General features: G+C 66.9%; 51 protein-coding genes and 1 tRNA gene (1 of these 52 only partly in view). 24 read left to right on the top strand and 28 right to left on the bottom strand.

Annotated elements, in window-relative coordinates; genetic code table 11:
- On the bottom strand, positions 1-117 hold the beginning of the coding sequence (gene trhO, locus ASF72_RS02835; RefSeq protein WP_056596423.1) for an oxygen-dependent tRNA uridine(34) hydroxylase TrhO. The gene continues 777 nt to the left of window position 1, outside the view; the window shows 117 of its 894 coding nt (coding positions 1-117); the start codon lies at positions 115-117; its stop codon lies beyond the left edge, outside the window.
- A gap of 142 nt (positions 118-259) precedes the next feature.
- Between trhO and ASF72_RS02830 the strand changes: the two genes are divergently transcribed.
- Positions 260-952, top strand: a complete 693-nt coding sequence (locus tag ASF72_RS02830; RefSeq protein WP_056596421.1) for a GNAT family N-acetyltransferase — start codon at positions 260-262, stop codon at positions 950-952.
- 77 nt (positions 953-1029) lie between these two features.
- A complete protein-coding gene (locus tag ASF72_RS02825) occupies positions 1030-3456 on the top strand; it encodes a DEAD/DEAH box helicase (RefSeq protein ID WP_157370879.1) in 2427 nt (808 codons plus the stop codon).
- A gap of 84 nt (positions 3457-3540) precedes the next feature.
- On the opposite strand, the gene ASF72_RS02820 is transcribed toward ASF72_RS02825, so the two are convergent.
- The 7 genes from ASF72_RS02820 to ssd form a co-directional block, all read right to left on the bottom strand.
- Complete coding sequence (locus tag ASF72_RS02820) at positions 3541-3918, bottom strand: Rv3654c family TadE-like protein (RefSeq protein ID WP_056596419.1); 378 nt, start codon at positions 3916-3918, stop codon at positions 3541-3543.
- Between the two features lie 161 nt (positions 3919-4079).
- Positions 4080-4484, bottom strand: coding sequence for a TadE family type IV pilus minor pilin (locus ASF72_RS02815; RefSeq protein WP_056596416.1), 405 nt, complete (start codon positions 4482-4484; stop codon positions 4080-4082).
- A complete protein-coding gene (locus ASF72_RS02810) occupies positions 4484-4873 on the bottom strand; it encodes a DUF4244 domain-containing protein (RefSeq protein WP_056596413.1) in 390 nt (129 codons plus the stop codon). Before ASF72_RS02810 ends, ASF72_RS02815 begins: the two co-directional genes overlap by 1 nt.
- 143 nt (positions 4874-5016) lie before the next feature.
- On the bottom strand, positions 5017-5622 hold the full coding sequence (locus tag ASF72_RS02805; RefSeq protein ID WP_056596410.1) for a type II secretion system F family protein: 606 nt from the start codon (positions 5620-5622) through the stop codon (positions 5017-5019).
- On the bottom strand, positions 5619-6401 hold the full coding sequence (locus tag ASF72_RS02800; RefSeq protein ID WP_056596407.1) for a type II secretion system F family protein: 783 nt from the start codon (positions 6399-6401) through the stop codon (positions 5619-5621). The genes ASF72_RS02805 and ASF72_RS02800 overlap by 4 nt, the downstream gene beginning before the upstream one ends.
- Positions 6401-7609 carry a TadA family conjugal transfer-associated ATPase gene (locus ASF72_RS02795; protein WP_056597391.1) on the bottom strand — a complete coding sequence of 403 codons (1209 nt, stop codon included), beginning with the start codon at positions 7607-7609 and terminating at the stop codon, positions 6401-6403. Before ASF72_RS02795 ends, ASF72_RS02800 begins: the two co-directional genes overlap by 1 nt.
- Before the next feature lie 80 nt (positions 7610-7689).
- Complete coding sequence (ssd, locus tag ASF72_RS02790; protein WP_327019588.1) at positions 7690-9006, bottom strand: septum site-determining protein Ssd; 1317 nt, start codon at positions 9004-9006, stop codon at positions 7690-7692.
- 142 nt (positions 9007-9148) lie between these two features.
- Between ssd and ASF72_RS02785 the strand changes: the two genes are divergently transcribed.
- Both ASF72_RS02785 and ASF72_RS02780 read left to right on the top strand, forming a co-directional pair.
- Complete coding sequence (locus tag ASF72_RS02785; protein WP_056596404.1) at positions 9149-10867, top strand: bifunctional 3'-5' exonuclease/DNA polymerase; 1719 nt, start codon at positions 9149-9151, stop codon at positions 10865-10867.
- A gap of 150 nt (positions 10868-11017) precedes the next feature.
- Entirely contained in the window at positions 11018-11209 is a 192-nt protein-coding gene (locus ASF72_RS02780) for a YegP family protein (RefSeq protein ID WP_050683994.1), read from the top strand.
- 35 nt (positions 11210-11244) lie between these two features.
- Here ASF72_RS02780 and ASF72_RS02775 read toward each other — a convergent pair whose 3' ends face one another.
- The 3 genes from ASF72_RS02775 to ASF72_RS02765 form a co-directional block, all read right to left on the bottom strand.
- Positions 11245-11922, bottom strand: coding sequence for an NUDIX hydrolase (locus ASF72_RS02775; RefSeq protein WP_056596400.1), 678 nt, complete (start codon positions 11920-11922; stop codon positions 11245-11247).
- Positions 11919-12713, bottom strand: coding sequence for an endonuclease III (gene nth / locus ASF72_RS02770; RefSeq protein ID WP_056596398.1), 795 nt, complete (start codon positions 12711-12713; stop codon positions 11919-11921). The genes ASF72_RS02775 and nth overlap by 4 nt, the downstream gene beginning before the upstream one ends.
- A gap of 71 nt (positions 12714-12784) precedes the next feature.
- Positions 12785-14221, bottom strand: coding sequence for a hypothetical protein (locus ASF72_RS02765; protein WP_056596394.1), 1437 nt, complete (start codon positions 14219-14221; stop codon positions 12785-12787).
- A gap of 407 nt (positions 14222-14628) precedes the next feature.
- Between ASF72_RS02765 and acs the strand changes: the two genes are divergently transcribed.
- From acs to ASF72_RS02740, 5 genes are all read left to right on the top strand, one after another.
- Positions 14629-16626, top strand: coding sequence for an acetate--CoA ligase (gene acs / locus ASF72_RS02760; protein ID WP_056596391.1), 1998 nt, complete (start codon positions 14629-14631; stop codon positions 16624-16626).
- Between the two features lie 206 nt (positions 16627-16832).
- On the top strand, positions 16833-18143 hold the full coding sequence (locus tag ASF72_RS02755) for an ABC transporter substrate-binding protein (protein WP_050683999.1): 1311 nt from the start codon (positions 16833-16835) through the stop codon (positions 18141-18143).
- Between the two features lie 63 nt (positions 18144-18206).
- Positions 18207-19178, top strand: coding sequence for a carbohydrate ABC transporter permease (locus ASF72_RS02750; RefSeq protein WP_056596388.1), 972 nt, complete (start codon positions 18207-18209; stop codon positions 19176-19178).
- Positions 19175-20086, top strand: coding sequence for a carbohydrate ABC transporter permease (locus ASF72_RS02745; RefSeq protein ID WP_050684001.1), 912 nt, complete (start codon positions 19175-19177; stop codon positions 20084-20086). Before ASF72_RS02750 ends, ASF72_RS02745 begins: the two co-directional genes overlap by 4 nt.
- 58 nt (positions 20087-20144) lie before the next feature.
- A complete protein-coding gene (locus tag ASF72_RS02740) occupies positions 20145-20954 on the top strand; it encodes a DeoR/GlpR family DNA-binding transcription regulator (RefSeq protein ID WP_050684002.1) in 810 nt (269 codons plus the stop codon).
- Here the strand turns inward: ASF72_RS02740 and ASF72_RS02735 are convergent.
- From ASF72_RS02735 to ASF72_RS02710, 6 genes are all read right to left on the bottom strand, one after another.
- Entirely contained in the window at positions 20928-22127 is a 1200-nt protein-coding gene (locus ASF72_RS02735) for a glycerate kinase family protein (protein WP_235504640.1), read from the bottom strand. The two genes, ASF72_RS02740 and ASF72_RS02735, sit on opposite strands and share 27 nt — an antisense overlap.
- Positions 22128-22147: 20 nt before the next feature.
- Entirely contained in the window at positions 22148-23692 is a 1545-nt protein-coding gene (locus tag ASF72_RS02730) for an SLC13 family permease (protein ID WP_235504639.1), read from the bottom strand.
- Positions 23689-24348, bottom strand: a complete 660-nt coding sequence (locus tag ASF72_RS02725) for a response regulator transcription factor (RefSeq protein ID WP_050684004.1) — start codon at positions 24346-24348, stop codon at positions 23689-23691. Before ASF72_RS02725 ends, ASF72_RS02730 begins: the two co-directional genes overlap by 4 nt.
- Entirely contained in the window at positions 24333-25910 is a 1578-nt protein-coding gene (locus tag ASF72_RS02720; RefSeq protein WP_082483982.1) for a sensor histidine kinase, read from the bottom strand. Before ASF72_RS02720 ends, ASF72_RS02725 begins: the two co-directional genes overlap by 16 nt.
- Entirely contained in the window at positions 25910-26245 is a 336-nt protein-coding gene (locus tag ASF72_RS02715) for a hypothetical protein (RefSeq protein ID WP_157370877.1), read from the bottom strand. Before ASF72_RS02715 ends, ASF72_RS02720 begins: the two co-directional genes overlap by 1 nt.
- A 160-nt stretch (positions 26246-26405) precedes the next feature.
- Positions 26406-27428, bottom strand: coding sequence for a LacI family DNA-binding transcriptional regulator (locus tag ASF72_RS02710; protein WP_050684006.1), 1023 nt, complete (start codon positions 27426-27428; stop codon positions 26406-26408).
- A 242-nt stretch (positions 27429-27670) separates the two neighbouring features.
- Here ASF72_RS02710 and ASF72_RS02705 point away from each other — a divergent pair, with 242 nt between their 5' ends.
- The 5 genes from ASF72_RS02705 (at position 27671) to aroQ (ending at position 33894) form a co-directional block, all read left to right on the top strand.
- Positions 27671-28603 (top strand): carbohydrate ABC transporter permease, encoded by a 933-nt coding sequence (locus ASF72_RS02705; RefSeq protein WP_056596382.1) that lies wholly within the window; start codon positions 27671-27673, stop codon positions 28601-28603.
- Positions 28604-28616: 13 nt separating this feature from the next.
- Complete coding sequence (locus ASF72_RS02700; RefSeq protein WP_050684008.1) at positions 28617-29546, top strand: carbohydrate ABC transporter permease; 930 nt, start codon at positions 28617-28619, stop codon at positions 29544-29546.
- A 60-nt stretch (positions 29547-29606) separates the two neighbouring features.
- Complete coding sequence (locus ASF72_RS02695) at positions 29607-30947, top strand: ABC transporter substrate-binding protein (protein ID WP_056596379.1); 1341 nt, start codon at positions 29607-29609, stop codon at positions 30945-30947.
- Between the two features lie 118 nt (positions 30948-31065).
- Entirely contained in the window at positions 31066-33258 is a 2193-nt protein-coding gene (locus ASF72_RS02690; RefSeq protein ID WP_056596376.1) for an alpha-galactosidase, read from the top strand.
- Between the two features lie 171 nt (positions 33259-33429).
- Positions 33430-33894, top strand: coding sequence for a type II 3-dehydroquinate dehydratase (aroQ, locus tag ASF72_RS02685; protein WP_056596373.1), 465 nt, complete (start codon positions 33430-33432; stop codon positions 33892-33894).
- A 21-nt stretch (positions 33895-33915) separates the two neighbouring features.
- On the opposite strand, the gene ASF72_RS02680 is transcribed toward aroQ, so the two are convergent.
- Positions 33916-35100, bottom strand: a complete 1185-nt coding sequence (locus ASF72_RS02680; protein WP_056596370.1) for a MarP family serine protease — start codon at positions 35098-35100, stop codon at positions 33916-33918.
- A 252-nt stretch (positions 35101-35352) separates the two neighbouring features.
- On the opposite strand from ASF72_RS02680, the gene ASF72_RS02675 reads away from it, so the two are divergent.
- Positions 35353-36030 (top strand): Crp/Fnr family transcriptional regulator, encoded by a 678-nt coding sequence (locus tag ASF72_RS02675; protein WP_050684013.1) that lies wholly within the window; start codon positions 35353-35355, stop codon positions 36028-36030.
- Positions 36031-36203: 173 nt separating this feature from the next.
- On the opposite strand, the gene ASF72_RS02670 is transcribed toward ASF72_RS02675, so the two are convergent.
- Genes ASF72_RS02670 through ASF72_RS20240 form a run of 3 tightly spaced genes read right to left on the bottom strand, consistent with a single transcriptional unit; the run spans position 36204 to position 37820 of the window.
- Positions 36204-37115 (bottom strand): NUDIX hydrolase, encoded by a 912-nt coding sequence (locus ASF72_RS02670; RefSeq protein WP_050684014.1) that lies wholly within the window; start codon positions 37113-37115, stop codon positions 36204-36206.
- 14 nt (positions 37116-37129) lie between these two features.
- A complete protein-coding gene (locus ASF72_RS02665) occupies positions 37130-37663 on the bottom strand; it encodes a RidA family protein (protein ID WP_050684015.1) in 534 nt (177 codons plus the stop codon).
- A gap of 1 nt (position 37664) precedes the next feature.
- Positions 37665-37820: a DUF4177 domain-containing protein gene (locus ASF72_RS20240; protein ID WP_009359196.1), complete on the bottom strand. Its 156-nt coding sequence runs from the start codon at positions 37818-37820 to the stop codon at positions 37665-37667.
- Positions 37821-37857: 37 nt separating this feature from the next.
- Between ASF72_RS20240 and ASF72_RS02660 the strand changes: the two genes are divergently transcribed.
- The 5 genes from ASF72_RS02660 to ASF72_RS02640 all read left to right on the top strand — a co-directional run bounded on the left by ASF72_RS02660 (position 37858) and on the right by ASF72_RS02640 (position 45259).
- On the top strand, positions 37858-40233 hold the full coding sequence (locus ASF72_RS02660; protein WP_056596367.1) for a transglycosylase domain-containing protein: 2376 nt from the start codon (positions 37858-37860) through the stop codon (positions 40231-40233).
- A gap of 6 nt (positions 40234-40239) precedes the next feature.
- Positions 40240-41187, top strand: coding sequence for a metallophosphoesterase (locus ASF72_RS02655; RefSeq protein WP_050684017.1), 948 nt, complete (start codon positions 40240-40242; stop codon positions 41185-41187).
- Positions 41188-41484: 297 nt separating this feature from the next.
- Positions 41485-43293, top strand: coding sequence for an ABC transporter ATP-binding protein (locus ASF72_RS02650; protein WP_056596365.1), 1809 nt, complete (start codon positions 41485-41487; stop codon positions 43291-43293).
- Positions 43290-45116, top strand: coding sequence for an ABC transporter ATP-binding protein (locus ASF72_RS02645; RefSeq protein ID WP_056596362.1), 1827 nt, complete (start codon positions 43290-43292; stop codon positions 45114-45116). Before ASF72_RS02650 ends, ASF72_RS02645 begins: the two co-directional genes overlap by 4 nt.
- Before the next feature lie 66 nt (positions 45117-45182).
- Positions 45183-45259, top strand: a tRNA-Pro gene (locus ASF72_RS02640).
- 187 nt (positions 45260-45446) lie between these two features.
- On the opposite strand, the gene ASF72_RS02635 is transcribed toward ASF72_RS02640, so the two are convergent.
- Positions 45447-45689: a hypothetical protein gene (locus ASF72_RS02635; protein WP_056596359.1), complete on the bottom strand. Its 243-nt coding sequence runs from the start codon at positions 45687-45689 to the stop codon at positions 45447-45449.
- 133 nt (positions 45690-45822) lie between these two features.
- Here ASF72_RS02635 and ASF72_RS02630 point away from each other — a divergent pair, with 133 nt between their 5' ends.
- Positions 45823-47088 (top strand): helix-turn-helix domain-containing protein, encoded by a 1266-nt coding sequence (locus ASF72_RS02630; RefSeq protein WP_050684021.1) that lies wholly within the window; start codon positions 45823-45825, stop codon positions 47086-47088.
- Between the two features lie 10 nt (positions 47089-47098).
- Here the strand turns inward: ASF72_RS02630 and ASF72_RS02625 are convergent, their stop codons facing one another.
- Together ASF72_RS02625 and purD are read right to left on the bottom strand one after the other, a co-directional pair.
- Positions 47099-48037, bottom strand: a complete 939-nt coding sequence (locus ASF72_RS02625) for a phosphoribosylaminoimidazolesuccinocarboxamide synthase (RefSeq protein ID WP_050684022.1) — start codon at positions 48035-48037, stop codon at positions 47099-47101.
- Positions 48034-49353 (bottom strand): phosphoribosylamine--glycine ligase, encoded by a 1320-nt coding sequence (gene purD, locus ASF72_RS02620; RefSeq protein ID WP_050684023.1) that lies wholly within the window; start codon positions 49351-49353, stop codon positions 48034-48036. The genes ASF72_RS02625 and purD overlap by 4 nt, the downstream gene beginning before the upstream one ends.
- A gap of 99 nt (positions 49354-49452) precedes the next feature.
- Between purD and ASF72_RS02615 the strand changes: the two genes are divergently transcribed.
- Genes ASF72_RS02615 through ASF72_RS02605 form a run of 3 tightly spaced genes read left to right on the top strand, consistent with a single transcriptional unit; the run spans position 49453 to position 52493 of the window.
- On the top strand, positions 49453-51027 hold the full coding sequence (locus ASF72_RS02615; RefSeq protein WP_056596356.1) for a molybdopterin-dependent oxidoreductase: 1575 nt from the start codon (positions 49453-49455) through the stop codon (positions 51025-51027).
- A gap of 37 nt (positions 51028-51064) precedes the next feature.
- The gene (locus ASF72_RS02610) at positions 51065-52087 is read left to right on the top strand and encodes an asparaginase (protein ID WP_056596353.1); all 1023 of its coding nucleotides are present in this window, start codon (positions 51065-51067) and stop codon (positions 52085-52087) included.
- A 28-nt stretch (positions 52088-52115) separates the two neighbouring features.
- Positions 52116-52493 (top strand): sterol carrier family protein, encoded by a 378-nt coding sequence (locus ASF72_RS02605; protein ID WP_050684026.1) that lies wholly within the window; start codon positions 52116-52118, stop codon positions 52491-52493.
- Between the two features lie 8 nt (positions 52494-52501).
- Here the strand turns inward: ASF72_RS02605 and ASF72_RS02600 are convergent, their stop codons facing one another.
- From ASF72_RS02600 to ASF72_RS02585, 4 genes are all read right to left on the bottom strand, one after another.
- Positions 52502-53227 carry a Pr6Pr family membrane protein gene (locus ASF72_RS02600; protein WP_200933609.1) on the bottom strand — a complete coding sequence of 242 codons (726 nt, stop codon included), beginning with the start codon at positions 53225-53227 and terminating at the stop codon, positions 52502-52504.
- A 67-nt stretch (positions 53228-53294) separates the two neighbouring features.
- On the bottom strand, positions 53295-54056 hold the full coding sequence (locus tag ASF72_RS02595; RefSeq protein ID WP_056596350.1) for an SDR family oxidoreductase: 762 nt from the start codon (positions 54054-54056) through the stop codon (positions 53295-53297).
- 15 nt (positions 54057-54071) lie between these two features.
- Positions 54072-54824, bottom strand: coding sequence for an aspartate/glutamate racemase family protein (locus ASF72_RS02590; protein WP_056596347.1), 753 nt, complete (start codon positions 54822-54824; stop codon positions 54072-54074).
- Positions 54825-54851: 27 nt separating this feature from the next.
- Complete coding sequence (locus ASF72_RS02585) at positions 54852-56417, bottom strand: NCS1 family nucleobase:cation symporter-1 (RefSeq protein ID WP_050684029.1); 1566 nt, start codon at positions 56415-56417, stop codon at positions 54852-54854.
- Between the last annotated feature and the right edge of the window lie 392 nt (positions 56418-56809).

The raw sequence follows: 56809 nt of genomic DNA, 5'->3' as shown, positions 1-56809 counted from the left end.
CAGGATCCGGCCCGTAAGGCCGAGCTTCTCGCAGAGGGCACGCTGCCAGAGCCGGACGGCGTCCGGGTCTGAGAGGGGGGTAAAGCCGTAAAAGAGCACAATTCGGTCTAAAGCCACGTATTTAAGGGTACCGGCTCGGGTTCCCGGACACCGTCCGCCCGCCGCAGGGTGCCTGCGGCCGGGGCGTTGGCGCATCACGATTGGATAAGCACTGTTGCAGCCACTGTTGCTGGCCGTCGGGCTGGAATAGTCTCATGCCATGAGCCCGGAAACCACGATTGAAGACATCACAGGCCTTCTTGAACTATGGGTGGCCGGCTGGGCGGGTTGCCGCGGCTACCGCACCTCCACCGAGGGCCGGTTCCCTGCCGCCTTGCGGTCCGAGAGCAGCGGGGACTGGGAATTCTTTGCAGCCGACCCCTCGGACGCTGAATTTGCCGAACTGGCAGCCAAGGTGGCGGTGGCGCCGGCCATGGTCCTGACCATCCTCACCAACGACACCGCCCGGTACGCCCGGCTGGCGCAGCAGCACAGGCTCAACGTGACCTCGGATTCGCAGACCATGATGATTGTGGACATGGAAACCCAGGACGCCGAGGATCCGTGGCTGCCTGACGATGACCTGGAACTGTCCACCTCCGAAACGGACGGCGTGCACTACGCCGAAGTGCGGTCCGGCGAAACCATCGCCGCCAGCGGCAGGCTGTTTGTGGTGGGCAACACCGCGGTGTTCGACAAGATTGTTACGGACCCGGCGTTCCAGCGCCGCGGCCTGGGCAGTTTCATCATGCGGGCCCTCGCGGCGCAGGCCTTCGGCCATGATGTGCTGAACGGGCTGCTGCTGGCCTCCAGCGACGGCCAGAAACTGTATTCCCACCTCGGCTGGACCGCAGTCTCCCGGGTTCTGATGCTTTCGGCAGACCACAACGGCGGGGACCTTTCCCTCAGCTGACGGCCGGGCGCCGGCCGCCGGTTACCCCTTGGGCGGATTCGGCGTCGCCGGGTGCCGCCGGATGAAAGAATGTCGGGGTGAACCCCCATGACTCCCTGATTCCCCTGCTGGGCCGCGGCCCGGATCCGGAACAGCTCCGTCATGTCCGCACCATCCCGGCACGCGAAGCAGTGCACGCGACGTGGCCGGAATGGGTGCACCCCGACGTTGTGGCGGCCTATGGCACGTTGGGGATCCACGAACCCTACAAGCATCAGGTCCACGCGGCAGACGTGGCCCACGCCGGCAGGCATGTTGTGGTGGCCACCGGAACGGCGTCTGGCAAGTCGTTGGCGTATCAGTTGCCTGCCCTGGACGCCATCCACCGTTCGGAGCTGCGGGTGCTCGCTGAACCCGGCAGGATCCACGACGACGGCGCCGTGACCCTTTACCTCTCCCCCACCAAGGCGCTGGCGGCCGACCAGCTTAATGCGATCCGGGCCCTGAAGCTGCCTACCGTCCGCGCGGAAACCTACGACGGCGACACCGACCCGGCATCCCGGCGCTGGATCCGGGACCACGCCAACTTCATCCTGGCGAACCCGGACATGCTGCACTTCGGGATCCTTCCCAACCATGCGTGGTGGGCCGGGTTCTTCCGCCGGCTGCGCTACGTGATCGTTGATGAGGCGCACAGCTACCGGGGTGTGTTCGGCTCGCACGTGGCCAACCTGATGCGGCGGCTGCGGCGGATCTGTGCCTACTACGGGGCGGGAACGTCCTTCCCGGAGCCGGTGTTCATCGCGGCTTCCGCCACGGCTTCGGACCCGGATACCTCGTTCTCCCGGTTGATCGGCGCCCCGGTGGAGGCCGTGTCCACGGACTGCTCGCCCCACGGGGCCACCACAGTGGCTTTCTGGGAGCCGGCGCTGACCGAGGCCCGGGGCGAGAACGGCGCCAACGTGCGGCGCACCGCTGTGGCCGAAACAGCGGACCTGCTGGCCAACCTGGTGTCGGCGCGCATCCGCACCATCGCGTTCATCAAGTCGCGGCGCGGGGCGGAGACCATCTCGGCCATCACCAAGCGCCTTCTGGACGAGGTGGATCCCAGCCTGCCGCAGCGGGTGGCAGCCTACCGCTCGGGGTACCTTCCTGAGGAGCGGCGGGCGGTGGAGAGGGCCCTCCGCTCCGGGGAACTTCTGGGGGTGTCCAGCACCTCGGCGCTGGAACTGGGCATCGATATTTCCGGGCTCGACGCCGTCCTCGTTGCCGGCTGGCCGGGGACCCGGGCGTCCCTGTTCCAGCAGATCGGCCGGGCCGGCCGGGCGGGGCAGGACGCCATCGCCGCCTTTGTGGCCAGCGACGATCCGTTGGATACGTTCCTGGTGAACCATCCGGAGGCGATCTTCGACGTTTCCGTGGAAGCCACCGTGTTTGACCCATCCAACCCCTACGTCCTGGGACCGCACCTGTGCGCCGCGGCAGCTGAACTTCCGCTGGGAACCGGCGAACTGGCCCTGTTTGGTCCTTCGGCCGAGGGACTCCTGGATCAGCTGGTGGCGCAGGGATACCTCCGTCGCCGGCCCGCGGGGTGGTTCTGGACGCATTCACAGAGTGCCGCCGCCATGGTCAATCTCCGGGCGGACGGCGGCGGGCCGGTCAACATCGTGGACGCCGACACCGGGTCCCTGCTGGGGACCATGGATTCCCCGCAAACGCACTACCAGGCCCACACCGGGGCCGTGTACGTCCATCAGGGGGACAGCTACGTGGTGGAGGACCTCAACGAGGACGACCACTGCGTGATGGTGCGCCGGGCCAATCCCGATTTTTACACCACGGCCCGCGATGTCACCCAGATCGAGGTCCTCGAGACCCAGCGGACCGCCACGTGGGGCGACGTTTCGGTGCATTTCGGCGAGGTCAAGGTGACCACGCAGGTGGTTTCCTTCCAGCGCAAGGCTTTGATCTCCAACGAGGTCCTCGGCGAGGAGCCGCTGGAACTCGGCGCGAGGGATCTTTTTACCAAGGCGGTGTGGTTCGAGGTGGGGAACCGGTCCCTGACCGGGGCTGGGCTCGTCGAAGCCGAATTTCCCGGCGCCCTGCACGCCGCCGAACATGCGGCCATCGGCTTGCTGCCGCTGGTGGCCTCCAGTGACAGGTGGGACATCGGAGGGGTTTCCACAGCGCTGCACGCCGACACCGGAGTGCCCACCATCTTCGTCTATGACGGACACCCTGGCGGGGCAGGTTTCGCCGAACGCGCCTTCGACAAGGCCAAGGTCTGGCTGACGGCCACCCGCGACGCCATCCGGGCCTGCGAATGCGAGTCCGGTTGCCCCTCCTGTGTCCAGTCCCCTAAGTGCGGGAACAAAAACAACCCTTTGGACAAGGCCGGCGCCGTGACGCTCCTGGGGGTGCTCCTGAAGGACGCAACCGAAGCGATGCCGCCGGCTCCTGCAGGTTCCGCCGGTTGGGGCCAGGACCACAACCGGCCAGCGCCAGCCGACGGCAGCACCGGCTGACCAGGAGTTCACGGCGCCGGACCGGACCTGCAGTTCACGGCGGCAGACCTGACCAGCAGTTCACAACGGCTCACCTGACTTCGGTCACGGCGGCGGACCGGCTCTGGCATGGCCCGTTGCCGGACCCAGCAGGGTCCGCCGGAGCATTTCCGTCCGAACCTCCACCGACAGGTCGGAGCGCGGTAAACAGCTCAGCAGCGCGGCGGCATGGCGCGCCGCAACCACGGACGCCGCCGCGCACGGGTCCCCCGCCGTAATTCCGCGGTGGGCGTCCGCGGCTGCGAGCGCTGCCAGATCGGCTGCGGCCGCCGCACGGCTGGCCAGCACCGCAGACTGGGCCAAGAGGAGGACCAGCGCGGTGGCAAGCATAACCACAACCGCAAGCCCCAAGGCCAGCACCGTCCCCGAGCCGCGCTCCCTGCGCTCATCCGTTGGATGAGCCCGTTTCTTTACCGTTGGCATGCCATCTCCTGAACTGGTTTTCTTCCTCCAAGGCCCCTCCTGCGGGCTTTGTTGACTGCTGCCGGCGTTGCTTCCACGCCGCACGGACGCGGTGTCCGCCTGCCTTGGTGCAGCTCTCATCTTCCCGACAGTGCGGAACCCGATCATTACCCGGTGGACAGTCAGGGGCCCGGCCAGGTCCCAGTGACGTCGGGCACCCCACGCTCGCTCTGTGCCGAGGCAGTGGCTGTAAGGGTCCACGGGATGATCCCGCCCAAGGTGCCACCCACCCGGTCCGTGACTTTTACTCCCAACCAGCCGCCCTGGGACGATACGGACGTTGACGCTGAGGGCCCAGCCAGGGCGGCTATTGTCCCGCGGACCGTGTCCGGTCCATCGCCGCGGGCCAGTGCGCGGGCCCCGGCCCTGGCGCCCGCCTCCAGCCGCAGCTGGGTAATTCCTGCCGCCGCACCCGCAAGCAACATGGACAGCAAGGCAACCACGGCCGGCAGCGTGACGGCGAACTCGGCCGTGACACTGCCCCCGGAGCGGTCCCTGCACCCGCCAACTGCAGCCCCGCGGACCATCACGGAAGCGCCAATGCCGTCCGGATCAGGTTCAGCAAAAAACCCCGGACTTCATCGCTGCGGAGAATGAACACCAGCAGGCCGGCGAAGCCGACGGCGGCCAGGGTGGCTATGGCGTACTCCGCTGTGGCCATTCCGGCCTGGGCAAAAGCATTGCCGCAGCGCTGTCGCATCCGGGCAGTGCGTAGCCGGGGACCACTCATCAGCGTGTGGCGTGTCAGGCTGGCACCCGGATACAGCTCCACCACATTCTCCGGAAGATCGGCCCGGACCGGCTCCTCCCCGGAACCCCTGAAGAGCTTTCCGCGCCGTCTCTCCCTTGCTCCGGGCGGCGGGCCGCCATTGGCATCGGAAGCGTTGGAATGTGGGTGGCGATGGTTCATGGCCATGAGCTTTCCTTCCGTGTTGCCGGTCGGATGACCGGCTCCCATCGAGTCTTCAGGGGCAGGCGTGCTGCTGAAAGGAGGCAATCGGGCTAAGTGGATAACCTGCCGCGGCCCGACTCTGTGGAGGACGGGACAGCGGCGTCCGCTCAGGCACCGGATGGCAGCAGTGCCAGCAGCACCGGAACGACACCGAGGCAAATGAAGGCCGGCAGGGAGCACAACCCCAGCGGGAGAACAAGCTTGACGCCCAGGGTCGCGGCGCGTTTTTCCGCCGCCCGGAAGCGTTCCCGCCGCAGCCTGGCCGCCTGGGCATAGAGAATGGCCGACGACGGCGCCCCGGTCAGGGCGGCGAATCCGAGGGCCTCCTGCAGGTCCAGGATTCCTTGGGGCCGGACGCCCGTACTCCCCCATGCGGTCTCCCAGTCGGCGCCCATTGCAAGGGCCGCGACCACCGGGCGCAGGGCCTGGCAATACATCGGGTCTGCTGAGGCGGCCACCAGCTCAAGGGCGCGCCCGATCCCGGCTCCCGCTTCGAGCATGGCCGCCACGAGCTCCAGGATCATGGCTGTGTCCGCCAGCCCTTCGACGCCACCGGAGGGACCCCTGCGGCGCGCCTCATTGTCCCCATCAACAGTTCCAGGTGGCGGCCAGTTCCGGATCCAACGCCTTGACCGCCCGTTTCCGGACACACCAATCCAGGCCGCTACTGCGAGCACGGCAAAAAGTGCCAGCGCGGGAGCTTCGCCACTCATGGCTGTCCAGCACCGGCGGCAGCCGCCACCAGCCGTGCGGACCAAAGCCTTCCAGCGACGGTAAGGCCGAGGCCGGCAGCCAACGTACCCAGCCCCAACGGTGTCTGCAGGAGGACAGACAAGGGATCGACTCCCAGCGCCGAGCCAAGGCCAAGCCCCAGGACGGGGAGCCACGTGAGCAGGCTGACTGTGGCCTTTGGGCCGGCCAGCGCCGTGTGCCGTGCGGCTTCTGCGTCGTCTTCGGCTTCCAGTTGCGCCGCGAACCTGGTGAGGACGTCGGCCAGAGGACAGCCGCTCGCTTCGGCAATGTCCAGGCACGCAGCCAGGTTCCACCAGATCCGGGTTTCGCTCCCCTGCCGGGGAAACACCTTTGGCAGTGCCCGGCGGAGCGCCGCGGACACGGGCATGCCGCCCAAAGCCGCGGCATGCGCCGCAGCCACCATGGCTGTTGAGCCTGCCGACAAGTTCCCACGCCCCCGTCCGCCGCTGCTGTCCTGGACCTTGGACAGTTCGTCCCAGATGCGCGCGGGGGCGCGTCCTCCTTTCAGCAGGGCTGCCAGCTGCTGGACCAGCAAGGTCATGGACGGGGACTGCATCGACTGGCTGCGGCCCGGCGGCCACCGCAAGCCGGAGCCAACCCTGACCACCGGGCCTGGCGGGTATGCGGCAACCCGGGGCCCGGTTTGCCGGACACGGCGGAGCCTCGCCCTCGCTCCATTTGGCGGCCGCAGGGTCAGTGCTGCAGCAAGGAAGAGCAGGACGGCGAGGGCCAGTTCCATCACACGAACTCCTGATCCAGCTCCAGCCGTCCGGCGAGGACAGCCCATCCCGGGCCCCGCACCGTCCGGCCGCCTTCCAGCCGCAGGGCCGGCGTCACCATGAGTCCGGCCGGCCCTGCTCCGATGATCCCCACGCACGTCACTGCCTTCCCCAGGGCAGTCCGGTCAAGATGGATGACCACATCCAGGGCGCTGTTGGCCTGCAGCCGCACTCCTTCCGGGCTCAGCCCGGCCAGTGCTCCCAAGGCCGTGAGCCGGGCCGGGATGGCGGCCGCAGCGTTCGCGTGAATGGTCCCCCCAGCGCCGCTGTGCCCGGTATTCATCGCCGCCAGCAGGTCCCGGACTTCCGCCCCGCGGCACTCGCCCACCACCAGCCTGTCGGGGCGCATCCGAAGTGCCTGGCGCACCAGCTCGCCCAGATCAACCGTGCCGCCGCCCTCAACGTTCCCGTGGCGCGACTCCAGGGACACAACGTGGGGATGCACGGGATTCAGCTCTGATGCATCTTCGATGAGCACCAGCCGCTCAGCCGGAGCGCAAAGCCCCAGCAGTGTGGCCAGCAGCGTGGTTTTGCCTGACCCGGTCGCGCCGCTGATGAGGAAGTTCAGCCGGTTCCGCACCACTGCCTCAAGTACGTCCTGCAGGAGCCCGTCAAACATGCCTGCCAGCCGTAGTTCAGCCATACTGAACACCCGCTCCCTGCGGATCCGGATACTGAGCAGCGTGCCGGCAGTGGACACGGGCGGCAGGACCGCGTGGATCCGGTAGCCGCCCGGCAGCCGCACATCCACGCAGGGTGAGCCGTCATCCAACCGCCTGCCACCAGCAGCCACCATCCGGCACGCCAGTGCCCGGACCTGCGCCTCTCCATCGAAGTACACCCGTACCCGTTCAACACCCTGCCCCCGATCCACCCAGACCGACCCGGGACCGTTCACAAAGATGTCGGTGACTGCGGGATCACGGGTCAGCTCCTGCAGCGGGCCCAGCCCGTTCAGCTCCGCGCTGATCCGTTCGACGGCGGCCAGCGCGCCGGCAGTTCCCAGCAACCTGCCGGTGGCCTGCACCGCCGCAGCCACACGGGATGGTGTGACAGCCCCGGGATCCGCCATGACGGAAGCACGGACCGATTCGAGCAGGCCGGAATCCACCGATGGACCGGCGTCCTGCCTGCCTGCAGAAGGAGTCCCGGCCCGGCGGCCGGTTATTCCGCCCGACCAGGCTCGGCGCGCCTGCACTGCATCGCGGTCGCCTCCCTCCTCCCCTCCCCAAGGCTCGGCCCGTTCCCTCACGGTCCTTCCTCACCGGGCAGGCCGTCGCCCAGGCCATCCAAAACCGCGGCCGTAAAGGCCCTGACGCGGCGACGCCTGCCCAGGCCCAGAAGCTGGCCCGACTCGGTTGCCGCAGCCACGCCGCGCACGTCCGGTAACCGGCCGTGCGCCGGGAGCCCCACGGCATCGGAGATCTGCAACGCGTCCAGGTCTGCCCCGCGCCGGCTCCGGATCAATAGCGAAGCCTCCACTGGTGGCAGTTCGTGAAGCAACCGGACAGCAGCCACGGCCGCTTTCAGCTGGGCCGGGACCACCACCATGATGCGGTCGCAGTCCCAGGCGAAAGTCCGCAACGGACCGGAGCCCCGGCCGATGTCCACCACCACCAATTCGTAGCCCCGGCGGGCCGCTTCCAAAACACCCGCCGTGGTTGCCGGTGGCACAGACACTGGTTGCTCCCGGCTGGCGGGCCAGGACAGGAACGCGAAACCTCCGCAGACGGGCAGCGCGTCCGCCAGTTGGGCGGAGTCGATGCTGCCGCGCGCCTCGGCAAGATCAGGCCAGCGGAGGCCGGGCGATTCCTCGGCCGCAAGGGCGAGTTCCAGCCCGCCACCCCACGGATCGCCATCCACCAGCAGCACCCTTGCCCCCAGGGCTGCTGCGGCCTGCGCAATCCAGATGGCGGCGGTGGTTGCCCCGGCCCCGCCGCAGCCTCCTGTCACCCCGAGGACCAAACCGCCGGGTCCCGGGGCCCGCGCCCGGCTGAGATGGCCGGCAAGCCAGGCGGCAGCATCCGGAAGGACGGCAACACGCTCGGCCCCCAAGGCCGCGGCCAGGTGCCAGAGGCTGTCGCCTTCCCCGTCCAGCCCGATGACGACGGCTGGCGCCCTGCGCCGCGGCGGCAGCGCCCTGATATCGCTTCCCACGAGTACCGAGTGCACCTGGTCCCAGTAGCGCGCGGCCTCTCCTGAATCCGCTGCGATCCGAAGATGGGCGCCCGCTGCTGCAGCGATCCGCTCCACTTCCGCCCGCAGAAAGCCGGATCCGGTGAAAAGCAGTACCTCCCCTGCTTCCCCGGGCAGCCACACACCCGCCGGCTCATCGCTGTCCTGTGGACGGGAGCGGGTCCGGCCCCGGAGGCTGGTCCCAAAAAATCCGGCCGAACCCGACGCTGCGGACCGTCGTGCGGCGGTCTCGGCAGGTTCGCCAGATCCAGCAGGTCCAGCGGGTGCCATCCGAACGTGGGCGCCGGACGCGTCAACGCTGCCGCCTGTGGTGGGAAGTTCCGAAGTCCCTGATCCCGGGTGGGGCGGACCCAGCTGGTGCTTGCTCATGACTGCCACTTTCCACCGAAATGCACACACCCGGCAGGTGCCCCTGCCCCTATGTGGAAAACCCGCGCCGCAGCGCCGGCCACCCGCGCCCCAACCCGGGCCACCGATCAGGAACCCCCGCCGGACAGGGCACAATTGGAGCATGTACCTGCTGCTCGCCGCCCACCCCAACGGCGCGTCACTGCAGGAGCTCACCCAGGCAGGCGATCCACTGCCAGCCAATCCGGAACCGCAGCTGATCCCCGCAGCGGAACTGGCCGCCGTCGTCCGCGGCCTGGAAAACAACACACCGGGCGGGCAGGCGCCCCGCTGGATCTGGCACCGCACCCAGGACTGGTACCCGGCGCTTCTCGGTGCAGGGGTGGAGCTGGAACGCTGCTACGACTTGTCCTTGTGCGGCAACATCCTGGCTTTCTCGGAGTTCACCGCCCACACGGCGTATGCGAAAAGTGCCGACCGGACGCCCGCCGAGGACACCCTTCTCCCGCCCAAAGCGTTACTGCCGCCTCCTCCCCCGGCAGACCAGGGCGCCCTGTTCGAGGACCCCGGCACCAATGCCACGCCACGATTCACGCCTGATGAGCTGCGGCTGGAATACGCGGCCCAACAGGACACCCTGGCGCAGGCCGGCACGGAGGATAACCGGCGCAACCGGCTTTTCCTGCTGCTTGCTGCCGAATCCGCGGCGGCCATGATCGCCGCCGAAATGCAGCACGCGGGTGTTCCGTGGCGGGAGGACCTGCACGAGGATCTGCTGGCAGGCTACCTCGGCCCGCGCCCTGCCGCCGGCCGCCGCCCCGTAAAGCTCGAACAGCTGGCCGGCGAACTGCGCGGGCTGCTGAACGCTCCCGGTTTGAACCCCGATTCACCGCAGGAGCTGATGCGCGCCCTGCACCGCAGCGGCATCGAGGTCAAAAGCACCCGGCAGTGGGAACTGAAGGAATCCAACCATCCCGCCATCGGCCCCTTGCTGGAATACAAAAAGCTTTCCCGGCTGCATTCGGCGAACGGCTGGGCCTGGCTGGACGCCTGGGTTGCCGGCGGCCGGTTCCGGCCCGAATACGTGGTGGGCGGTGTGGTGTCGGGCCGCTGGGCCTCACGGGGCGGCGGCGCCCTGCAGATTCCGCGCCAGGTCCGAGGCGCCGTCCACGCCAATCCGGGCCACAAGCTGATCGTTGCTGACGCCTCGCAGCTTGAACCCCGGGTCCTGGTGGCCCTGGCCCAGGACACGGTGATGGCCGAGGCCGCCCGGGACCAGGACCTGTATGCCGGGATCGCGGCCAAGGGTTTCGGCGGCGACCGCGCCAAAGCCAAAATGGCCCTGCTGGGGGCCATGTACGGGGCCACCTCCGGGGAAGCCGGCCGGCTGATGCCGCAGCTCGCCCGGACGTATCCGCGTGCCGTGGACTTTGTGGAACGCGCCGCCCGCGCAGGTGAAGCGGGCGGAACCGTCACCACCCGGCTGGGCCGAAGCAGCCCGCCGCCGTCTCCCCTGTGGTACCGGAGCCAGCAGTCCACCACCGCCGAGGAACAGCGCCGCGCCGAGTCCATTGCCCGCTCACGAGGGCGGTTCACCCGGAATTTTGTGGTCCAGGGCTCCGCCGCGGATTGGGCGGCGTGCTGGCTCGCGGAATTACGACGGCGGCTGCGCACCATCCGGGCGGACGGTGCGGCCGGGGCGGAACTCGTCTTTTTCCTGCACGACGAAGTGATGGTCCACGCACCGGAAGCGGCGGTGGGGGCGTGCATCCAGGCCATCGAGGACGCCGCCAGCGCCGCCAAGGAGCTGCTGTTCGGCCGGATTCCGGTGGAATTTCCGGTCAGCGTAGCCGTGGTGGACTCCTACGACAACGCCAAGTAGTCAACACGCGCCGGATGCTACGGAACCCGGAGTAACCTACCGGGCGGTAGCTCGACGGGCACTGTGACGCCCACTACAGTTTTTACTGGCGACTGATGCAGACCGGTGCTGCGATGACGTATGCAATGACGCACACAGGAGGTCCGGTCGATGGCTGGCAGATTCGAAATTCACCGGGTTGGCGACAACTCGTACAGGCTGCGGCTCACCGACGCAGAGGGCAATACGGTGGCCGTCTCACCGAACTTCAAGTCCCTGGCTACGCTCCGGGACGGCGTCAAGGCCATGCGGGAAAATGCAGCCACCGGAATTGTGGTGGACCTGCGCCAGCAGCAGGCCTGACCGGAATCGGAACCAGCCGCAATCGGAACCAGCCGTCACCCGTCCATCGGGTGCAGCCGGTCATGGTCCCACGGGACGGCCCAGCCAAGCTGGTCAAAGAGCCCGCTCAGGACAATGCCGGTGAAACCCCACACCACCACCCCGTTAACCACAAACGCCGGGCTGTCGAAGGTCCGGCCTGCACGGTGCACGGTGGCCATGGCGCGGTTGTCCGGGTCCAGCAGGTCGCGCACCGGTACCCGGAAAACCTGGGCTGACTCGCCGTAGTCAACGACGTGCACAGGCGAGGGTGCCTGCCACCAGCCCAGCACGGGCGTCACCAGGAAGTTGCTGTACGCCAGTCCGAGCTGCTGCAGGGTACCCAGCACTTCGACGCCGGCCGGGTCCAGTCCCGTTTCCTCCTCGGCTTCCCGCAGTGCCGCCGCCACCGCTGATTCCCCCGCGTCCAGGCCGCCGCCGGGGAAGGCAACCTGCCCCGGATGAGAGCCCAGGGTGTGGGCCCGCTCCAGCAACAGCACATCTAGGTCTGCCGGCGCCAAGGGCTTGCCGGATACGGCCGGAACATCGTCCAACTGTCCGAACAGCATCAGCACCGCGGCTTCGCGGGCGGTCTGCGCATCAACTGTCAGTGCAGCCCACCGCGGATCCGGTGCGGGGTTTGTGCCGCCGGCAACCCGCCTGGCAAGATCCATCAGGTCGTTGCGGGCGCTCAAGGGTTCCTTCTCTGGGATTCCATCCGGATTTCGGCAGCATTGCCCGTCTCCGCCAGCAACCGTTCCAGGAGTGCCTCACTGCCGGGCGCCAGCTCATATTTCAGGAGCTTGGCTGCCTTGGCCGGATCCGTCTCGCCCAGGCCGTAACTGGGGCACCAGTTGGCGACCGGGCAGGCCCCGCAGGCAGGCTTCCGGGAGTGGCAGACGCGGCGGCCGTGGAACACCACGCGGTGGGACAGCATGGTCCAGTCCTTGGGTTCGAAGAGCTCCGCCACGTCCGATTCGATCCGCACAGGATCCTCGGACTGCGTCCACCCGAACCGCCGGGACAGCCGGCCGAAGTGCGTGTCCACCGTGATCCCCGGAACACCGAACGCGTTGCCCAACACCACGTTTGCCGTCTTCCGGCCCACCCCGGGGAGGGTCACCAACGCATCAAGGCGGCCGGGGACCACGCCGTCGTATTCGTCCACCAGCCGGGTGGCAAGGGCCAGGAGGTTCCGTGCCTTGGCCCGGAAGAATCCGGTGGGCTTGATGATGGCTTCAAGCTCTTCGGCTTCGGCCTCCGCCATGGCCTGGGGGTCCGGGAACCGGTTAAAGAGCAGCGGCGTGATCTGGTTGACCATCACGTCGGTGGTTTGCGCGGACAGCACGGTGGCCACCAGCAGCTCAAACGGATTGCGGAAGTCGAGTTCGGCATGGGCGTACGGATACTTCTCCGCCAGTGCCCTGTTGATGCGCCGCGCCCGCCGTTTCAGGGCAAGCACCGACTCGGACGAAACCACCGGCATCCCGGTGGCTTGCCCTGCGGCTGGCGGAACCGCCGCCGGTGTTTTCGCAACCCGGGGCGCGGCCATGGAAGTTAGCCGCGCTCGATGTTGCTGAGGTCGCGAAGGATACCCAGCCGGCCGTCGGTGTGCTGGACCAGGAACTCGTTCCCTCGGTCCTCCAGGGCCAGGACCCAGCCGCCGGGTTCGATCACAAATGCCGGTTCGCCGGAACGGGGATCGAACGCGGTGCGGTGCTGGGCCACGGCGAACCAGAAGGCCTCGTGGGCAGGCTGGTCGTCCTGCTCTTCGGGCCGGTTCGCGGGATCCACGGTGGCGCCGATGGGCTCATCGCGGCGGACCTGCTGATGCACTGCGGTGGCTGCCGGCGGCTCCGTGCGCTGCCCGGCCGGGTCCCCGGGGGCGGACGAACCGGCGGCGGCCGGCGTGCTGGCCGGAAGTACGCCGGTGGCGGGGGCCGCGGACGCGTTGGCGGCAGCAGAACCGTGATGGTGGGGTTCGTCTGCGGTGGCAGCTGCGGGGCGGACGACGTCGGCGGCCTGGGTCGCGGGTCCTGAGTCACCGGAGGTGCGTCCGGCCTGCGCGGCGGTACCGGATGCGGAGGGGACGGATGCGGCGGATCCCGCTGCTGCGGCGGACGAGGCGCCGACGCTGCCGGCAGTTGCACCGGTGGAGGCAGCGGGCGCGGCGGGCGCGGCGGGCGCGGCGGGCGCGGCGGCACCGGCCGCAGCCGTCGCGGCAGGACCATTGCTGGATCCGGCAGCCGGTACAGCGGACGAACCCGTGCCGGACCCACCAAACACTTTTCCACCCAGGCCCGGCGTGGTGGAACCGGCCGGGGTGGCGCCTGCGGTGGTCGAACCGGTGCCCGTTTTGGTGACGGCCTCAGGCTTCGGGGCCTTGGGGGTGCGGGGCTTCTGAACCGGCACGGCGGCCTCGCGGGCCACCACGTGGGCGGGCGCTTCGGCGCGGCCCTTGAAGTCAGCGGAGATGTACGGCAGGAACCGGCCCAGCACCGTGGCGGCAAAAAGGATCAAGGCGCCGATTAGGCCCACAAGGAACACCGGGGCGTAGCTGCTGGCTGCGGCCAGGAAGAAGAAGGCCACCGCAAAGGAGGCCACCACGGATGCGAACTGGTCGATGGACAGCGAGCCCACCCGGATCCTGGTGGTTGGCGCCAACCGGCGGGAGGCGAAAAGCGCGCTGACGCCCAGCGGAAGGACGATGCCCAGGCCCAGGAAAAAGAGGTTGTTCAGGTTCCACAGGTTCAAGCCGCCGAATATTGGCAGCAGCGAGGCGACGAACATGACCAGCGTGGCAGCAAAGACAGCGAGGTCCCGGACGGTGAACGGACCCGTCACTGCCTGGTTGGTGTCATTGCCGGGCACCGGGTTGACCGTACCGGACGGGTTTCCGGTCTGCCCACCGGGCGCTGCGCTGCCCGCTGGACCTGCGCCGGGCCCTGCCTTCGTCTCGGGGCCGGTCTTTTGGCCGAAGCTCTGCTGGTTCATTTGTCTCTCCTTAGCGTGGCGGCGCCAGGGTCCGGGGGAACCCAGATGGCGCCGTCGTGGCAGCGGATCCGCAGCGGCGGGCCCTGGAAGGGCCTTGCCGAAGCGCACTGCAGTAAAGTCACGATTCCATCTCAGCCTAGCCAACAGCCCACCTGTTCACTAGCTGGCCACGCGCCGCCACGGATGCCAAAAAAATTCGCCGCCAACACCATTCACCGCTTAATGGCTGCCGCTCGCGGGCCGGTCTGTGACACGGCACACAGGGCCCGGCATCAAGCATTACGCTTGATTCCGGAACAGCTCTTTGCGGGATGCCCGTGACTGGCCCGTGCCCGGCGCCGCGCAACGGCCGGACCCGGCCTGCCCGGTGTCCCGCGCAGCAAAGATCGATGAATGATGAGGTTCACATGTCCCAGGACACTCCAAGCTCCACGGCCACCGCTCCGGCAGGCCAGCAACAGGGCGATGCTTTCGAAAACCTGCTGCACGAGACCCGCACCTTCCCGCCCAGCCCGGAGTTCGCCGCCGGCGCCGTGGTCTCCGCGCAGGAATACGAGGATGCCGCAGCGGACCGGCCCGCCTTCTGGGCCAGGAAGGCCCGTGAACTGCTCACCTGGGACAAGGACTTCACCGAAGCCCTGGACTGGTCCAACCCGCCGTTCGCGAAGTGGTTCGTGGGAGGCGAAGTCAACGCCGCCTACAACGCGCTGGACCGGCACGTGGAAAACGGCCTGGGCGATCGCGTTGCCATCTATTTTGAGGGCGAACCCGGCGACACCCGCACCTACACCTACGCGCAGCTCACCGAGGAAGTAAAGAAGGCCGCCAACGCCTTCGAGTCCCTGGGTGTGGCCAAGGGCGACAGGGTGGCCGTGTACCTCCCCATGATCCCGGAAGCCGTCATCACCCTGCTGGCCTGCGCCCGGATCGGGGCCGTCCACTCGGTGGTGTTCGGCGGCTTCTCGGCGGATGCGCTCCGCTCCCGGATCGATGACGCCGAAGCAAAACTGGTGGTCACCGCGGACGGCACGTACCGCCGCGGCAAGCCCAGCGCCTTGAAGACGGCAGTGGACCAGGCCCTCGCCGCCGATGGCCACACCGTGCAGAACGTGGTGGTGGTCAAGCGCAACGGCCAGGACGTGGACTGGCACGAAGGCCGGGACCTGTGGTGGGCGGACACCGTGGAAACGGCATCCACCGAGCACACCGCGGTGGGCCATGATTCCGAGCACCCGCTGTTTATCCTTTACACCTCCGGCACCACGGGCAAGCCCAAAGGCATCCTCCACACCACCGGCGGCTACCTGACCCAGACCGCCTACACGCACCGGGCGGTGTTCGACCTGCATCCGGAAACGGACGTGTACTGGTGCACGGCCGACGTCGGCTGGGTCACCGGGCATTCCTACGTCGCCTACGCCCCGCTCATCAACGGCGCCACCCAGGTGATGTACGAGGGCACCCCCGATTCCCCGCACCAGGGCCGCTGGTGGGAAATCGTGGAGAAGTACAAGGTCTCCATCCTCTACACGGCGCCCACGGCCATCCGCACGTTCATGAAGTGGGGCCGGGACATCCCGGACAAGTACGACTTGTCTTCCCTCCGGCTCCTGGGGTCCGTGGGGGAATCCATCAACCCCGAGGCATGGATGTGGTACCGGAAGGTCATCGGCGGGGACCGGACCCCCATCGTGGATACCTGGTGGCAGACCGAGACGGGCGCCCAGATGATCGCCCCGCTCCCGGGAGTCACGGCCGCGAAGCCCGGCTCCGCCCAGGTTCCGCTGCCCGGCATCGCCGTGGACGTGGTGGACGAGATGGGCCAGTCGGTCCCGAACGGCCACGGCGGCTTCCTGGTGATCCGCGAACCCTGGCCGGCCATGCTGCGTGGCATCTGGGGCGACCCCGAACGCTTCAAGGAAACCTACTGGTCCCGTTTCGAGACCATGTACTTCGCCGGGGACGGCGCCAAAAAGGACGAGGACGGCGACATCTGGCTCCTGGGCCGGGTGGATGACGTCATGAACGTCTCCGGCCACCGGCTTTCCACTACCGAGATCGAATCCGCCCTGGTCTCGCACCCCGCTGTTGCCGAGGCAGCCGTGGTGGGTGCCGCTGACGAGACCACAGGCCAGGCCGTTGTTGCGTTTGTCATCCTCCGCGGGGATGCCGTGGACGACGGCGACGCCACGGTCCAGGAGTTGCGGAACCACGTGGGCAAGGAAATCGGTCCGATCGCCAAACCGAAGAACATCCTGGTGGTCCCGGAGCTGCCCAAAACCCGCTCCGGAAAAATCATGCGGCGACTCCTCAAGGACGTTGCCGAAGGCCGCGACCCGGGGGACGCCACCACCCTGGCGGACAACACGGTGATGCAGCAGATCGCAGCTTCACTCAAAAAGTAACACCCGCAGCATGGCCCCGGCGGGCCATCACAGCGGCCCCATGATCCCCGTCAGGACGGCGATCAAGGGGCCGCTGCCTTTTGTGACGATTCAAAAATTTCCCGACGCCAAAGTGTTATTTCACGTGCTTCCATGTTCACTTTTGAGAGGTTATAGTCAGGTCGTGTGAGGTGTCTCACACACGGCTATTTTTCAAGGGAGAGAACATGGCTTCAAAGTTTGATGCGTCGGCGGCTGCTTTTCCCAGCAGGCGGACCATCCTCAAAACGGTCGGGGTCGGTGCAGCCGGACTTGCCGGTATCCCGTTCCTGGCAGCATGCACCGGCGGCAGCGGCCCCTCCGCATCGGGCAGCAGCTCCTCCGGTTTGACGTTCGGCTCCGGCTCCTCGGACGATGTGCCCAAGCGGGCCTACCAGGCCGTCGCCGACGCCTTCACGGCCAAGAACAGCAAGGCCGTCACCATCAACACCGTGCCGCACAACGATTTCCAGAACAAGATCAACTCCTACCTGCAGGGTTCCCCGGACGACACGTTCACCTGGTTCGCCGGCTACCGCATGCAGTACTACGCCGAAAAGGGCCTGCTGGCCCCCATCGATGATGTTTGGGAGAGTGTCGGGGCCAACTACTCCGACGCCCTGAAGAAGGCCTCCACCGGACCTGACGGCAAGATGTACTTCATCCCCAACTACAACTACCCGTGGGGGTTCTTCTATCGGAAGAGCCTCTGGACCGAGAAGGGCTACGAGGTCCCCGAGACCTTTGATGCACTCAAGGCGCTGGCCACCAAAATGAAGGCGGACGGGATCATTCCCATCGGCTTCGCTGACAAGGACGGCTGGCCCGCCATGGGCACGTTCGACTACATGAACATGCGGCTCAACGGCTACCAGTTCCATGTGGACCTCTGTGCCCACAAGGAATCCTGGGACCAGCCCAAGGTCAGCTCCGTCTTCGAAACGTGGGCCGAACTGCTCCCCTTCCAGGATCCGGCAGCACTGGGCCAGACCTGGCAGGACGCCGCCAAGGCCCTGGAAGCCAAAAAGACGGGAATGTACCTGCTGGGCTCCTTCGTGACCCAGCAGTTCACCGACCCGGCTGTCCTGGCCGACATCGATTTCTTCGCGTTCCCGGAGATCGCCATGGAAGGCCGCGACGCCGTCGAAGCCCCCATCGACGGTTTGCTGCTGTCCAAGAAGGGCGGCGAGAACCAGACCGCCCGCGACTTCATGGCGTTCCTCGGCACCGCCGAGGCCCAGGACGCCTACGCCGCCGTGGATGCGTCCAACATCGCCACCGCCAAGGGCACGGACACGTCCAAGTTCTCGCCGCTGAACAAAAAATGCGCCGACACCATCGCCGATGCGAAGTACATCAGCCAGTTTTTTGACCGGGATGCCCTCCCGGCCATGGCGAACAACGTGATGATCCCTGCCCTGCAGGCCTTCATCAAAGACGGTTCCATGGACGTCAAGAACCTCGAGGCCCAGGCCAAGACCCTCTACGCCGCCCAGTAGTTCCACCGCCGGCAACCGGGTCCGGTTGCCGGCGTGCACCTGACAGACAGAGGGAAGACTTCCATGAGCACCACAGCACGAGAACTGATTCCGCCGGAATCCCGGGAGCCGTCCGGGGCTCCTGCACGCAAGACCAAAAGCGGGCGCGTCCGCCGGCTCTCCACCCGGGACAAAGTGGTCCTGTCCCTGATGGTGGGCATCCCCACCCTGATCGAACTGATGCTGGTGTGGCTGCCCATGCTGATGTCCGTGGGGCTGAGCTTCACCCGCTGGAACGGCCTGGACCTGGGCAATATCCGGCCCGCCGGCGTCGACAACTACCAATACATCACCCAGGACTACCCGCCGTTCTGGCCGGCAGTCCAGCACAACCTGCTGTGGCTGTGCTTCCTGGCGCTGGTGGCCACCCCGCTGGGCCTGCTCCTGGCTGTCCTCCTGGACCAGAACATCCGCGGCAGCAAGATCTACCAAAGCATCTTCTTCGCCCCCGTCATGCTGTCGCTGGCCCTGATCGGCATCATCTGGCAGCTCTTCTACCAGCGGGACAACGGACTCCTGAACTTCCTGCTCGGAACGGCCGGCACCCCGCAGGCAGTGGACTGGTTCGGGGATTCATCGGTGAACATCTGGGCCGCCATGATCGCCGCCACCTGGCGCCACGCCGGCTACGTGATGCTCCTGTACCTGGCCGGGCTCAAAGGCGTGGACCCCAGCCTCAAGGAAGCCGCCTCCATTGACGGCGCCAACGCGTACCAGACGTTCTTCCGCGTGGTGTTCCCCGCCATGCGCCCCATCAACATCGTCATTGTGGTCATCACCATCATCGAATCGCTGCGCGCGTTCGACGTGGTCTACGTGATCAACCGCGGCACCAACGGCCTGGAAATGCTCAGCGCGCTGGTAATCCAGAACCTGGTGGGTGAAGGCCAGGTGATCGGCGTGGGCTCTGCATTGGCAGTGGTTCTCCTGGTCATCTCCCTCGTCCCCATCGTTTTCTACCTCAGCCGCACCTTCGGCAAGGAGAGCAAAGAATGAGCACCACCGCAACCCGCGCCACCACGCGCCAGGGCGCTGCCGGCCGGTCCGGCAACCGGGCCAAACGCCACTACGGAACACACATCTTCCTGACGGTCCTGGCCATCATGTGGCTGGTTCCGCTGGGCTGGTCCGTTTTCACCGCCCTCCGGCCGGTGGCCTCCACCAACGAGCACGGCTACTTCAGCCTGGCCGGAGCCTTCAACTTCGACAACTTCATCCAGGCCTGGACCCAGGGCGGCTTCTCCACCTACTTCCTGAACTCGGTGATCATCACCGTTCCGGCCGTGCTGCTGACGCTCTTCTTCGCCTCGCTCATGGCGTTCGCCGTCAGCCGGGTCAGCTGGAAGTTCAACATCACGCTGCTCATCATGTTCACCGCCGGCAACCTGCTCCCGCCGCAGGTCCTGGCAGCGCCGCTGTTCGAAATGGCCAAACATTTCGAGGTGCCGTATTCGTTCAGCGATTCGGGCAACATGCTCAACACCTACATTGTGGTGATTGCCGTCAACACTGCGGTCCAGATGGGGTTCTGCACCTTTGTTCTGTCCAACTACATGAAGGCCCTGTCCGCCGACCTTACCGAGGCTGCCCTGGTGGACGGTGCTGGCATCTGGCGGCAGTACCGCGAAATCATCATGCCGCTTTGCCGGCCTGCGTTCGCCGCACTGGGCACCCTGCAGGTCATCTTTATCTACAACGACTACTTCTGGCCGCTGCTGTTCATCCAAAGCGGCAACCGGCTCCCGATCACCACGGCCATCAACAACCTGCAGGGCCAGTTCCTGAACAACTACAACCTGCTGGCCGCCGGCGCCGTTATCACCGTCATCCCCACGCTGGTGATCTACCTCGTGCTCCAGCGGCACTTTGTTGCGGGGCTGACTCTCGGTTCCAGCAAGGGGTAGACCAAGATGGAAGGTAACGGGGAAAGCCCTTCCCCACCCGCAGCCCGAAAGGAACCCCATGCTCCCCGCAGCACGCCACCAGGCCATCGTGGACGCCGTCCAGCGAGAACGGGTGGTCCGCGTGTCCGATCTCGCCCAGCAGCTGGGCGTCTCGCTCATGACGGTCCGGCGGGACATCGAGGTGCTGGAAGACGTCGGGAAACTGGAGCGGATCCACGGCGGCGCAAAGCTTCCGGGGGATGCCAGTACCCATGAGCCGGGGTTCGAGCTCAAGTCCACCCAGCTGACAGCGGAAAAACGGGCCATTGCCGTGGAGGCTGCCGGGCTGGTCCATGAGGGAATGGCGGTGGGACTTAGCGCCGGGACCACCACGTGGGCGCTGGCCAAGGAACTGGCCGGCGGGCCCAGGATCACCGTGGTGACCAACTCGGTGCGCATCGCGGACCTGTTCCACCACTCCGCGGCAGCGGGCCCGGCCCGATACGCCTCCACGGTGATCCTGATCGGAGGCGAGCGGACGCCGTCGGACGCCCTGGTGGGGCCCATCGCCACCGGGGCGCTGAAACAGCTGCACCTGGACATCCTGTTCCTTGGCGTCCACGGTATGGACCCCGACGCGGGCTTCACCACGCCCAACCTGCTGGAGGCCGAAACGGACCGCGCATTTGTGGCGGCCTCCCGCAAGGTGGTGGTCGTGGCCGACCACACCAAGTGGGGCACCCAGGGCATGAGCACCATCGCCGGCCTGGAGGAAGCGGATGAAATCATCAGCGATCCAGGGCTCGGCACGGAAGCCCGGCGCGTGCTGCAGGAAAAAGTGGGCCGGCTGCGGCTGGCCGGCTCAGGCAGCGCTGCCAAGGCGGGATGAGATCGCGGAGCCCAGGAGCAGGACCCTGAACGTCCGTTCGGTGGCTTCCTGCAGGAGGGCAGCGCCTTCGGCAACAGCCCTGTCCAGGTCCATGGGAATGGGAATGATCCCGGCAATCGCGTCGATGCCTGCCGCATGGACGTCGGTGGCGTTCCTGCCGATCGAACCGGCAAAAGCGAGAACGGGGACGCCTGCGCGTTGCGCGCGCTTGGCCACTTCCGCGGGCACCTTTCCCCGTGGTGTCTGAAAGTCGATGGCCCCCTCTGCGGTAACCACCAGGTCCGCGGCAGCGATGCCCGCGTCCAGGTCAACCCCGGCCAGCCCGGAATCCAGCAACAGGTCAAAACGGGGCACCAGCCGGGCACCCACAGCGGCGAGGCCGGCACCCAGCCCGCCGGAGGCGCCCGTACCCGGCCCGGTCCGCAGGTACTCCTCGGAAACCCCCGTGGTCCGGGACAACAGGGCGGCCCAGCGGTCCAGTCCGGCGGACAGCACTTCAACCTGCTCCGGCCCGGCACCCTTCTGGGGCCCAAACACCCGGGCCACTCCCCCGGGCCCGCACAAAACGTTGAAGGGGTTCAGGGCAAGTTCCATCGTGCAGCCGGCCAGCCGCGGATCCAGGCCGGAGAGGTCCAGGACTTCTGCGCCGGTCAGGGCCGCACCGCCTTCGGCGATCTCCGCGCCGTCCGCACCCAGGATCCTGGCGCCCAGGGCACGCAGGGCACCGGCCCCGCCGTCGGACGTTCCCGAGTCCCCGCAGCCCACCACGATCCGTTCGGCGCCCTGGTCGAGTGCGGCAAGAATCAGCTCCCCCACCCCCCGCGTTGTGGTGGTCCCTGGATCGCGGAGATCGGCGGGAACCAGCCGCAGGCCGGCGGCTGCTGCCATTTCCACCACTGCCGTGGGTCGGTCCGATCCGCCCAGGACTGCGAAATACGATTCGACGGCGGCGCCCACCGGTCCGGTGACCCTGGCCCGGATGATCTTGCCGCCGGTGGCATCGGCCAGCGCTGCCGCTGTGCCTTCACCGCCGTCGGCCATGGGAATGGCGGTGATGTGGACTCCGGGGATAACGCGCCTGATGCCGGCGGAAATGGCCGCGGCAACTTCAACGGCATCAAGGCTTTCCTTGAAACCGGACGGGGCAACCAGGATTCGCTGGGGAACTGACATAACCATGAGGGCACCTTTACCTAGGGTTGTGCGGGAGTGAACAGCGGCAGGCCCAGGAGGGGCCACACTGTAAAGCTGAAGAGAATAACGACGGCGGCGCTCACGGGGGCCAGCCACGCTGACAGCCGGAGGAGGTCGGCCGGGTCGTAGTTCGGTTCACCGTTGGTTTCGGCGAAGATCGCCACCGGCTTGGCGGAACTGGTGAGGGTGTGGCAGAACCCGGCGGCGGCGGTGGAGGCGAATGCTGCCGCCATTGGTTCCACCCCCATCGGCCCTGCAGCGGCGATCACAATGGGGATCAGCACCGCAGACCGGGCGGACCGGGATTGGATCACCAGGTGCGCGGCAGTGGAAATCAGCACCACTGCCACCACAAAAACGTACGGCTTGGCCGCGCCGAGGAACGCTACCGGCCCCAGGATGGACTGAGCCAGCCAGTGGGCGGCGCCGGACGTCACCAGGGCGGACCCCAGCGCCAACGTGGCAGCCATGAACAGCAGCATGGACCACGGCACCTTTTTCAGGGCCGCTCCCAATTTCACGGAACCATAGCGGGGCGAGCTGACTACCAGGGCACCCATCAGCGCCACCAGGGCAGGGTCCAATCCGTGGATGGGTTCGGTGCACCACAGCGTCACCACGGCGGCCAGCAGGAACAGCGAACGTTGCTCGTCGAGGTCCAGTGGCCCGGTGATCCGGGTCCCGGTCCCGGTGCCGGTGCCGGTGCCGTGCTGCAGGGTGTCCGTGCTGATGTCCAGGCGCAGGGCACGGTCCGCGGGGCCGGTGAAGAGCCGGAGCACCAGTTCAGTGGCCAGGAAGGAGGCGGCCAGGGCCAACGGCAGGCCCAGCAGCAGCCAGGACGCGAAATCGAAACCCTGGAACCCGGCAGACTGCAGCACCTGGCTGGTGATCAGGTGGGCTCCCGCGCCGAGGAACGAGGCCACTGCCGAGAGCAGGATGACGGTGGGAAACAGGATCGCCAGCATCCGCACCACCCGGGGCCGGTCCTTCAGGGCGGCCCGAAGGGACAGGAAGATGGGCAGCGCAAGCGCCGCGCGGCCTGAGGTGGCGGGGATGGCAAACGCCGTGACCACCAGGCCCAGGCTGGACAGGTAGGCCAACTGCCGGACGGAACGTGCGCCGGAAACAATGAACGCAGCGCCGCGGGCTGCCAGTCCGGTGGCGGCCACAGCACCTGCAATCACGAACGCGGCCATCAGGAGCCAGATGGAGTCCTCGCCGAGCGCATCGAACAGGCTCTGGGCAGGCAGGGTGCCGCTGATGACCAGCGCCACGGCTGCACCCAAGGCAACGTAGGTGTCCTCCACCGGGGAGAAGATCCAGAACCAGACGGCGGCAACGAAGATGCTGAGCGTTGCAGCTGCCGGGACGCCCAGGCCCCATCCGTTGGCGGCGTTGACCGCGAGCGCACCCATGCAGGCCAGCGCGGCGGCCAGGGCGATCAGCGCCGGGGCGCCAAGGAAGCCGAAAGGCTTGCTGCCCTTGTCCTTCCCGGGAGGCCGGGGTGCCGTGCGCGGTTCGGCTGCGTAATAGACCTCGCTCACAGCAACCGGTATCCCGCGCCGCGTACCGTTTCCAGCCGCGCCGCACCCACTTTGCCGCGCAGGGCGCGGACGTAGACGTCCACCACGTTCGACGCCGGATCGAAATCCATGTCCCAGGCATGCGAAATCAGCTGCTCGCGGGTGAGGACCTGGCCAGGGTGGCGGAGGAAGACTTCCAGCAGGGAAAACTCCCGGGCGGTCAGGTCAGCGACGTCGTCGCCGCAGTGGACCCGCCGGCTACGGAGGTCCAGGACCATGTCGCCGTGCGTCAGGGTCAGGACCGGGACGGGATCGTTGTCATCCTGGAGGCGCAGCCGGATCCGGGCCAGGAGTTCGGCGAACTGGAACGGTTTGGTCATGTAGTCGTTGGCGCCGCTTTCCAGCCCGTAGACGGTGTCCGCCACCGAGTCGCTGGCCGTCAGGACGATTACCGGCGTGCGGGAGCCTTCGCTGCGGAGCCGTTCGAGGACTTCGAAGCCGCTCAGGGTGGGCAGCCCGATATCGAGGATGAGCATGTCGAACTCCCCGGACCGGGCCAGCAGCAGGGCGCTGGCTCCATCATCAACGGTGAGGCACGTGTATGAAGCTGCCCGCAGGCCACGTTCGATGAAGTCTGAAATCCGCCGGTCGTCCTCGGCAATCAGGATCTTGCGCATGCGGCCTGCTCCTCGTTGTTGTGGCGTGTTTCCTGGTCTTCGGTAACTCCGGTGCCGTCCGGGGCCGGGATGCTGATCCCGAAGGTGGCCCCTTCGCCCTGCGTGCTGCGGAGCCATGCGGTTCCGTGGTGCGCCTCGGCGATGCTCCGGACAATGGCAAGTCCCAGCCCTGCGCCGGGACGGGCCCTGTCCGTCTGGTGGGCGGCGTGCCCGCGGTGGAACCGGCCGAAGATGCGGGCGGCCTCTTCGGCGTCGACGCCCTTGCCCTGGTCTGCAACCCAAACGGTGAAGAGGCGTCCGCTGCCTTCGCCTTCGAACCGGGAGCCCAGGCTGACCACGGAGCCGGACGGGGAGTACTGGCACGCGTTGGTGGCCAGTTGGAGCACGGCCTGGGTGATCCGCTGGGCGTCCAGCAGCACCGGCCCCTCGGCGATCTCCAGGATGGGCCAGCCCCGGTCCCCCAGGACCTGCGCTTTGGCTTCGATGTCCAGGAGGAGGGTGGCGGTTTCGCGGCGCCGCAGCTGGATAAAACCGGGCCGGTCCACTTTGGCCAGCAGCAGGAGGTCGGACACGATCCGGCCCATGCGGGCCAGTTCATCGTCCACCAGCGCCAGGGTCCGTTGCCGGTCCACGGCGTTGTCCTCCATCAGCTCCAGGTGGCCGCGGATCACGGTGATGGGTGTGCGGAGCTCGTGGGACGCGTCATCCACAAATGCACGCTGCGTCCGGTAGGCCGTTTCCAGCCGGTCCAGCATCGTGTTGAAGGTGACGGCGAGCGCTGCAATATCGTCCTTGCCGTGGACCGGGACCCTTGCGGTGAGGTCCGTCTCGGAAATGTCGTCCGCCACCCTCCGGACTTCACGGACCGGGGACAGGATCTGCCCGGCCACCAGCCAGGCACTGCCGGCGGTGACCAGCAGGCCACCCAGGGAAACGAAGAAGATGGTGAAGATGGTGCCGCTGACTTCAGCCTGGCGCGGGGCCATGTAGTCGCCCACAATGAGGTAGCCCGTGTCGGCGCCCGAGGTGACAGGCAGCCTGGCCCAATGCAGCTCACCGCCGGCGGTCTGCTCGATGCCGGACGCTGCGGTGCCGGAACGGATGCGGTCCAGCATGGTCTGGTCCTGCGGTAGTCTGTGTCCGCCGGGCGGGGACGCCAGTGCCCCTGTGGGGGTGTAAAGGATGCGCTGGCCCACGCTGCCCAGAATGACCTCATTCCGGCCGGCCGCCTGGCGGCTGAGGTAGGTTTCCAGCATCTTCTCAATCGAGGAGAACGGTTTCGCGGTGGTGGGATCCACCCCTTCTTTGGCGAACGCCCGGAATTCCTGAAGTTCCTGGCTGATCTCCTGGTGCGCCTGCGCCTGGGCGCCGTTCAGCAGGAGCGACCTGATGGTCAGCAGCACCGCAAGGAGGGTCAGCGCGGTGGTCAGAAGGATCCAAGCGGCAATCCGCCAGCGGGCCGGAATGCTGGAACCCTGCCGGTCCCGGCCGGCACTTCCGCGGGGTTTCCGGCTTGGCTGCGCCGGTGCCGGCGCCTGTGTCGGTTCGCCCACAATCGTCATCAGTCGTCCCCCACGTCGTCATCGTCATCGTCATCGATCACTACCGGCGGGACCACCGGCACGGGCTGGGGTGGCACGGCCGGAGCCTCGGGCGCAGCCGGCACGGGAGGCTCCGGAGCCGGCGGTGCGGGTGCCTGCGGAGGCGCCGGATCAGGTGTGGGCGTGGGCTCCAGGCCAGGGGCCGGCTTGCCGTCCGGACCGGCCCCCATTTCCACCGTCCTGCTGTCCACTTGGGGCGGACCGGCCGGGGCCGCCAGCATGGTGCCGGCCACTGCCAGGAGCGCGGGGACAAGCAGTACCGCCACCATCAGAAGCACGCGTCGAATCATTTGCATGCGTTTATCGTTGCAGGGGCGTATGAGGCCAGCATGAAGCGTGCATGAAGATGTCTTCATGAACCCGGAATCCTGCGGCCCAGTCCAGTGGGGCGGGCCCGGAGCCTGCCGGCTCCACCAAGGGCCAGGGACTAATCGGGCGCGACGGCCCCGGGCATTGTCACGGGCAGCCGCAGGACTGGCGGACCTTCAGTTCCGTGGCAAACAACCGGTGCCGGGGCGGTTCGCCGCGGCCGGCGCCAACCAGCGAGGCCACCGCGGCTTCCGCCATGGCGGTCACGGGCTGCACCACTGTGGTCAGGGGCGGCCAGGAGTATTCCGACTCGACCGAACCGTCAAAGCACGCCAGTGCAATGTCCCCTGGAACGTCCAGTCCGGCTTCCCGCACCGCACGCAGGATGCCAATGGCCTGCATGTCGGAGCTGGCGAAGATGGCCGTGGGCCGGTTGACCGATGCCAGCAGCCGCTGTCCTGCAACGTATCCCCCTGACCTGTCGAACTCGCTGTAGGTGATGGGGCCCTCCCGCAACCCGGCGTCCCGAAGGGCGTCCCGCCAGCCCTGCTCACGGCCGTCCTTGCTGCCGGAGACGTTGGTTCCCATAGCCAGGCCGATGTTGGTGTGACCGTGGCCAATCAGGTGCTCCACAGCCATCCGGGCCCCCGCGGCAAGGTCCACGCCGATGCTGTTGAAACCAGGTGCGTCGCGTTCCTGGTTGAGCAGCACAGATGGGATATCTGCCGTTTCCAGGGATGCCAGGTCCGGTTCGAACAGCACGCTGGCCAGCAGTACGCCATCAACCTGGCGTGCGGCCAGGTTGCGGACATTGTTGCGTTCCCTGGCAACGTTGCCGTCCGAGTTGCTCAGCACCAGGGCATAGCCTAACGCCGCCGCGGCGTCTTCCACGGCATGGGCGAACAGGGAGAAAAACGGGTTGGTGATGTCAGGAATGATGAGGCCCAGCGTCTCACTGGAGCCCAGTTTCAGGGCCCGTGCCGCGGCGTTGGGCCGGTAGCCCAGGACCCGGATGGCATCCTGGACTTTGGCTTCGGTGGCCGGAGCTACCCGTTTGGGGCCCCCGTTCACCACGTAGCTGACCACTGCCGTGCTGACCCCTGCGTACCGGGCCACGTCCTTGCGGGTCACCGGGCCGCTGCGCGGCGCCTGGGTTGCGGTGGAAGTCATAGGGTCCATGCTAGCCATCGCAGGGCACGACGGCGGCAGGGGCGCAGGTGCGCACGCTGCCGCCGGTGGAAGCGCTTTCCGCCAGCACCAGCGCGGAACCGAGTGATCTACTCGAGTTGATACCAGGCATTCGAGCCTGTGCATGGACTATTGAGGCAGGAAACTTTTCCTTGCCACTATGTATCTACTCGTGTAGATTCATCCCCAGTTGTTACATCCATCACACGCAGGAAGGGTCGAAGATGACCACCCTTACCAGGAACGCAAGTCCAGCGGAGCAGGTTTTGCCCGGGACACGGCGGCGCCGTGGACGGGGCGACGTCAAGATCGCACTGTTCTTCATCGCGCCGGCCATGATCGGGTTTGTCCTCTTCTACCTGGTCCCCACGCTCCGCGGCATCTACCTCAGCTTCACCGAATACAGCATCCTGGGTGAGCCGGAATGGATCGGCGTCGCCAATTACCAGGCCATCGCCAAGGACCCGCTTTTCTGGAACGCCCTCGGCGTCACCACGCAGTACGTCCTGATCAACATCGTGCTCCAGACGGCACTCGCCCTGGGCCTGGCCCTTCTGATGCACCGGGTGGCTAAGTCAACAATCATCCGGGGCGCGCTCCTGCTGCCCTACCTCATGGCCAACGTGATCGCCGCCCTGCTCTGGTTCTGGCTGCTCGATTACCAGATCGGGATCGTCAACTTCCTGATCGACAGCATCGGCCTGCCCAAGATCGCGTTCTTCGGCAGCGCGGAATGGGCCATCCCCACCCAGGCCCTCATCAATACCTGGCGGCACATGGGCTACACGGCACTCCTGATCTTCGCCGGACTGCAGTCCATTCCCAGCCACCTCTATGAAGTGGCCAACCTGGACGGCGCCTCCCCCATGCAAACGTTCCGGAAAATCACCCTGCCGCTGCTGCGCCCGGTCCTGGCACTGGTCCTGATTGTCACCATCATCGGTTCCTTCCAGGTCTTCGACACCGTGGCCGTCACCACCCAGGGCGGCCCCGTCAACGCCAGCCGGGTGCTGCAGTTCTACATCTACCAAAAGGCGTTCACCGAATCGGACTTCGGCTACGGATCGGCACTTGCCGTCATCCTCTTCGCCATCCTCGCCATTGTGGCCTTCATCCAGATGAAGTTCCTCAAAGGCAACGAATCGGACCTGGACTAAGGACACCACCACCATGACCACCACACACGCACCCGCAACGTCGCGCGTCAAAAGTACCCGCCGCCGTCGGCCGATCAACTGGCGCAAATCCGGCGCCTGGGTCCTCGTGGCCATCGCCGTGGCCGTCTCCGTCCTGCCCTTCTACTGGGTCCTGCGCACCGCCCTGTCCACCAACGGATCGTTGGCCACCAACGCCTCCAACCTTCTGCCGGCAGACTTCAACCTCGGCGCCTTCAAGCGGGTCTTCGGCCTGCAAAGCCCCGAGGAAGCGATCGCAGACGGCGGTTCCGGCGCGCAGATCGATTTCTGGATTTACCTGCGCAACTCGGTGCTTTTTGCCGCCATCACCACCGCCAGCGCCGTGTTCTTCAGCGCCATGGCCGCCTACGCCTTCGCCCGGCTCCGCTGGCGCGGCCGGAACGTGGTGTTCAGCCTCTTCCTGGCCACCATGATGGTGCCGCCCATCTTCACGGCGCTGCCCAACTTCCTGCTGATCAAAAACATGGGGCTGCTGAACTCCATGCTCGGCCTGGTGCTCCCCTACATCTTTATGACGCCGTTCGCCATCTTCTTCCTCCGCCAGTTCTTCCTGAACATGTCCCGGGAGGTGGAGGAAGCAGCAAAGCTCGACGGCGCCAGCCATCTTCGGATCTTCTTCCAGATCATCCTGCCCAACGCCGCGGCCCCGCTCGCCACACTTGCCCTGCTCACCTTCATCGGGCAGTGGAACGAATACTTCTGGCCACTGCTGGTGGGCCAGGACGAATCCGTCCGGGTCCTCACCGTGGGCCTCGGCGTCTTCAAATCCCAGTCGCCGCAAGGCGCCCCCGACTGGTCCGGACTGATGGCCGCAACCCTGGTCTCGGCCCTTCCGGTCCTCATCCTGTTCGCCATCTTCGGCAAGAAGATCGTGAATTCCATCGGTTTTTCCGGCATCAAATAACCCCTTCTCCGGCATGCCATGGCGGCCTGCCCGGACAACACGCCTTTGAAAGGGCCCACCATGAAGAAGAAGACCATTGGCAGCCTGGCTGCCGCAGCCGCTGCAGTCCTTGCCCTCTCCGCCTGTGGCGGCGGCTCATCAGCCGAGGCCGGCAAGGGCGAAATCAACTACTGGCTCTGGGATGCCAACCAGCTTCCCGCCTACAAGCAGTGCGCCGAGGACTTCACCAAGGCCAACCCCGACATCACCGTCAAGGTCACCCAGCGCGGCTGGGACGACTACTGGGGCACCCTCACCAACGGTTTTGTGGCCGGTACGGCGCCGGACGTCTTCACCGACCACCTGGGCAAGTACCCCGAATTCATCAAAAACAAGCAGCTCCTGGCCCTGGACGACGCCGTCGCCAAGGACAACGTGGACACCGGTGCCTACAACGCAGGCCTCGCGGACCTCTGGGTGGGCGAGGACGGCAAACGCTACGGGCTGCCCAAGGACTGGGACACCATCGCGCTGTTTTACAACACCAAGCTCGCCACGGACGCCGGCGTGAGCGCCGCGCAGATGGCGGACCTGACCTGGAACCCGGACGACGGCGGCTCCTACGAGAAAACCATCGCCCACCTGACCGTGGACAAAAACGGGGTCCGCGGTGACGAGGCCGGCTTCGACAAAAACAACGTCGAGGTCTACGGCCTGGGCCTGACCGGCTCCGGTTCCGGGCAGGGCCAGACGGAATGGAGCTACCTTACGGGCACCACCGGCTGGACCCACACGGACAAAAACCCGTGGGGTAAGAAGTTCAACTACGACGACCCCAAATTCCAGGAAAGCATCGACTGGTTCGCAGGGCTCGTGGAGAAGGGCTACATGCCCAAGCTCGAAACCACAGTGGGCGCCAGCATGGCCGACACGTTCGCCGCCGGCAAGTCGGTCATCAATGCGAATGGTTCCTGGATGATCGGCCAGTACACCGGCTACAAGGACGTCCAGGTGGGCATTGCGCCCACCCCCAAGGGGGTCAGCGGCAAGCGCGCCAGCATGTACAACGGCCTGGCGGATTCCATTTACGCCGGCACCAAAAAGCCTGAAGCGGCCATCAAATGGGTCGAATACCTGGGCTCCACCGCCTGCCAGGACGTCGTCGCGTCCAAGGCTGTGGTGTTCCCTGCCATCACCACCTCTGCGGACAAAGCCGTGGAGGCTTTCAAGGCCAAAGGCGTGGATGTGACCGCCTTCAGCCAGCAGGTTGACGACGGGACCACCTTCCTCTTTCCCATCGCCGACAACGCTGCCAAGGTGGATGGCATTATGAAGCCGGCGATGGACGCGGTAGTTTCCGGCAAGGCGCCAGCCAGCTCCCTCACCGCAGCAAACGAACAGGTCAACGCCCTGTTCAAGTAACACCCCAGGCTCCGGGCGCCGCCGCCACGGCGGCACCCGGAGCGGCATTACCGTAGTAACCAGACCAGCCCCGCACCTTCCGCGGCGGCCAACAGACTTTGACCCGAAAGAGACGTTCATGGATCCCCTGCACCTCCGTTCCGCCGGCACCAGCCTGCTGATCAGCTTCGACAGCGGGGAGGCAGAGGTCATCCATTGGGGGGCCGACCTGGGCAGCACACTTCCGGACCTGGGACTGTTGACCGCCCCGATAACGAACTCCGCCGTCGATGCCCGCGTGCCCGCCGCACTCCTCCCACAGGCATCCTCGTCCTGGCGGGGCCGTCCGGCGGTGCGCGGACACCGGGTCGTCGACGGGTCCGGCGGACTGGACTTCTCCTCCCGGCTCCGGGTCACCTCAGCCGTGCAGGAAGGCAGCACGGCAACAATCGTCCAGGCCGACGACGGCACGGGCATCAGCGTCGCGTCCACCTTGACCCTGCACGACGGCGGCCTCCTCGAGTTGCGCCATACCCTCACCAACCACGGCAGCACGCCGTTCCAGGTGGACGAGCTGGCCACCGTCCTGCCGGTTGCACCGGCAGCCACCGAACTGCTGGACCTCACCGGCCGGTGGTGCCGCGAACGCCACCCCCAGCGCCGGGACATCCAGCAGGGCACCTGGGTCCGGGCCGGCCGCCATGGCAGGACCGGACATGACTCCTCACTCCTCTTCGCCGCCGGCACCACGGGCTTCGGCAACCGCCACGGCCAGGTCTGGGCCACCCATTTTGCGTGGAGCGGAAACCACGAACACTTCGCCGATACCGTCGGGGACGGCCGCACCGTCATCGGCGCGGCCGAACTCCTGGGCTCTGCCGAAGTCGTCCTGGCACCCGGGGAGAGCTACAGCGCACCAGCGCTTTTTGCCGCTTACTCCGGCTCGGGCCTCGACGGCGTCACCGCCGCTTTTTACAGCTGGTTCCGCGCCAGGGCCCACCACGTCCTGCCTGCCGCTGCGACGGGCCTGCCCGCCGGGAAGCCGCGTCCTGTGGTGCTGAACACGTGGGAAGCCGTGTACTTCGACCACAACCTGGACACCCTGGTGGATTTGGCGGATTCAGCCGCCGACCTCGGCGTGGAGCGTTTTGTGCTCGACGACGGCTGGTTCCGCGGCCGCCGCAGCGACCACGCGGGACTGGGCGACTGGTTTGTTGACGAAACGGTCTGGCCGGACGGGCTGACCCCGCTGATCGACGCGGTTAACACCCGCGGCATGGAGTTCGGGCTGTGGGTGGAGCCCGAAATGATCAACCTCGATTCGGACGTGGCCCGCGCGCATCCGGACTGGATCGTGGGCCCGTCGGCGGCAGCACCCGGCGACGGCGGCCGGCTCCCGCTCGAATGGCGCAACCAGCACGTCATAGACCTGGTGAACCCTGAGGCCTGGCAGTATGTCCACGACCGGATCGATGCCCTGCTCGCGGGCAACAACATCAGCTACCTCAAGTGGGACCAGAACCGGGACCAGACCGAACACGGCCATGCCGGCCGGCCCTCCGTCCACGGGCAGACCCTCGCCGCTTACCGCCTGTTCGACGCGCTCCGGGCGGCCCATCCCGGCGTCGAGATTGAAAGCTGCTCCTCAGGCGGCGGCCGGGTTGACCTTGGCATCCTGGAGCGCACCGACAGGATCTGGGCCTCGGACTGCAACGACGCCCTGGAACGGCAGACAATCCAGCGCTGGACCGGGGCCGTGGTCCCGCCCGAACTCGTGGGCAGCCACATCGGCCCCACCACGTCCCACACCACCGCCCGCACCCACGACCTCTCCTTCCGCGCCATCACGGCCCTCTTCGGCCACTTCGGGATGGAATGGGACGTCCGCACTGTCCAGGGCAAGGACCGCGATGAGCTCCGCCGCTTTGTGGGCCTCTACAAGGAACACCGGGGCCTGCTCCACAGCGGCACCCGCGTCCACGCCGACCTTCCCGGGGACGCGCTGCTGCTCCACGGCGTGGTGGCCGACGGGCCGGCAGCTGAGGGCACGACGGCGGCGCTGTTCGCCTTGGTCAGCACCCGCACCGCCGCGGCCGAACAGCCGGGCCGGATCGGCATCCCGGGGCTGGAGGGCGGGCGAAGCTACCGCGTGGAAGCCATCTACCCCACAGCGGCGGACGCCGGCCACAACCACACCTTTGCCTACGTCCAGCCGCCGGAATGGCTGGCCGGCGGGGCGGTGGCCACCGGGACGTTCCTGGCCGAGGTGGGGCTGCCCATGCCGCCGCTGCACCCAGAGCACGGCGTGCTGTTGCAGGTCACGGCCCTCTAAACCCACGGCCCCTGCCCTCCCACCCTGCGCGAGATGGCACTTCGCGGCGATGTTTCCCCCGAACACTGCCGCGAAGTGCCATCTCGGGCGTGGGCGTGGGCAGGGGGCGGCGTGGAAGGAGGGCCGGCGTAAGAAATGCCCGGGGCGGGGGCAAACGGCTAGATTGGCACCATGACTTCCGCCAATACCGCCGCCGATGCCGCCCGCGGCGCCATCCTTGTTATCAACGGTCCCAACCTGAACCTCCTGGGCACCCGGGAACCGGAAAAATACGGCACGTCCACCTTGGCGGATATTGAGGAACTGGCCGCCAACGCCGCGCGGGCCCACGGTTTTTCCGTGGAATGCGTCCAGTCCAACCACGAAGGCGTCCTGCTCGATGCCATCCACGCTGCCCGGGGCAACGCGGCGGGCATCGTCATCAACGCCGGCGCCTTTACCCATACCTCCGTGGCCCTGCGCGATGCCCTCGCCGCGGTGCAGCTGCCCACCGTCGAAGTCCACATCACCAACGTGCACCAGCGCGAGGAGTTCCGGCACCATTCCTACCTGTCAGGAGTGTGCGCCGCCGTCATCGTCGGCGCCGGAGTCACCGGCTACCGGCTGGCTATCGAGTACTTGGCCGAGGTGCTGTAGGCGCCAGGCCAGTGGCGGGTGCTATTTCTGGATGCACTGCCCGGACGAAACAGGTGCCGAGAGCCCGGACGCCTGGGCCGCCACCGGGTTGAGGTCGTCCATGGTGATGGCAAATCCCATCTCGGTGTCGGAGGTGGCCTTGGCGAACACCACGCCAGCCACTTCACCGTTGGTGGTCAGCAGTGGCCCGCCGGAATTGCCGGGCTGGATGTCCCCGGCGAGCCGGTAGATGTCCTCCGGTGCGGGGTCGTTGCCGTAGATGTCCGGCACCAGGATGGTGGCGATGTCCTGGACGGTGGCGGGCTTGGACTGGAACGGGCCGCCGTGCGGATACCCGGCGAACGCTGCAGGGCTCCCGCCGGGCAGGTCGCCGCTGAAGGGCAGTGCCGGGGCGGGCAGGCCGTCCACGGCCAGCACCGCGAGGTCATGCCGGGTGTCGAAGTAGACCACGCGGCCGGGCATGGCGTCACCGCCGGGCAGCTCCACCACGGGCTGCGACACGCCCGCCACAACATGGGCGTTGGTCACGACGCGGTCGGTGGCCACCACGAAGCCCGTGCCTGTCTGGTTCTGTCCGCACTGGTAGGCGGTCCCGGCGATCCGCAGCACGGATTCCGCGGCTTTGTTCAGCGCGGGCGTGTCGGTGCTGGCGTTGGGGACGGCCACCGCGGGCCCCTGGCCGAGGCCCTGGAGCAGGACCGGAATGCCGTTGCCGACCACCGTGGAGCGCAGCTGCGCCATGGTGGCTTTCACCTGCGTGGGCGTGAGCCCGTCGATGAAGCGGATCACCTTCGAATCGGCCAACTGCTCCGACACCACCGGCACGCCCAACGAGCCCACGCTGAAGGCCAGCATGGACATCACCAGCGCGGACACCGCAAGGTTGGCCGCGCCGCCCACTATCCGGTCCACCGCGCGAAGGGGCGGAATCCGCACGGCGCCGCGGATCAGGCGCCCCACCATGGTGCCGAGGCTGTGGCCCAGGACCACCAGGACAACGCCGGCCGCGACGATGGCAGTGAGCCGCCAGCCGGGGTCCGGGACGAACCCGCTGACCAGGGGGACGGCGAAAAAGGCTGCCACGGCCCCGGCCGCGAAACCCGCGATCCCGCCGACCGTCACCAGGAAGCCGTTGCGCAGCCCGTATACGAGGTACGACAGCAGCGCCAGGATCAGCACCAGGTCCAGGACAGTCAAGCCAGCCACGAAGGCTCCTTATCAGAAGTTGAACCCCCATTCTAGTGGGGGTATCTGACAATCCACTGTGGAGCCAACGCGGCCCCTCGGGCCCGTCCTGCACCGCCGGTTCCCGCCTTCCTCCGGGGTCGGATATGTTGTGGATTCCGTCATCAGCAGGCGTCATGCGGGCGTTTCCGGTGCCAAGTTCGTCACAGAACCTTGAAAATTCTGAAACAATGGCACAAGCGCCACAGCCGACACTTTTATTCAGGAGATTTCATGGACATCGAGGTACTGCGCCGAGCACCCCTTTTCGCCACGCTCGACGACGACGCATTCCGTCTGCTGACGGATGAGCTGACCGAGGTGGACCTTTCCCGCGGAGCATCGGTGTTCCGCGAAGGCGACCAGGGCGACCAGCTCTACTTCATCGTCTCCGGCAAGGTGAAGCTGGGCCGGACGTCCCCGGATGGCCGCGAATCACTCCTGGCCATCCTCGGCCCGGGCGAGCTCTTCGGCGAGATGGCACTGTTCGACCCCAGCCCCCGCACGGCCACCGCCACCGCGGTGTCGGAGACCCGCCTCGCCGGCCTCAGGAACGAGAGCCTCAATACGCTCCTGCGCACCCGCCCGGAGGTCTCGGCCCAGCTGCTGCAGGCTCTGGCCCGCCGCCTGCGCCGCACCAATGATTCCCTCTCGGACCTCGTGTTCTCCGACGTTCCCGGCCGCGTGGCCAAGGCACTCCTGGACCTGGCCGACCGCTTTGGCCGTCCCGCCACGGACGGCGTCCTGGTGGCTCACGAGCTCACCCAGGAAGAACTGGCACAGCTGGTGGGCGCGTCCCGCGAAACGGTCAACAAGGCACTGGCCGAGTTCGTCCAGCGCGGCTGGCTGCGCCTTGAGGCCCGCGCCGTCGTCATCCTGGACATGCAGCGCTTGCGCCAGCGTTCACGCTAGACAACGCACCTTTCGGAAGGCCGTCCTGACCAGGGCGGCCTTTCGCGTTTAACGCGGGCGTCCGCCATGAGACTGGACCCGGGGATCCGGCAGCGTGCGTCAAAGCGACGCAGGAGCAGCACGCAGAGGATCCGTGGGTCCAGTCTGCCCGGCCGGTCACTGCGAAGGCTGGATCAGCGCTCCCGCTGCGGTTCGCCGGGGGTGGTTTTGGCGGCTTCGACCTCAAGCATCAGGTGTCCGTCCTCCTCCACGAGGGCAGGCTGGTACACGTGGGCCTTGCGTTTGTAGCTGAGGTAGGCGATGCAGCCATTGGCGGCCGCCATCTTTTCGAGCATGATCTCTGAACCGGGGACCAGTAACTGGCCCAGCGGCAGCCCCACGGTGTTTTCCTGCCCCACTTCATCACCAAGGGCGGTGGTGCCGCGCCCGCCGATGACGGTGCCGGCGTTGACCCAACGGCCCCATACGCCGCGGCCGTCCAGGAGGCTGGGCTGTTGGCCCATGGGCACGGTGGCCGCAAAATAGCGGGTATCGAAACGGCGGTGCGCAAAGTCGGGGGTGCGCCAGTTGACCAGCGACTTGAGCAGGTCGGTCCGCAGCAGGAGCCCGCGCTTGTCCAGGATCTGGGCGAGGCTGCGCTCCTGTTCGGCCACGGCAAGCCGGGCGCGCATCCACTCCGGGGTGGAAGTGGCCTCGACGGTTCCGGACATGTCCGGGCCCGCCAGCAGCAAACCGGTCTCCTCGAACAGTTCGCGGATGGCGCCCACCACGTGCCGGCGGGCCAATCCGACGTCGGCCGTACCCATGTGGTCAGCCCATTGCTGCGGTGAGGGGCCCAACCAACCGATGGGGTCGTCGTCGGACGCGTCCAGCGAACCGCCGGGGAACGCGAGGACGCCCAGCGGGGAGGAACCGGGCCGGTAAGCCAGCCACGTTTCCAGCCCCGTCGGCGAATCCCGGAGCAGCACCACCGAGGATGCCAGTCGGGCTGCCCGGGGGGTCCGTTCGCCGTGTTCAAGCCAGCTTTGAGCCGCTCCCTCCAATTCCTGGGGAAGGGCGAAGAGGCGTCGTGCTAGTTGTGGCAAGGGAAGGACCGGACCTAGCTGAATTCTGCGATCAGTTCGACTTCCACCGGGGAGTCCAGGGGAAGAACGGAAACGCCGACGGCGGAACGTGCGTGCTGGCCCGCGTCGCCAAGGACCCGGCCCAGCAGTTCGGAGGCGCCGTTGATGACGCCCGGCTGGCCCGTGAACGTGGGGTCGGAGGAGACAAAGCCTACGACCTTGACGATGCGGGTGATCCGGTCCAAATCGCCGATGACGCTTTTGACCGCGGCGAGGGCGTTCACTGCGCAGACAGCGGCATAGCGGTGGGCGTCCTCGGGTGAGACGGTGGGCTCGTCGGCATGCCCCTCGGTGCCCAGCGAAACCTTGCCGGTAGCTTCGAGTTTGCCGTTAATAAACGGCAGCTGGCCGGAGGTGTAAACGTGGTTGCCGGAGATCACTGCGGGAACATAAGCGGCCACGGGTGCGGCCACGGCAGGGAGGGTCAGTCCCAGTTCGGCGAGCCGTTGCTCCACTGCCGATGTTGGCGCTGTTTCCGCGCCGGCAGGGGCTTCTGCGGGGGTTGACATATTACTGCTTCTCCCTTTTCAGGTAGGCAACCAGTCCGTTGCCGTCCGGCCCGGGGACAACCTGGACGAGCTCCCAGCCGTCCTCGCCCCACTGGTCCAGGATCTGCTTTGTAGCGTGAATGATGAGCGGAATCGTCGCGTACTCCCATTTGGTCATGAGCTAAAGACTAGTCCTTGCCGGTAAAGTGGAAAACATGGCGACTCGCACGAACCCCCTTTTTGACACGGCCACCACCCTGGGAAAGATCCTTGTTTTCCTTGGCGTGAGTGCTATTTGCGGTGTCCTGGTGGCGGGCCTGCTGGTCCCCGCGGCAGCCGTTTCCGGCAGCGCCGCCAGCGGCTCGATCGAGTTTTTCGACACGCTCCCCGCGGAGCTGAAGGTTGATCCGCCCAACCAGACCACCAGGATCCTGGCCGCGGACGGCAGCGAGATCGCCAGCCTGTACAAGGAGAACCGGACCAAGGTCTCCCTGGACAACATCTCGCCGTTTATGAAGGAAGCCGTCATCGCGGTGGAGGACAGCCGCTTCTACGAGCACGGCGGCGTTGACACCACCGGCATCCTCCGTGCGCTTGTTGCCACGGCGCGCGGCAACAAGCAGGGCGCTTCCACCATCACGCAGCAGTACGTCAACAACGTCCTCAACGCCAACCTTGCCGCCGAAGGCAAGGACGAAGACATCAAGCTCAACGGCGTGAACAAGGGCGTAGGCGACAAGCTCCGCGAGATGAAGCTCGCCATCGCGCTGGAGAAGGAGTTCAGCAAGGACCAGATCCTTGAGGGCTACCTGAACATCGTGTTCTTCAACGTCAACGCGTACGGCATCGAAGCCGCTTCCCGCTACTTCTTCAGCACCTCCGCCAAGGACCTCACCCTCCCCCAGGCCGCGCTGCTGGCCGGTTTGGTCAACAGCCCCTCGGCGTTTGACCCGGTGACCAACCCGGAGAACGCCAAGGCCCGCCGTGACCTGGTGCTGAGTTTGATGCTGAGCCAGAACAAAATCACCCAGGCAGAGCACGACGCCGCCGTGGCGACTCCCGTGGAGCCCGTGGTAACCCAGCCCAAGCAAGGCTGTGCGTACGCCTCCACCGCGCCGTACTTCTGCGACTACATCCTGCACCTGCTGGAGAACAACCCGGCGTACGGTGCCACCAAAGAGGAACGCCAGCGCTTGATTTACGGCGGCGGCCTCACCATCACCACCACCCTGGACCCCGCAGCCCAGAACGTGGCACAGGACCAGGTCAATACGGCCGCCGGCGCCAACCCGGACAAATGGGGCGCCGCCATGGTTACAGTGCAGCCCGGCTCCGGCAAGATCGTCTCGATGGCCCAAAACACCAGCTTCCTCCCGGCCGAGGGCGGGTTCGATTCGCAGGTGAACTTCAACGTGGACAAGCTGGACAAGGACGGCAACGACCTCAACGGTATGGGCGGCGCGCAGCCCGGCTCCACCATGAAGCCCTTCACGTTTGCCGAGTGGCTGAACGAGGGCAAAACCATGAATACCGTGGTTAACTCCGCGCAGCGCGTCTACCCGCTGGGCTTCAACTGGCGCAACACCTGCGGCCAGGTCACCGGCGGCTACAGCACGGCACAAAAGAACCAGGGCCTTGGTACAGCCGATGACCTCCAGAACGCAGAGCCGCAGTGGTACCGGCCGCTGTCTGTCCTTGAGGGGCTCTACAACTCGATCAACACCGTCACGTTCGCCTCGGCAGCCCAGCTGGACTTCTGCGGCATCCAGAAGGTTGTGGACGCCGTCGGCCTCCACAGCGGACTCCCCGAACTGGACCAGAACGGAAACATCGTCCTGGACGACGCCGGCAACATCGCCGCGCCGAACCCCAACATCGACATGTCCACGCTGGCCAACCTGCTGGGCTCCACCCAGACCGCACCGCTGACCATGGCCAGCGCCTTCGCCACGTTCGCCAACGACGGCAAGTACTGCGAGCCCATCGCCATCACGGGTGTGAAGGACCAGACCGGCGCGGATCTGCCCGCCCAGTCCGCCAACTGCCGCGACGCGATCAAGCCGGAGGTGGCGCGAGGCGTCAACTACGCGCTGCAGGAAGTCATGAACCGCGGTTCAGGTTCGCTGATCCAGCCGCGGCTCTCCACCCGCACCAATTTCCCCATCGGCGCCAAAACCGGTACCTCGAACAACAACGGCTCCACCTGGGTGGTGGGCCACACCACAGGCCTGGCCACCGCCGCCTGGTTCGGCGACCCGCTGGGTGCACAGCAACGTCCAGGCCAGAACATCACGGTGAACGGCAAGTTCTACCAAGGCATCGATGGTTACATGATTGCCGGGCCCATGTTCTCCAACTTCATGACGCAGATTGCGCCGAACTACGGGACCGAGGCCTTCCCCGCACCGCCCAGCAACATGATCAACGGCGCCCCGCAGCGGTCAGTCCCCACGCCCGCCACGCAGGCCCCGACCCCCGCCACCCAGGCACCCGCTCCCGCAGCCACCCAGCCCGCTCCGGCCCCCACCACCGAGGGCAACACCGGAAATGGCAACGGGAACGGGAACGGCAACGGGAACGGGAACGGCTGACCACACATGAGGATTGATCCCGCCCTGGTAAGCCGCGCCCAGTCCCTGGGGCGCGGTTTGGCCGTCACCGCAGGCGCCGGCGCCGCAGCGGGAATCGCCACTGCAGCGTACGGCCTGTGGGAAAAGAACCAGTTTGTTGTCCGGGATGAGACCCTGGCCATCCTGCCCGCCGGCCGCAGGCCGTTCCGCATCCTGCACCTCAGCGATATCCACTTCGTCCCCGGCCAGGACAGGAAGGCTGAATGGCTCCGCTCCCTGGCCGCCCTGGAGCCGGACCTCGTGGTCAACACCGGTGACAACCTCAGCCACGTCAAGGCAGTGGATCCGCTCCTCGAAGCACTGCGCCCCCTGCTGGAATTTCCGGGTGTTTTTGTGCCGGGTTCCAACGACTACTTCGCGCCCACCCCCCGCAACCCTGCCGCCTACCTGCTGGGCCCCTCCAAGAGGAAGGGCGGCCCAACGCAACTGGACTGGCCACGCCTTCGCTCAGGGTTCGGCATGGGCGGCTGGGTGGACCTGACCAACCGGAGCCAGTCGCTGGTGCTGGACGGCATGCGGTTTGATTTCTCCGGCGTTGATGATCCGCACCTGAACCGGGAGCAGTACGCCGGCTGGCCGCGCGGCACCGTCAACCAGGACGCCAACGACCACCTCAAGGTCGCTGTCATCCACGCCCCCTACCAGCGGGTCCTGGACCACTTCACTACCGAGGGCGCGGATCTCCTGCTGGCCGGCCACACCCATGGCGGCCAGATCTGCATCCCCGGCTACGGCGCCCTGGTGACCAACTGCGACCTGCCCACCTGGCGGGCCAAGGGCCTGAACGACTGGCACAGCAATGGCCGCACGACGCCGGTCAACGTCTCCGGCGGCATCGGCACCTCACGCTTCGCACCGGTTCGCATCGCGTGCCGCCCCGAAGCAGTACTGCTGACCCTCACCGCCGGAGCCTAAGCCGCAGCCCCACCCGTGCCACCACCCCCTCAACCCCTCTCCACCCCGAGTTGCGCTATCACTTGTGGTCCCCAACACGGGGTTTTGGGGACCACAAGTGATAGTGCAACTCGGGGGGAAACGGGCGGCGGGGGCGGCGGGGGCTGCGGGTAGCGTGGGGTTTGGGCCCGGCGCATTGCGGATCATAATAACTGGGCAAGTCCACCACCAAAGCCGGAACCCCTGTGAATCGTCTCACTCAATGGCATAAGGTAGTTGCCAAGGGTAATCACATTCGGTTTAGGTTGAAAAGCGGGCATGGCCAAGCAAACATCATTCTTCAGATCCATTAGCCGCCTCTACCCGCACATCCGGCCCATCATCCCTCGGCTGGTCATGGGCCTCCTGTGCGCACTCCTGGCCAGCGTGGTGGCACTGACCATTCCGCAGGTGCTCCGGGTCCTGATCAATGACTCCCTGCAGCCCGGCGGAGCCACGGATGCCGTGTGGATCTCCGCCGCCGTCATCCTGGTCCTCGGCATCGCCGAGGCCGGCCTGGTGGCCCTCCGCCGCCAGTTCGTCATCAACCCCGCCACCACCGTGGAAACCAAAATGCGGGTTTCGCTGTACGGCCACCTGCAGGACCTGACCGTCTCCTTCCACGACCGCTGGGGATCCGGCCAGCTGCTCTCCCGGGCCATGACGGACCTGAACTTCCTGCGCCGCTGGATGGCGTTTGGCGCCATCATGCTGGTGGTGACCACCCTGACGGTGGTCATCGGCATCGCGGTGATGTTCTCCATGAGCTGGCAGCTGGCCCTGATCTTCCTGGCGGCGGCGGTCCCCATCATGGCGTACAGCTTCCGGTTCCGCACCCGGTTCAGCAAGGTTGCCCGGCGCAGCCAGGACCAGGCCGGCGACCTCGCCACCACGGTGGAGGAATCGGTGCACGGCATCCGCGTGCTGAAGGCCTTCGGCCGCAGCCGCGAAGCCCTGGAAAACTTCAACGAACAGGCCGAGGAGCTGCGGCAGACCGAAATAGAGAAGGCCCGCCATCAGGCGTCCTTCACCATGGTGGTCACGCTCCTGCCCGAACTCGCCCTCGGGGCCGGCCTGGTAGTGGGCGTGATGCTCTGCGCCAGCGGCCAGCTCAGCATCGGCGCCTTGGTGGCCTTCTTCGCCACCGCCGCCGTGATTGCGTCCCCCGTGGAGTTTTCCGGCATGCTCCTCGCCATGGCACTCACGGCGAAGACCGCCGTCGACCGCCACTACGAAGTGATGGACGCCGCCAACACCATCACGTCCCCCGCCGAGGCCAAACGGCCCGACCGGCTGGCGGGGGCACTCCGGTTCACCAACGCCACCTTCGCGTTCGAGGACGCACCGGACAAACCGATCCTCAAGGACATCAACCTGGAGGTCCGGCCCGGCGAGACCATGGCCCTGGTGGGCATCACCGGCAGCGGCAAAAGCGCCCTGATCCAGCTGGTCCCCCGGCTCTATGACGTTTCCGGGGGCAGCATCAGCATCGACGGAGTGGACCTGCGCGACTTCGATGTCCCGCACCTCCGCCGGGTGGTGGGCGTGGCGTTCGAAGACACCACGCTCTTCTCCAACTCCGTGCGCGACAACGTCCTCCTGGGCGCCCGGGACCGCACCGACGAGGTCCTGGAAGAGGCCCTGGACGTGGCACAGGCACACTTCGCCTACTCCCTGCCGGAAGGCCTGGACACGCTGATCGGCGAGGAAGGCCTGAGCCTGTCAGGTGGCCAGCGGCAGCGGATCGCGCTGGCACGCGCCATCGCAGCCCGCCCGCAGGTCCTGGTGCTCGACGATCCGCTGTCCGCCCTGGACGTCCACACGGAAGAGCTCGTGGAGACCCGGCTCCGGGAGGTGCTGCGCGACACCACCACCCTGATCGTGGCGCACCGCCCGTCCACCGTGGCCCTGGCCGACCGCGTCGCCCTGCTGGAAGAGGGCCGGATCACAGCCGTCGGCACGCACACCCAACTGCTGGCCACGAACAGCCACTACCGCTACGTGATCGCGAGCCTCGACCCGGAACCGCGGGACCTTGACTCCGAACTGTCAGCCCTTGAAGACCAGGCAGAGGAGGCCACCCGATGAGCTCCGCTACCTTCGGCACCGCCAACGAGGACAACGCCCACCTCAGCAAAAACGAAAGCAAGGCCGTCCGACGGCGGTCGCTGGCACTTCTGGGATCCCTGATCCGGCCCGTTCGGCTGCGGTTCTGGCTGACCATTGCCATGGTGGTCCTGTCCCAGGCCGCCCGCGTTGCCGGCCCGGCGCTGATCGCGTTCGGCATCGACAACGCGCTGCCCGCCCTCCAGGCCGGCGACAACCTCCCGCTGGTGTTCACCGGCGTCGCGTACCTGCTGGCCGCGATTGCGACAGCGGGACTCACGGCCCTCTACGTCACCTCCACCGCCCGGCTGAGCCAGTCCATGCTGCTGGACCTGCGGCTGCGCGTGTTCCGCCATACCCAGCGGCTGAGCCTGGAATTCCACGAGAAGTACACCTCAGGCCGGATCATCGCCCGGCAGACCTCGGACCTCGAGGCGCTCCGCGAACTCCTGGACTCCGGCGTAAGCTCACTCGCCTCCGGCCTGCTGTTTATGATCTTCACCGCCATCACGGTGTTTGCCCTGGACTGGCGCAGCGGCCTCCTGGTCCTGGCCGCCGGTGTCCCCATGTTCTTCCTGGCCCGCTGGTACCAGAAGCACTCCCAGATTGCGTTCCGGGAATCCCGCGTTGTCTCGGCCCGCCTGATTGTGCATTTTGTGGAGACCATGACCGGCATCCGCGCCGTGAAGGCGTTCCGCAAGGAGAAGGAGAACGCCGACCGGTACGGCGAGCTGGCGGAGGACTACCGGCTGGTCACGGTCCGGTCCATCAACCTCAACGGCATCTTCCAACCCGGCCTGGTGCTGATCGGCAACGTCTGCGTGGCCGTGGTCCTGCTCTTCGGCGGCTTCCGCGTGCTGGGCGGCGAACTCGCGGTGGGTGTACTGCTGGCGCTGATCCTGTCCACCAAGCGGTTCTTCCAACCCGTGGACCAGATGGCCATGTTCTACAACTCATTCCAGAGTGCCCAGGCCGCCCTGGAGAAGGTCTCCGGACTGCTCGAGGAAGTGCCCACCGTCCGGCCGCCCAAAAACCCGGTGGCGCTGAAGAACGCCCGCGGCGCCGTCGACTTCACCGGCGTGGAATTCCGGTACGGCGACGGCCCTGTCATTGTCCCCACCATGGACCTGCACATCCCCGCCGGGCAGACGGTGGCCCTGGTGGGCCAGACCGGCGCGGGCAAGTCCACGCTGGCCAAGCTCATTGCCCGCTTCTACGACGTCTCCTCCGGCTCCCTGACCCTGGACGGCGTGGACCTGCGCAACCTGAGCACCACCGACCTGCGCAGGAACATCACCATGGTCACGCAGGAAGCCTTCCTCTTCAGCGGGTCGGTGGCTGACAACATCGCCCTGGGCCGGCCGGAAGCCTCCCGGGAGGAAATCGAGGACGCCGCCCGCGCGGTGGGCGCCCACGATTTCATCCTGGAACTTCCGGAGGGCTACGACACCGACGTCAACAAGCGCGGCGGGAGGGTCTCCTCCGGCCAGCGGCAGCTCATCAGCTTCGCCCGGGCATTCCTGGCCCGGCCGGCAGTGCTGATCCTGGACGAGGCCACGTCCTCCCTGGACATCCCGTCCGAGCGCCTGGTGCAGACCGGCCTGGCCCGGCTGCTGGCCGGCACGGACGCGGAGAGCCGGACGGCGCTGATCATCGCCCACCGGCTGTCCACGGTGGAAACCGCGGACCGTGTTCTGGTGGTCCACGACGGCCGGATTGTGGAGGACGGCAGCCCCACCGACCTGATCAGCGGCGGCGGCCGGTTCGCCGATCTGCACGGCGCATGGAAGGACTCCCTGGTCTGAGCGGGCGCCGATTTCGCATCGGGACCCGGCATCCGCTATTCTTGTAAAGTTGCTTTTGCAGCGGATCGGGATGTGGCGCAGCTTGGTAGCGCGCGTCGTTCGGGACGACGAGGTCGCAGGTTCAAATCCTGTCATCCCGACCAATTACAAAAAGAGGGTCTCCACACGGAGGCCCTCTTTTTGTATTAATTGCCTGCTTCCCTCAGATCCCGGTTCCATAACGGCGCAGGACACAGTCCGTAACTGATACTCCCGGCGCCGGGAGACAAAACGGCCCCGGAGCGTCCGCTCCGGGGCCGTTCCCTGCCTCCGTTTAGGTGAGGAAGCTGTTTACGCGGGGTCCGGCCAGTTGCCGATCCGCGAAGCCGTGTAAGTGGTTCCCGAGGGCTCGGTGGTGGTGGTGGGCTCCGTGGTGGTCTTGGTCTTCTTGGACGCGGGATCAGGCCAGTTGCCAATGGCTACGGAGGTTGCCGAGTTGTCCACGACGGACCCGGCGGACAGGACGGCCGGGGCCGCAGCGGAGAATGCCAGCGCGGCAGCCAGTACGGCTGCTGATGCGATCTTCTTGAACATGTTTGGGTTCCTCAATACGAGTCGGATTCGTTACAAAGCCAGCACTGTCCTTGTTGACATACATTGTAAAATGTTTTCCACAGGGACTGTCAAGCATTTGCACAAAGACAGTCCCAGAAGAGGAGGATATCCCGTGGGTAACGGATTCGGGGAGAAGCTCCGCGCGGAGCGTCTCGAACGGGGGCTGACCCAGGCCGAACTGGGCAGGGATCTGTATTCCCCCAGCTACATCTCACTGCTGGAGACGGGCCGCAGGGAACCGACAGCAGAAGTGATCGAGGAACTGGCACGCCGGCTGGAACTGGCGCCCAAGGCGCTGGAAGCCTGGAGCCAGCCTATTTCCGTCAGCGACGCCGAGTACGTACTGGCCGGGCTGTACGCCCGCCAGGCCTGGGACCTGCGGGACTACGAACTCGCTGCCAGCCACGCTGCGGCCGCCGCCCAGATCGCGCTGGACGGCAAAAACACCAGTGCCTGGTGGAACATGACCTATATGCAGGCGGAATGCCTCATGAAGCAGGGTGACCTGCAGGAATGCCGCAACATCATCGAACGCCTGCTTGAGCACCCCATGGCCACCGAATCGGTGGGGCTCGGCGTCCGTGCCCGCCAGATGCTGGCCGCCGTCTGCCATGGCCAGGGCCAGCTGTCCGTCGCCGTGGAGCACGCCCTCGAAGCGGTCAAGCTGTCCGTCAGCCTGCCGCGGAACTCCACCGTGCTGATCGGTGCCCACCGGATCCTGATCGGCGCCCTGGCCGAAAGCGGCCGGCTGGACGAGGCCTGGAAGTTCTGCCAGGCCCTGTACGAGCAGGTGGATGAGCACTCCATGTCGCAGCTCGCCGGCGAGGTGGCCTGGGTGATCGGCAACGTCGCATTTATGCGCCACGACTACGTGGAGGGCGTCAAACACCACGAACGGGCAGCGAAACTGCTCTCGCCCGCCAACGACATTGAGCTGTGGGCCCGGTTCAACAAGGCCTCGGCGGCGGTGCGGCTTTCCTCCGGCATCGTGGAGCCGGAGACGCTGTCCTCCATCGAGCGGGCCGAACTGGCATTTTCCATTGTGGGCGGAACCAAAAGCGATGAGCTGGAAGTGGCGTTCATCCGCGCCCGCTGGCTGTACCTGACCGGGGACATCGTGGCTGCCGTCGAGAAGCTGCGCGGCATCCACAGCGAAAGTGATTCCCTGGCCAAACACACGGCCGGTGAGGTTTCGCTGCTGCTGGGGAAGTCACTGAAAGCCGCAGGCGAGACGGACGAGGCCCTGGTGCACCTGCAGGAGGCCCAGAAGGCGTTCAGCGCGGCCGGAGCCGCAGACCGGGTCCAGCAGGCGCTGGATGCCGTCCTGGAGATCAAGCTGGCCCAGCAGCGCGCCGCAGCGGCTGCCGGGGCCAGTTAGCACCGGCTGGTCAGGCGAACGCCTGGCCGGTGATCTTTTCGTACGCTTCCACGTAGCGGCTGCGGGTCCGGCTGACCACCTCTGCGGGCAGTGCCGGCGGCGGAGTGTCGGAGCTCCGGTCCCAGCCGGACTCGGCGGACGTCAGCCAGTCGCGGACGTACTGCTTGTCGTAGGACGGCTGCGCCTGTCCCGGCTGGTACGTGGCCACGTCCCAGAAGCGGGACGAGTCAGGCGTCAGGACCTCGTCGCCCAGGGTGATGGCCCCGGACACGGCGTCGTAGCCGAATTCGACCTTGGTGTCGGCCAGGATCACGCCGCGTTCCCGGGCGATCTTCTCCGCCGTCGTGTAGATCTTCAGGGTCAGCTCGCTGAGCCGGGCCGCGATGTCATCGCCCACCATGCCCACTACTGCCTCGTAGGTGATGTTCTCGTCGTGTTCCCCCACCTCGGCTTTGGCCGACGGTGTGAAGATGGCCTGCTCCAGGCGTGAGCCGTCCACCAGGCCGTCCGGCAGCGGGATGCTGCAGACCGTCCCGCTGGCCCGGTACTCCACGAGCCCGGTGCCGGTGAGGTAGCCGCGGGCAATGCATTCCACGGGGAACATGTCCAGTTTTTTGCAGATCATGGCCCGGCCCGCAACGGCCTCCGGCACGCCGTCCGCAACGGTGGACGCCAGGACGTGGTGTTCCACGCCCAGCTGCCCGAACCACCACAGGCTCAGCTGCGTGAGGATGCGGCCCTTGTCCGGGATTTCGCTGGCCAGGACGTGGTCAAACGCACTGATCCGGTTGCTGGCCACCACCAGGACGCACTCCTGGCCCACCTGCTCCAGGATGGCGGGGTCGGCGGGCTCGTACAGGTCCCGTACCTTGCCGGAGTAGACGTGCGTCCAGCCGGGCAGGTCCAGGGTTTCGGTCTTGAGACCGCGGAACTCGGGTGTCTCGCTCATGCCAGGCCTTTCGCCTTCGTCACGGGGAGGGCTCCGGTGGCGGTGGAGACCTTAATCTCGTTGCGTGCGGCCTTGCGGCCAATGTCGCTGCGGAACTGCGAGCCGTCCAGCTGCACCAGCTCCACGCCGTCGTACGCCTTTTCGCGCGCTTCCACCAGGTCGCTGCCCAGGGCCACCACAGCCAGGACACGGCCGCCTGCGGAGACCACTTTGCCGTCGTTGTCCAGCGCCGTGCCGGCGTGGATGACGTGCACGCCGTCCAGCGCTTCCGCCTTCTTGAGGCCGCGGATCCGGTCGCCCGTCCGGGGGGTGTCCGGGTAATTTTCGGACGCCACGACGACGGCGACAGCCGTTTCCTTCGACCAGCGCAGCTCATCCACCCGGTCCAGTTCGCCCTTGGCAGCGGCCAGGAGCAGGGAACCGAGAGGGGTCTTGAGCCGGGCCAGGACGGCCTGCGTTTCAGGGTCGCCGAAGCGGACATTGAATTCGATGACGCGGGTGCCGCGGGTGGTCAGGGCCAGCCCCACGAACAACACACCCACAAAGGGGGTGCCACGGCGGGCCATTTCGTTGACGGTGGGCTGCGCCACGCGGTCAATGACTTCCTGGACCAGCCCTTCGGGTGCCCATTCGAGGGGGGTGTAGGCGCCCATGCCGCCGGTATTGGGGCCTTCGTCGTTATCGAAGATCCGCTTGAAATCCTGTGCCGGGGACAGTGCCACGGTGTTGTGGCCGTCGCACAGGACAAAGAGGGACACTTCTGGGCCGTCCAGGAATTCCTCGATGACCACGGTTCCGCCGGCGTCGAAGCAGGTCTGCGCGTGGGCCAGGGCTTCGTCGCGGTCCTTGGTGACCACAACGCCCTTGCCGGCGGCCAGGCCGTCGTCCTTCACTACGTAAGGTGCGCCGAAGGTGTCCAGGGCAGAAGCAGCTTCGGCTGCGTTGGTGGCCACCAGGGCCATGGCCGTGGGCACCTCGGCTTCGGCCATGATTTCCTTGGCAAACGCCTTGGACGCTTCAAGCTGGGCTGCTGCCTTGTCCGGGCCGAACACCGGGATGCCGGTGGCGCGGACGGCGTCAGAGACCCCTGCCGCCAGCGGCGCCTCCGGTCCCACCACCACCAGGTCAACGGCGAGCCGGGTGGCGAGCGCCGCCACGGCCTGCGGATCGTTGCCGTCGATCCGGTGCGTCGGGACCAGTTTGCTGATGCCGGCGTTGCCGGGTGCAGCGTGGACCTCGGACACGTTGGGGTCGGCGAGCAGGGAGCGGACAATGGCGTGTTCGCGGCCTCCGGGGCCAATGACGAGTACCTTCACAGTCAACAAGGGTACGTGGTGCACCCTTAGCGGGCCTAAGCTGTGTCTTTGCCAACCTGCCCGGACAATCCGCGGCACCCGCCACTCCGAATAGCTGACATGAAGACGCAACGGAATTGGCCCAAGGGAACCACCGCCATGGCGGCGCTGGCAGGCGTGGTGGCTGCCGCCGTCGTGCTGGCAGTGGCAGAACTCATCGGAGCGTTCTTCACGGCGAGGGCAACCCCGCTCTTTGCCTTGGGGTCAACCTTCATCGACTTCACGCCGCCGTGGATGAAGGACTTCGCCATCGCCACGTTCGGCACCAATGACAAGGCGGCCCTGTTCGCCGGCATGGGTGTGACCATTGCGCTGCTGGCCTGCGTGCTGGGTGTGGTGGCGTTCCGTAAATGGGCGCTCGGTGTCCTGGGCGTCCTGTTTATGGGCGCCGTGATTGTGGGCGCCGTGGTGACCCGCGCCGGCGTCAACCCTGTCGACGCGATCCCCAGCGTCCTGGGCACCCTGGCCGGCCTGGTGGCCCTCCGGTTGCTTGTGGCTCCCCTGTGGCGCCTCAAGGCGTGGCCCGAAGCCCCCGCCGACCAGTCCGCGGACGACGGGCGGCCCGCCACCAGCCGGCGGAGGTTTTTCGCCGCGGCCGGCATCACCGCCGTTGGTGCGGGTATCGCGGCAACCGGCGGCCGGCTGCTCAGCGCGGCCAGGAGCAACATTGCCCAGGCCCGGAGCGCGATGCAGCTGCCCGCCCCGGCCAAGGCTGCCGCAGCAGTTCCCGAGGGCGTGCAGTCCCCGGTGGCCGGCATGCCGTCCTGGCTGACCCCGAACAACGAGTTCTACCGGATTGATACAGCGCTCAGCGTCCCCGAGATCAATGCCGCCGACTGGGAGCTGCGCATCCACGGCATGGTGGAGGAGGAAGTCCGGCTCACGTTCCAGGACCTGCTGGATGCCGAACTCATCGAAACCCACGTCTCCCTCACCTGCGTGTCCAACCCCGTGGGCGGTAACCTGGCCGGAAACGCCAAGTGGCTGGGCCTGCCCATCCGCGAAGTCCTCCGCCGGGCCAGGCCCAAGGACGGTGCCGACATGGTCCTTTCCACCTCGATTGACGGCTTCAGCGCCTCCACGCCCCTGGAAGTCCTGCAGGATGACCGGGACGCCATCCTGGCCATCGGCATGAACGGCGAACCGCTGCCCCTGGAGCACGGCTACCCCGTCCGGATGGTGGTCCCGGGCCTGTACGGTTTTGTGTCCGCCACCAAATGGGTGGTTGACCTCGAAGTCACCCGGTTCGCGGACAGCAAGGCCTACTGGACCGACCGCGGCTGGTCCGAGCGCGGACCCATCAAGACCATGGCGCGGGTGGACGTGCCCAAGTCCTTCGCTAAGGTCCCGGCCGGGAAGGTCGCCGTGGGCGGCACCGCCTGGGCGCAGACCCGCGGCATCACCAAAGTGGAAGTCCAGATCGACAACAACGACTGGGCGGAAGCCGAGCTGTCCACGGAGGCTTCACTGGTCACCTGGCGGCAGTGGTCCTACCAGTGGGACGCCACCCCGGGCCCGCACTACATCAAGGTCCGGGCAACGGACGGCACCGGCGAGGTCCAGACGGACCAGCGCGCCGACCCCGTGCCGGACGGCGCATCCGGCTGGCAGTCCGTGATGGTCACCGTCCAGTAGCGCGGTGCAGGCCCGGCCGGACCATAGACTAAGCAGCATGCCCCACAACCCGCACGCCACCTTCACCGTGGACTCCGCCGTCGAACTGGCCGTTATTGAACGCAGCGGTTTTGTGGAGTCCCGCCACCTCGGCTCCGCCGTGCTCCTCGCGGCGGACGGCTCCGTGGTCACGGAACTGGGCGACATCTCCACCCCCGTCTATGCCCGGTCGGCCCTCAAACCGTTCCAGGCCCTGGCCGCCATGCAGTGCGGCGTCCCGCTGCGGGGCGCCCAGGTGGCGGTGGCCTGCGGCAGCCACACCGGGTCCCTGGACCACATGGATGTGGTGTCCGGGATGCTGAAGGCTGCGGGCGTCCGGGAGGACCAGCTGCTCTGCCCCGAGGCCTGGCCACAGGACGAAACCGCACGGAACTGGCTGGTCCGCTCCGAACGCGGCAGGTCCAGGCTGGCGTTCAACTGCTCCGGCAAGCACGCCGCGTTCCTCTGGGCGTGCACCGAAAACGGCTGGGACACCGCCAGCTACCTTGAGCCCAACCACCCGCTGCAGCAGGCTGTCCGCACCGCCATCGAGGAAAACGCCGACGAACGGATCGCGCACCTGGGTGTTGACGGCTGCGGCGCCCCCGTGGCCGCACTGTCCCTGAAAGGCTTGGCCCGCGCGTACTCGCAGCTGGCCAAGGCCCCCGGGGACAAACACTCCAACGCCCGGGCCGCCACCATTGCCACCTCCATGCTGGACTACCCATGGGCAGTGCAGGGCAAGGGCGAGGCCAACACCGTGGTGATGGAGGACCTGGAAGTCATCGCCAAGATCGGGGCGGAAGGCGTCCTGGCCATGGCCACGCCGCAGGGCGTTTCCGTGGCCATCAAGGTCCTGGACGGCAACCTCCGGGCCACCTCGCTGGTGGCGCTGACCTTGCTCGCGGCCGCAGGTGCCGTGGACCCGGATAAGGTGGCGGACGTCCTGGCCAAAGTTGTGGAACCCGTCCTGGGCGGTGGCCGGCCCGTGGGCCAGATCCGGCTGGGCCCTTCGGTGTCCGCCCTGCTGGACCAGCCCTGACCCACCCCACCGGAAGGAGGCCCGACGCATGGCCATAGCCCGCCGTCGGATTGATCTTGAGGAAGGCGCTGCCGCGCTCGCCGCCTGGCAGCGCGCCCAGGAAGCCCCCTCGGACGCAGCGGTTCCGCGCCAGACACTCGCAACGGCGGTGCGGTATTCACTGGAGGAAGTCACGGCCCGCGCGCCCGGCAACTCCGTGGAAGTGCGGGTGCCGCCGTTCGGCGTCACCCAGTGCGTCGAGGGTCCCCGGCATACCCGCGGCACCCCGCCCAACGTCATAGAGTGCGACGCCGCCACCTGGCTGGGGATGGTCAGCGGCAGGATCCGCTGGGCAGACGCCGTCGCGGCAGGGAAGGTGGCAGCGTCCGGGCTCCGCGCGGACCTGTCGGCGCTGCTGCCCCTTTAGCTGCTGCCTTAGCTGACGCTGCCGGGACCTGTGGCGGTACCTGGACCAGTGCCGGTAATCCGGTCCGGGCCCTGCCCGGTGCCGGCCACCCTGGTCCCTGCCGCTGCGGTGGCGGGGTGCGGCACCAGGTTCTGCAGCCGGGTGGACAACGCTGCGATCACGGCAAAGGCGAACGCCGCCACGGCAATCAGGACGGACATCACGGCCACGGTGCCATAGCCGCCCAGCCGGGGATCGAGGAACGGGTAGGGGTACCAGTCGGCGAAGGGGCCACGGATCAGGCTGTAGACCAGGTAGGCCAGCGGAAATGCGAGCCACAGCAGCGAGGTCCTGATGGAGATCCTGGTCTTGGGCAGGTCCACCAGCCAGTCGATCACAATGATGGTGGGCACTGTGTAATGCAGCACCACGTTGACCCAGGGCAGTGGTGTGTTCACGTCCACGTCGCTCAGCAGCAGGCTGTACGTGATTCCGGTGATGGTCATGTACACGGTGGCGGCGCCGCGGAGCAGTTCCAGCCAGCGGGGGCTCGCCCCCTTCCAGGCGAACCAGGCGGCGATGCCCAGCGTGACGAAGGCGATGATGTTGGACTCGATGGTGAAGTAGCTGAAGTAGTTGCCGGCGCTTGCGCCCGGGACGTTCTGCATCAGGTACAGGAACTGGAACAGGACTGCCACGAAGCCCAGCAGCGCGAACCAGGTGCGGAAAAGAGCCAGTCCCTTGTTTGCGGTCATGGCCTGATCCTAGGCCACATCGGTTCCCGGGCGGCCGAAGCCGGCCCGGATTCCTGCGGGTGCAGGCTCAGCCGCGGCCCACGAACGGCATTCCCGCGGCCGTGACCACCACGGAACCCACGCTGGCGGAGGCCGGCATGTCCGCCATCATCAGCACGGCCCGGGCGGCGTCGGCCACCGGGAACATCGGTTCAACCCGGCGGCTGCCATCCGCCTGGAGCGCGCCGGAGCCCACCCCGATGGTGTCCATGATCCCAGTGCTGGTGTTGCCGATATCGATCTGCCCACAGGTGATCCCGAAGCCCCTGCCGTCCAGCTCAATGCTTTTGGTCAGCCCCGTCATGGCGTGCTTGGTGACGGTGTAGGCAACGGTCCTGGGCCGCGGCACGTGGGCGGAAATGGAACCGTTGTTGATGATCCGGCCGCCCTGCGGCTCCTGCCCCTTCATGGCCCGGACCGCCGCTGCCGCGCACAGCATGGACCCGGTCAGGTTGACCGCCACCGTGGCGTCCCAGTCGGCCAGGCTGATCTCGTCCACGCCCGCCGCCGGACCAAAGACGCCGGCATTGTTGAACAGGACATCCACGCGCCCCCACGTGCCCAGGACGTCCGCAAAAAGGCGTTCGACGGCGTCGGGCCGGGTGACGTCGCACGGCACCACCAGCGCGGCGGGATGGCCGCCGGCGGCGTCGTCCAGCGGCTCCCGGTGACGGCCGGCGAGGGCCACCCGGTAGCCGGCGGCCAGCATCTGCCGGGCCACTTCCCGGCCGATGCCGGAGCCGGCCCCGGTGACCACTGCCACGCGTCCGTTGGGATGGGGACTCTCCACGCCGATCTCCTGTACCTAGCTGCCCTGGCGCGCGGCGTCCACCGGTGCGCTGTTCAGGGGCCAGCCTATGACGGTCTTGGGCCGCGGCGCAGCGTAGGTCCGCACCTTGGAGGTGGAGAGCCGCAGGCGGACCAGGGACTCGGCAATGGTCACCGCTGCCGCCACCCCGTCCACTACCGGCACGCCGGCGCGCCGCCGGATCTCCTCATCCAGTCCGGCCATGCCGCCGCAGCCCAGGACGATGACTTCCGCTTTGTCGTCGGTGACAGCCCGCAGCGCCTGGCCGATGATGGCCTCCACCGCGCGTTCCGGCTCCTCTTCCAGCTCAAGGACGGCCATGCCGCTGGCCCGCACCGAGGCGCAGCGGGCGTCCAGCCCGGCGAGCTTGAGCCGGTCCTCGATCAGCGGGACGGTGCGGTCCAGGGTGGTGACCACCGAATACTTGTGGCCCAGGAACATCGCGGTGCTGGCCGCCGCTTCGGTGATGTCCACCACCGGAACGTCGAGGAGCTCCTGCAGCCCCTCCCGGCCGTGCTCGCCGTAGCCGGCCTGGATCACGGCGTCGTACGGCTCGGGGTAGGAGGTCACGGCATCCATCACGGCGATTGCTGCCAGGTAGCTTTCGAAGTTTCCTTCACACGAGTCCGCACCGAACCTCGGGGTGAGGCCCACAATCTCCGTCCCGGGCGCCGCAATGCTGCGGGCCTGGGCGGCGATCGCCTCGGTCATGGAGGAGGTGGTGTTGACGTTTGCAACGAGTATGCGCATGGGATTCCTTGGCTGGAGGGTGGGCGGTCAGTGCGTGCTGGCGACGGCGATTGCCTCGCCGTCCTGGTCCACCAGTCGCTGCCCGCGGTCTGCGACGAAGAAGTACACCACTGCGGCGATGCCTGCGGCGAAGAACCAGGCGAAGGGGGCGGCTGCGGCCAGCGCAGGAACAAAGGCGATCAGCAGCGCCACGGCAGCCGCCGGGACCATTGCGGTGATGGCCCGCGGATTGACGCCGTTTTTGTAGAAGTAGGCGCCTTCGCGGGACGCGGTGTAGAGCTCGGGAACGTTGACCTTGCCGCGGCGGATGAGCCAGTAGTCGGCCATGACCACACCGAACAGCGGGCCCAGCAGTGCGCCCAGGCCACCCAGGAAGTACAGGATGACCAGCGGGTTGTTGTAGAGGTTCCAGGGCAGGATCACCAGGCCGATCACGGCGCTGACGATTGCTGCCTTGCGGAAGTTGAGCCGCTTGGGGAACAGGTTGGTGAGGGCGTAGACGGGGGCCACGAAGTTGGCCATCAGGTTCACGGCAATGGTCAGGACCAGCAGGGCGAGGCAGGCCAGGACCAGGAACAGCGTGTTGGGGATGGTCTGGACGATGTCCGAGGGGCTCTGGATGATGGTGCCGTTGATCCTGAACTGGCCACCGGCCATCACCACCACGATCACGCCGAACAGCAGCATGTTGATGGGGATGCCCCAGAAGTTGCCGCGGACCACTGCCTTCTTCGACTTCGCCGAGCGGGTGAAGTCGCAGAAGTTCAACACGAAGGTGCCGTAGATGGAGACCCACAGCGAGCCGCCGGCGAAAATGGTGAGCCACATTTCGGGGCCCTCCAGCGCGTTGTTGGCGGACCAGGCGATGGCGCCGCCGGCTTCGATGAAGATCCACACGGCGATGGCCGCCATGGTTGCCAGGATGACCGGACCCGCGAAAGCCTCGTATTTGCGGATCATTTCCATGCCGAAGCTGACAATGACCAGCTGCACCACCCAGAGGATGGCGAAGGCGATCCAGCCCAGGGTGGACAGGCCCAGGATGGAGTTCCGGTCCAGGTCGGCCAGGGACGGGACCATGGCCACCAGCATCACGCGGAACACCACGGACGCGAGGTAGGTCTGGATTCCGAACCAGGCCACGGCCACGGCGCCGCGGAGCAGGCCGGCGATCTGTGCGCCCCGGATGCCGAAGCTGATGCGGCTCATGACCGGGAAGGGAACCCCGGTCTTCACGCCCATAAAGCCGGAGAGGTTAAGCAGTCCGAACAGCAGGGCGGCGCCGATGCCCAGGGCCAGGAGGATCTGCCAGCCGCCCAGGCCCAGGGCGAACAGGCCGATGGCGAAGGCGTAGTTGCCCAGGCTGTGCACGTCATTGGCCCACAGGGTGAAGATGCTGTAGCCGGACCAGCTGCGGCCGGCTTTTTTGGTGGGGGCAAGATCCGCGTTGTAGAGAGTGGGACTGATCTCGACGCCGGAGGCGGCGCTGGCGGCCTCGCAGAGCGCATCACCGCCAGCGGAGGGGTGGGTGGGAAGCACTGACGGCGCTGTCAGGTCTGCAGTTTCGACGCCGACCGGGGGGTTGGTCTGCATTGGGGGGCTCCAATTCTGGGAGTACTGCCGCTGTGGTGAGACCGGATCGAATGACCCTCGCTGTTATTCCACAATGCGGAATCAAGATATTGAATAGTGAAATAATAGTATGATCTGTATCACCTTCGGTCAAGGTTGATCAGGCATGCCGGCGGTCACAATCGGTGGGCAAGCGGTATCTCGCCACCGGAACCCCGCGGACCACCGCTCCGGTTGACCGGGTTGGCCCCTCTGGATAATCTCGTTGTGCAAGATTGTTTTCTCACATCATGAAAAACAGTCGCCAATCATTCAACGATGAAATGAGGCCTCCGTGGCTGCAGGAGAAGATACCTCCCATATCCTCAGCGGGTTGACTAACCAGCTGCCTGATCGTGATCCGGAAGAGACTT

It is taken from the genome of Arthrobacter sp. Leaf141, from assembly GCF_001424565.1.
In the GTDB taxonomy this organism is placed as follows: Bacteria; Actinomycetota; Actinomycetes; order Actinomycetales; family Micrococcaceae; genus Arthrobacter.
Note: the sequence above shows the minus strand (reverse complement) of the source record. Positions and strands in the feature narration are given on the sequence as shown.

Excerpts from the sequence above, each read along its gene's own strand:
- ASF72_RS02665 (WP_050684015.1), bottom strand. The coding sequence starts at position 37,663 with ATGTCAACCCCCGCAGAAGCCCCTGCCGGCGCGGAAACAGCGCCAACA.
- ASF72_RS02720 (WP_082483982.1), bottom strand. The coding sequence starts at position 25,910 with ATGACGATTGTGGGCGAACCGACACAGGCGCCGGCACCGGCGCAGCCA.
- nth (WP_056596398.1), bottom strand. The coding sequence starts at position 12,713 with ATGCCGGTGGTTTCGTCCGAGTCGGTGCTTGCCCTGAAACGGCGGGCG.
- ASF72_RS02600 (WP_200933609.1), bottom strand. The coding sequence starts at position 53,227 with ATGACCGCAAACAAGGGACTGGCTCTTTTCCGCACCTGGTTCGCGCTG.
- ssd (WP_327019588.1), bottom strand. The coding sequence starts at position 9,006 with ATGAGCAAGCACCAGCTGGGTCCGCCCCACCCGGGATCAGGGACTTCG.
- ASF72_RS02660 (WP_056596367.1), top strand. The coding sequence starts at position 37,858 with ATGGCGACTCGCACGAACCCCCTTTTTGACACGGCCACCACCCTGGGA.
- ASF72_RS02820 (WP_056596419.1), bottom strand. The coding sequence starts at position 3,918 with ATGCCAACGGTAAAGAAACGGGCTCATCCAACGGATGAGCGCAGGGAG.
- ASF72_RS02750 (WP_056596388.1), top strand. The coding sequence starts at position 18,207 with ATGAGCACCACAGCACGAGAACTGATTCCGCCGGAATCCCGGGAGCCG.
- aroQ (WP_056596373.1), top strand. The coding sequence starts at position 33,430 with ATGACTTCCGCCAATACCGCCGCCGATGCCGCCCGCGGCGCCATCCTT.
- ASF72_RS20240 (WP_009359196.1), bottom strand. The coding sequence starts at position 37,820 with ATGACCAAATGGGAGTACGCGACGATTCCGCTCATCATTCACGCTACA.
- ASF72_RS02655 (WP_050684017.1), top strand. The coding sequence starts at position 40,240 with ATGAGGATTGATCCCGCCCTGGTAAGCCGCGCCCAGTCCCTGGGGCGC.
- ASF72_RS02615 (WP_056596356.1), top strand. The coding sequence starts at position 49,453 with ATGAAGACGCAACGGAATTGGCCCAAGGGAACCACCGCCATGGCGGCG.
- ASF72_RS02735 (WP_235504640.1), bottom strand. The coding sequence starts at position 22,127 with ATGTCAGTTCCCCAGCGAATCCTGGTTGCCCCGTCCGGTTTCAAGGAA.
- ASF72_RS02710 (WP_050684006.1), bottom strand. The coding sequence starts at position 27,428 with ATGACTTCCACCGCAACCCAGGCGCCGCGCAGCGGCCCGGTGACCCGC.
- ASF72_RS02705 (WP_056596382.1), top strand. The coding sequence starts at position 27,671 with ATGACCACCCTTACCAGGAACGCAAGTCCAGCGGAGCAGGTTTTGCCC.
- ASF72_RS02740 (WP_050684002.1), top strand. The coding sequence starts at position 20,145 with ATGCTCCCCGCAGCACGCCACCAGGCCATCGTGGACGCCGTCCAGCGA.
- ASF72_RS02675 (WP_050684013.1), top strand. The coding sequence starts at position 35,353 with ATGGACATCGAGGTACTGCGCCGAGCACCCCTTTTCGCCACGCTCGAC.
- ASF72_RS02725 (WP_050684004.1), bottom strand. The coding sequence starts at position 24,348 with ATGCGCAAGATCCTGATTGCCGAGGACGACCGGCGGATTTCAGACTTC.
- ASF72_RS02605 (WP_050684026.1), top strand. The coding sequence starts at position 52,116 with ATGGCCATAGCCCGCCGTCGGATTGATCTTGAGGAAGGCGCTGCCGCG.
- ASF72_RS02715 (WP_157370877.1), bottom strand. The coding sequence starts at position 26,245 with ATGCAAATGATTCGACGCGTGCTTCTGATGGTGGCGGTACTGCTTGTC.
- ASF72_RS02815 (WP_056596416.1), bottom strand. The coding sequence starts at position 4,484 with ATGGTCCGCGGGGCTGCAGTTGGCGGGTGCAGGGACCGCTCCGGGGGC.
- ASF72_RS02645 (WP_056596362.1), top strand. The coding sequence starts at position 43,290 with ATGAGCTCCGCTACCTTCGGCACCGCCAACGAGGACAACGCCCACCTC.
- acs (WP_056596391.1), top strand. The coding sequence starts at position 14,629 with ATGTCCCAGGACACTCCAAGCTCCACGGCCACCGCTCCGGCAGGCCAG.
- ASF72_RS02805 (WP_056596410.1), bottom strand. The coding sequence starts at position 5,622 with ATGAGTGGCGAAGCTCCCGCGCTGGCACTTTTTGCCGTGCTCGCAGTA.
- ASF72_RS02650 (WP_056596365.1), top strand. The coding sequence starts at position 41,485 with ATGGCCAAGCAAACATCATTCTTCAGATCCATTAGCCGCCTCTACCCG.
- ASF72_RS02695 (WP_056596379.1), top strand. The coding sequence starts at position 29,607 with ATGAAGAAGAAGACCATTGGCAGCCTGGCTGCCGCAGCCGCTGCAGTC.
- ASF72_RS02625 (WP_050684022.1), bottom strand. The coding sequence starts at position 48,037 with ATGAGCGAGACACCCGAGTTCCGCGGTCTCAAGACCGAAACCCTGGAC.
- ASF72_RS02830 (WP_056596421.1), top strand. The coding sequence starts at position 260 with ATGAGCCCGGAAACCACGATTGAAGACATCACAGGCCTTCTTGAACTA.
- ASF72_RS02755 (WP_050683999.1), top strand. The coding sequence starts at position 16,833 with ATGGCTTCAAAGTTTGATGCGTCGGCGGCTGCTTTTCCCAGCAGGCGG.
- ASF72_RS02810 (WP_056596413.1), bottom strand. The coding sequence starts at position 4,873 with ATGGCCATGAACCATCGCCACCCACATTCCAACGCTTCCGATGCCAAT.
- ASF72_RS02785 (WP_056596404.1), top strand. The coding sequence starts at position 9,149 with ATGTACCTGCTGCTCGCCGCCCACCCCAACGGCGCGTCACTGCAGGAG.
- ASF72_RS02765 (WP_056596394.1), bottom strand. The coding sequence starts at position 14,221 with ATGAACCAGCAGAGCTTCGGCCAAAAGACCGGCCCCGAGACGAAGGCA.
- ASF72_RS02800 (WP_056596407.1), bottom strand. The coding sequence starts at position 6,401 with ATGGAACTGGCCCTCGCCGTCCTGCTCTTCCTTGCTGCAGCACTGACC.
- ASF72_RS02690 (WP_056596376.1), top strand. The coding sequence starts at position 31,066 with ATGGATCCCCTGCACCTCCGTTCCGCCGGCACCAGCCTGCTGATCAGC.
- ASF72_RS02635 (WP_056596359.1), bottom strand. The coding sequence starts at position 45,689 with ATGTTCAAGAAGATCGCATCAGCAGCCGTACTGGCTGCCGCGCTGGCA.
- ASF72_RS02745 (WP_050684001.1), top strand. The coding sequence starts at position 19,175 with ATGAGCACCACCGCAACCCGCGCCACCACGCGCCAGGGCGCTGCCGGC.
- ASF72_RS02585 (WP_050684029.1), bottom strand. The coding sequence starts at position 56,417 with ATGCAGACCAACCCCCCGGTCGGCGTCGAAACTGCAGACCTGACAGCG.
- ASF72_RS02590 (WP_056596347.1), bottom strand. The coding sequence starts at position 54,824 with ATGCGCATACTCGTTGCAAACGTCAACACCACCTCCTCCATGACCGAG.
- ASF72_RS02610 (WP_056596353.1), top strand. The coding sequence starts at position 51,065 with ATGCCCCACAACCCGCACGCCACCTTCACCGTGGACTCCGCCGTCGAA.
- ASF72_RS02700 (WP_050684008.1), top strand. The coding sequence starts at position 28,617 with ATGACCACCACACACGCACCCGCAACGTCGCGCGTCAAAAGTACCCGC.
- ASF72_RS02780 (WP_050683994.1), top strand. The coding sequence starts at position 11,018 with ATGGCTGGCAGATTCGAAATTCACCGGGTTGGCGACAACTCGTACAGG.